The organism is Noviherbaspirillum agri, assembly GCF_054780595.1.
On sequence record NZ_BAAGWA010000003.1, the window covers coordinates 284,414 to 341,358 of the forward strand.

A 56,945-nucleotide genomic window follows, 5' to 3' on the forward strand; every position below is an offset into this window, starting at 1 on the left:
CTGTTTGAAAACTTACTGCGCAGTCCGATTTTGGCCGGGGGCGCCGAGCCTTGCGATGCTCGTCGTACCTCACGTACGACTGCGCTTCTCAGACCAAACTCGGACCGCTCGCTACAGTTTTCAAACAGGCTCTTAGAACTTGTAAGTCAGCCCGACGCGGATCACCGGGTAGTAACGAAAGTCCTTCGCCTTGTCACGCAGGTCTGCGCTCTCGACGGCCAGGTCGGCGGCAAGATCCGTGCAGGTATCTGTGTTTACTGTGCAATTGCGGCTGCGCAGATTGACATCCGGCGAGCCTTGGAACATCACGCCCATATCCGCCGTGAAACCCAATCCCTTGTCTTTCGCCACGGCGTTGCCCCAGCCGATGCCGACATATGGCGCAAGGTTCCTGAAATCGATGGTGCCGTCCACTTCCCCAACGTCGGAGGTGTTATATGTCTGTCCGTTGAATGTATAGCTTCCGCCCGCAGTCGGCTTGGCGTTTGCCGTGATCTTGTTACCGTTATAGACAAGTCCGCCGGTGAGGCGGAATTGGGTGGAGGTCGGATACAGGTCCAGCAAGGCGTTGAACGTACGCAGCTTCAGCTTCGCATCGTAGCTGGCATCCTCGGTGTCTTCGTCATAGGAATAGCTGAAGGTATTGAAGCCGACGCGCGCATTGAGCGTGTCCTTCATGACCGGGACAATCACATGCAAGCCAAGTCCGGTCGAACCGAGATCGGCGGAAAGACCAACCGTCTGGGCTTGTACTGAGGCCGAGGCAACCAGAGCGCCAAGAACGGCGAGTGTGTGCAAAGGTTTTTTCATTTTTTAAAGTGAGAAAGTAAAACAAAGGGAACAACAAAATCATTCAGCATCGAACCGGAGACGGAAGCCCCGGTCCTGCAGTTGCATAGGCTTGTCTCGGCACGATAGCGAGACAAAGTGGGAGAGATTTACGGCTTCTCGGCAAGCTCCTTTTCGGGTTCCCGAGATGTGCTGGAAGGGGTCGCATCAGCGACTGCGACGGCCACTGGCGCCGCACTTGCCGGCTCCTCTGGCGGACTCGCAGCCGTGGTCGCGTCATCTGTTACTTCGGCCGACGCCACTGCCGGCTGCGGCATGTCGTCGAGCGGCCGCACCTCCAGGGCGAATGAAGTGTCAACGGCACCTGTCGCCACTTGCGCGCCGTAAGGGTCCTTGCCTGCCAGAGCCAGTTTGGCCTTCTCGCCGATGCCGGCCTCGTCGGCCAACTTCGTCATGGCAGCCAGGCGCTCTTCATCAAACACAAATGCGTTCTCGCCTTGCAAACTGGACGCCAGCTTGAAGTGCAAGCTGTATGCGGCAAGAGGATCGGCGCCAAGCTTGGCCATGCGGTCGAAGGCCCATTTGTCGGCCATATAGAATCCGGTCCCCGCGACCCATGAAATACCGCTCAAGGACGACTTGAAAATTGCCGCCGTTCGAAGCGCGCCTACAGCGATCTCCTGCGCAGTCGCCTTGGCGATCTCCTTTGCTGCGGTTTCGACTGCCTTCTTCCTCGCAGCATCGGCCATCTGCTCCGCCGCATACTTGGCCAGCTCCTTGCCCGCGGCCTGGGCTGCCGCCTTTCCGGCTTCGGATGCCGCATATTGGGCGGCGGCACTTGATGCAGCATTCGCCGCCGCACCGACACCGCTGGCAATGCTGGCGACCGTCAGCGTTGTCTTAAACGCCTTCATGCCGTAATGGTAGGTTTTCATGCGGGCACCGGCCTCTTCGGACAGACCTTGCGTCCACAGCACGACCCACAGCGCTTCATCCGCGGTCAGATCATGATTGAAGATCGACATGGCATGGGTCGACTTCAACCAGTGGTAATCCTGCGCGTTCTCCTGCTTGGGCTTGGTGATCTCGACGTGCCCGCGGCACACTTCTATTGGCGTGATCTTGACCTTTCGCCAGTCCGACAGCGTCAAGGTGAACTCGTCGCCATCATCACGCAGCTCCATCAGTTCTTCGAACATTTCAACGGGGTCATCGTCATCCCCGTCGATTTCGGTGATCTTGTCACCGGGCTTGAGGCCGGATTCGGGCGTGGCGGCGATGATGGAAAGGCGCTCGTCGACTTGCAGGCCGCGCACCCATGCAATCCGCTCCTCGCGCGGCAAGTCATCCGAACTTGCGACGACAAACGGTAGCTCCCACTGCTTGTCGCAGTCTTCGTCGTTGAGCTTGGCTGATTTGACAATATTGGGGCGTACCGCTTGCTCCGCCTTCCCGTAGAGGCGAATCGACGCCAGCAGCTCTTCGTCGACCGGGCTTCCATCATCAACCGTGTACTTGGTCGCACAGCCGGTAGCGAAAACGCAGAGCAAGGACACCCACAGCGAAAAGAAGCGCGTCCGGAATGTGGAATCGGTGTTCTTCATCGTACTAACCCGTTTTATTCTTTTTCCATCTCTCTCACGGACGACAATCAGAGATAGCGGAGGGCTTCTTTCAAGTCCCCGCTCGATTGGCTCCTGCCAATTGTGGCTTTCACTCTTGATTAACCTGACTTTACAAGGTGTAACAAAAGAACCTGTAAAGTTACAGCTTGTTACAGATTATCAAAAACGTTGATGGCTGGAAATAAAATTCCTCAACCGTTGCATTGAACGAATGACATTGGCTGTCAAAATGCAACATGGCCAGCAAAGGATGAAGAAAGGACGTCGGCTTCCGTCTGACATCTCGCACCTCGTCACAGCAAGGCCTCCGGCATGAAGGCGGGAGAAAAAGACTTTCAGAACGTCCTTGAAGTCGCACGGACAGTACCCATCTACAGCTCGTAACGGAAAGAAGTACTGCTGTTACATATGGGGACGACTTGGTTTCGACAGGGGTTGCAAAGCAGAGCAGGGCATACCGAGGGCTGGTCACCTCGTTAATCCAACCGGACATGCTTAAATGCAAACGATGAAACTTACGCTCTCGCAGCGTAATCCACTAGGAACTTAATAACTTCTTAGCTCCACACCGTCTCTTCCCTGGGGCGGGCTGGCAACAGCAGTGGAGTCATGCACAGGGAATCGCGTTGTGCCGGGTCGCTTGGCATGGCGTTAAACAATAGGTGACTCGCCTTGACGAAGCGCGTGCGTCCGCGTCGGCAGGGTCAAATCAATCGGCTGCACTAAGTATGTAGAGCTGCCTGTAGAGGATTCCTGGACGCGGGTTCGATTCCCGCCGTCTCCACCAATATTGAAACCCCAACCGTTCTCGGTTGGGGTTTTTTCTTGCCTGATCGCGCCGGTTCCCGCGTGTTCTTTGGGGTTCCTGCGGAAGCCTGCGGACTGCACCAGTCAGCCTTCCAGCCCGTTCCGGGCCATATTCCACTCTCTCCTGGCCATTCCTCGCTCCGACCTCGCTCCCTGGAACTGGCCCGAAGTCCGCAAAGGCCGCAACGCAGGCCGATACAGATCAAAGGGTTACGCGCGGACGAATCAAGCGGTTGGATTGCAGCATTGGCTACCGGAGTGGGCAAACGTCCCTAGCGCAAAGCCAACAGTCTTACCGTGCGCTCTATTCGATCTGTTCAAACAGTTTCTGCGCAGCGAGCCTGGCAGCGGCGTCTTGCGCCGGAGCAAGCGGTTCAAGATCTACCCCGTCACGACCTGCGACGTAGGCTGGACCGCCGACGTCATCGTCGTAGTCCGAACCGTCCTCGTTGATGGCGTAGTGCGCGTCCCGAGTCAGATCCGTTCCGACCAACTGCGAGAGATACACCCACGTCCAGCATCGCTGTAGGTCACCCTGATCGTGTTCCTCAATGAGCTGGAGCATGGCGTCCGTATCTCCCCTCTCGGCAGCCAGCGTCAGCCAATGCTTGGCGTCTGAAGTGCGGCCCATGCGTTCTGCGATCGCCGCAATCGCTGCTGGGTCAGCATCGACGCCGTGGCGCGGCTGCTCGAAGAAGGACGGATCGTCAAACTGATCCGCCAAGTCGAGAAGTGCATCCTGATTCCCCAGTCGACTGGCCTCCCTCAGGTGCCGCGAGTACTTCTCGGCTTGAGCGAGACGAGCCTCGTGGGCTTCGGCCCACTCCTTTTCCACCCCCGTCAGGACACGGCCCTGCTGCCCCTGAGAGTACCAATAGGAGCTTCCAGCGTCAGGGTCGTCTTCATCGTCAGGGGCGTGTATCAGCGCCAGCGCGTAGTGAGCCAGGGCATTGCCCTTACTAGCCGCCGCAGCCAATCCATCTAGAAGGATCGGTCCGAACGCCTCGTCGGTAGGGTCGAATAGCTCATCCTCGTCGTATTCGAGCTCTTCGTCTTGGCTGGACGACTCCCCTCTCAGGCGACTGACCAATGACGAGATGCTGGCGACACCGATCTGGCGCACTGCCAGGAAAGATTCCAACGCCGACGACGCCAGAATCACGGTGTCAGGTTGATACCCAAGCTCGATGCAACGCCGCTTGATGAGCGCACTTTGCGGGACCATCCGCCGGTCGTTCTGGCGAAGTTCAGTGAGCACGGTGTCAACGCCAAACGCGGCGTGAGAGTTGAAGCCGAAGGAAGCTGCCAACAGCTCGTAGACGTGGGCTCGCTTGAATGAGCCACCAGTGCTGGCCTGAAGGTGCTGCTGCGCGGAATACGCGAGTTCTTTGATTGTCATGACAAACCTTTCCTCAATGCCACGCCGATTTCGGGTCAGGCGCACACGTTTAAGTCCCCGACGACGAGGCTCAAAGAGAGGTTTTCAGTGACAGTGAGGCAACGCCTTTTTTTACTCGTGTGCAAGTAAGGTGGGCACCTGGGGCAATTTTACCCCTGTGCCCCCGCTCGGTCCACATGAGCTTGGCCCGCTGCTCATCCCACAGCGCCGGCGGATCAACCGCCAGATCGAACAACGTGATGTGATTAGGCAGTGCGTCGTCCAGGATGGCCGCCACGATGTCGGGCGCCAGCGTCGTCAGGTTGACCATGCGGCTGACGTAGCTGTTGTCGATTCCTTCTCGCGTGGCGATCTCCTTCAAGGACTTCGCTTCCCCCGATTCCAGCATGGCCAGCCAGCGGTGCCCCCTGGCCAGCGCCAGTTGAATGGAGGTCGGCGCCACGTCCCACGGTCTGACCGGGGCGGTTTTGCCATTCGGCAAGGTGACCAGTTTGCGACCACTGCGGCGTTTGATCTGGATCGGCACGGACAGGGTCAGCCGACCATCACTTGCCTCGACGATGTCCGGCTCGCCGGTTTTCTGGATGCGGATGTCGCTCATGCCAGGGCCTCCTCAGTTTGCGCGACCGGCTCGGGACGCAGTTCCAGCACCAGGCGTTCGATGCCGTTGGCGCGCAGTCGCACCTCGAGGTCATTGGGCGACACGATCACCTTCTCGACCAGCAATTTCACGATCCGTGTCTGCTCCGCCGGGAACAGTTGATCCCAAATCGCGTCGAGCCGGGTCATGGCCACGGTGATCTTGGCCTCGTCCAGCGTTGGGTCGAGCTTGATCGCTTGCGGCAGCATGTCCCCGAGCAGATTCGGGGCACGTAGGATCGCACGCAGTTGATCGAGTACCGCCGATTCGAGTTCTGCGGCCGGCAGTCGCGGCAGTCCCGAGGCGCCCGCGTGTTCCTTGGCGTCGCGCTGGGGCACGTAGTAACGGTAGCGCCGGCCATTCTTTTTGGTGGTGTGCCATGGCGACAGCGCGCGCCCGTCGTTACCGAACACGATGCCCTTCAGCAGATAGGCCACGGTTGCCCGAGTCGCGTTGCCTCGCACCCGGCCATTGGTGGCCAGGATCGCGTGGACGCTGTCCCACAGTTCGCGGCTAACGATCGGCGGGTGTTCGGCCTGGTACCACTGGTCCTTGTGCCGCAACTCGCCAAGGTAGGTCCGGTTGCTGAGGAGCTTGTAGATGTGGCCCTTGTCGATCGGCCTGCCATCGCGGGTCTTGCCGTCTTGCGTGGTCCACGCCTTCGACGTCACGCCATCCAGTTTCAGCTCCTTGACCAGTGCGGTGCTGGAACCGAGTTCGACGAATCGCTGGAAGATGTGCCGGATCAGTTTGGCCTCGCGCTCGTTGGGCACCAACCGTCGGTTCTCGACGTCGTAGCCCAGAGGCGGCACGCCACCCATCCACATACCCTTGCGCTTGCTGGCGGCGATCTTGTCGCGGATGCGCTCACCAGTGACCTCCCGCTCGAACTGGGCGAAGGACAGCAGGATGTTCAGCATCAGCCGCCCCATGGAGGTCGTCGTATTGAACTGCTGAGTGACCGACACGAACGACACGCCATAGCGCTCGAACACTTCTACCATCTTGGAGAAGTCCGCCAGGCTGCGCGTCAGGCGGTCGATCTTGTAGATGACGACCACGTCGATCTTGCCGGCTTCGATGTCCGCCATCATGCGCTGGAGCGCCGGGCGTTCCATGTTGCCGCCGGAAAATGCGGGATCGTCGTAATCGTCGGCGACCGGTATCCAGCCTTCGACGCGCTGGCTGGCAATGTAGGCATGACCGGCATCGCGCTGCGCATCGATCGAGTTGTATTCCTGGTCCAGTCCTTCGTCGGTGGATTTGCGCGTGTAGACCGCGCAGCGCATGCGGCGCTTCAAGACTTCGCTCATCGCCCACCTCTCTTCTTGGTGGTGGGCTTGGTCTTGGCATTGGATGGCGGCTTGAGTCCAAAGAACAGCGGTCCCGACCAGCGCATGCCGGTGATTTCGCGGGCGATCATTGAGAGACTCGGGTACATGCGTCCCTGGAAGTCATACTGACCGTCGGCGGTCGCGATCACGCGGTACTCGACGCCTTTGTATTCGCGGACCAGCACCGTGCCGGCGGCCGGACGGTAATCGCGGTCGCGCTTTTTCACCTTGCCGGTTTCGACCAGAGATTCGATGCGGCGCTGATTGCGATCCAGCAGGTTGGCGTCGACCTTGCGGAACTCCAGCTCCTGCAGACGGTAGGCAATCCGGCGTTCGAGGAACTGACGGTTGTGGGTGGGCGTGTCGCCGCCGACCAGCTTCTGCCAAAGCACCCGGATCTCTGCCATCGGCATTTCGGGCAGCCTGGCGATCTGCGCCGCCACTGATGGCGGCGTGGAAAATGATGGTGTTTGCGTGCTCATTTCGACTCCGTAGTTGTCTTGTTGACGGGGTCTGAATGAACGCGCTGGTTGCCAGAGAAGCCAAGCTCAAACTCGCTCGCTTCTGCCCTGGTTGCGGACTGTTCTGTGCCGGTGATACGCAGGCGTGCCAGGCCGTTGGCCAGCAACGACGCGATCTCGTGGCGACGCTGTTCCGGCGTCATCCGCTCCGGTGGTAAATGGTTGATTTGATGCATCGGTGGCGGTCCTCTCGGTCAAACTCACATGCAGTGAAATTGTCCGGATGGACTGCCGCCGACACCATGAGGGAGTTTCGGAGTCGTGCGAACCGATGCGGGTTTCTGCGAAAAGCAGGTCCCTTTTAGTTCGCCAGATGACGAATGAGGATGGTCTTCATCAACGAATTGCCAGGCTGGGTGCTGGCGATCATGTCTCGGATCTGCTCGTTGATCCGCTGGACTGGAACACCTGCGTTCACCGCCGCCTGTGTGAGCGCCGAATAAGCATCGAGCACATCAGCGCCGGTGATGTCATAGCCACCGGCGTCGTCCATTTCGACGACGGGCACGTCCGCATCACCGCCGATCTACCCAAGAAGGTCGACTGGGACCAGAAGCGGCTCTCCGAGATCACCCAGCGCATCGCCGCCAACGGTGACGACCCGTCCGAGTACGTGGAGATCAGCTACCGGATCTCGGAAACCAAGTTCAACGCGTGGCCCGAGTCGATCAAGAGCGCCTTCGCTCCGGCACGCACCCTCAAGACCGGCAAGCCGGGCTTTCGTCTCGCTCTGCTTCAGGAGTAATCGCCATGAAAACCAAACCTACGCTGCTCGAACTGCTGCGCAAGCGGCCGGAAATGTATCTCCGGGATCTGCCGGACAACATCCGCATTCCGGCACTGGACGGCAATCGCCCCGACGAAATCGTGCGTTGCCTCGAAGACGCCACCATCGATGACCTGGCCTTCGCGATCCAGGGTATGGAGTCGGAATCCCGTCTGATCCATCGCCGCCTGAGCGGTCTGCGCGACCTGTACGAAATGGCCCGCAAGCGCGGCGCACTCGGCGTGACCACCGTCGCTGATGCGTTCGCCAACATCAGCACCGAGGAGGCCGGCACATGAGCCTCCCCATCATTACTGCAGACCAGCGCCTGGCCGAGCGCCGTGGCGTGAAGGGCGTGCTCGTCGGCAAGAGTGGCATCGGCAAGACGTCACAGCTCTGGACGCTGAAACCCATGCCCCTGTCGGCTTCGGCTGGCTCAAGGGTGCGAGCCACGTTCAAGCGCAATGGGATGCCGCCATCCGCCAACAAACCCTGCAGGTCGCCGCCGTCCGCGAGCGGCAGGCGCAAGCCACCGTCAAGGTCGTCACCGAGTACGTCGACCGCGTCCGCGTCGTCCTTGAGAAGGGCGACACCATCATCAAGGAGGTTCCCGTCTATGTGCCCGTTCAAGCCGATGCTGCTTGCACTATCAACAGTGGCTTTGTGCGCCTGCACGACGCTGCCGCCGCCGGTGAGCTGCCAGAGCCCGCCCGAGACGCTGATGCGGCCGCCACAGGCATTGCGCTCTCTGCCGTCGCCGGAACCGTTGCTGCCAACTACCAAACCTGCCACGAGAACGCCGAGCAACTGAGGGCGTTGCAGGAGTGGATTAGGGGGGCGATACCTGCAAAACAATGAGCAGTGCGGGCTATCGAGCGAGGCGGGCGGCTCGCAGCCATATCCGTTCTCGCGTTCAACCTCCGCACGGGGCGGCTGCAGACGCTGCTCGTAGCCCGTCGCGAGGCGGAAGTGATGCTCCTCCTCTCATAGTCGAGCCAGTAGCTATCAGCGGATCATCGCCAAGAGGCCAATTGCGACAACAACGCCAATGACAGCGGAAGCGGCGACAGCCCCCCATGTTCCGAGCTTTGGTTTCAGCCAGTAATAGCTGCCAAAGGCAACCAGCCCGCCGACAAGGCCAAACAGCTTGACGATGATAACGGCCAGAATGGACGGCCAAAGCCAGTCCCATGAACCAGACTTCTTCTCGGGCGTGGCTGCTGCTGGCGTAGCCGCTGGCGTCGTTGTGGGCGCCGGCGCAGATGATGGTGCGTTCGGATCTTCGTAAGCCATTGGCTTCTCCTAGTGTGGTTATCGATTTCCGGCGGCGTTCAATGCGCTCATCAAAATCAGCACGGCAAAGACGGCGGCAGTACACACAAGCGCACGAACCACCCCCCATTTTTTGTGGAGCACCACTGCACCGGCAGATGTGTCCCACAACGTCGTGCCCGTTTTTGTGAGTCGCCGATACGCGAACAGTTGAGTGAAAAGTGCAACGAATGGAATGCCAAAGCCCACGCCCTGAACGAAGACCAGAAATGAGCGATTCAGCGCCTCAGAAAATGTCAGCAAGTTGCCAGCTGGATTTGCAATCTTGATGCCGAACAGCCATTTCGCTGGCGTCGTTCCGAACAACGAGAGAAACACTGATTCCGCAGGCACCCACACCAGATACAGCACGACACCGGCAATGATGGGATTCTCTATTGCCTTGGCGAAGCCCGCCGCCTGTTCTGGCATCGTTGCGCTCAACGCGAATATCAACAGAAGCAACAACAGAAACCGGTTCCTTCATAAACATTGATCGAGAGCGGTAGGGAGTTCAGGAGCGTGATTGCGCTGATTCCCGAAACTGGGCGGCTGCTTTCCCCGACGCTCATGTTCATCCGCATGGAAAAATAGACCGCGTTCCCGTCCCGCCCAATCGGATCGAACTTCATGTCTGTTAGCGCGACGTCGCTATTCTCGAACGACGCTTTCAGCCGTCGATTGAGCTCGGCGGAATTCACCCGAGGCGTCGACTTGGAAAGGCCGGAAAGGAATGCCTCTCGCGGCATCTCGATTCGCTGGAAATTCCCCTTCGGGCCGATAAGTTGGATTTGCAGCCAGTGATCCAGCATTTCCCTTCGCCCCATCCTGTAGTCCTCCAGCTCGGAACAAAGGACTGCTGCATGCACGAGGCGCGAACCTTCTGCGAGGGAACGCTTTGCCAAGTCCATGAGCTCGACTTCGCGCGCCGACTCACCCGGAGTGCAATAGCCACTTGGATTCGAGAACAGGACCTGCTGACCAAGCACGTTCACCGACTCCGCAGCCGCGCGTTGCTGGATAACTGTCTCCAGGGCAGCCTGCCGACTTTGCGTGACTGGCGCGACAGTTGGCGGTGAATAGGAGGGGGCCACAGTGACGGGGGCTTGAGCAACAGGTGCCGACGCCGAGCGGGTGGACTCGTTCTTGGTCGAGTGGACGAAGACAATGAGCAGAAGCCCGATGCCCAAGCCGATACCGACCATCCATTTACCGGTGGCCACGTCTGATGAGCCGTCGCTCTTTGATTTGGACGGCGGTGGAACAGTCGAGGCAGGCGGGGCTTCCTCGGCCTGTCTGGGCGGCGATTCGGGAACCGGAGCGGGGCTGGGCGGCGGAGTTACTTGCGGCGTGGGCTTGCCGGCTGGACTGCCTTCGTCGACATCCGATACGAGTGTCGAAAGGCCTGAGAAGCCTTTGGCGTTTCCATTTTGTTTGTCGTCAGCAGCCACGGCTCTTCATGTCCTCTTTAAAGCCGCAGCTTTGTATAGACGCCTTCGACCATACAGTCGTCGCCGTCTTCGAAACGAAGTTGTCCGAAACCGGAAGCCGAAATTGTCAGGTAGGCTTCTTCGCCAAGCGCAAGGGAGAGACAGGTCGATGTCTTGATGTACGAATTTGTTCCGAGGACCTCGTACCAATCATCATCTTCACGACTGACCGTCACCACGTACTTACCAGGCTTCTGCTTCGACAGACCAAAAACCGCCTTCACATCGCACTTGTCCTTGCTGTCGAAGAAGATTAGCTCTCCGCCGTAGCCGGACGCCTTGAAAATGGCCTCCTCAGAGTAGGCATAGACGTAGCAGTAGCGCGTCTGGATGATGATGTCTTTGCCGTCGATCTTGTAAACGTTGCTGCCCTTGCGGGTCAGGCTCACCTCATAGTTTTCAGCCAGAACTGGCCCGGCCTGAAGGGTCATCAATGCGGCAAGCGTGGCCAGCAGGGTCATCTTCATTACCATCGCCTATTGGGTCTGGAAGCTCGACAAGCGGCTTTTCACGAGGTCGAGCTTGGCCTTGTGGGCCAATGGCCTGTTGAAAACACGATTCTGGATTTGGTCGGACACCTTGCTGATGGCGATGTACGCCATGCTCAAGCCAGACTCCCGCTCAGACGCCTTCTTCTCGACGAAATCGTATGGGAAGTTCTCGCAGAACTTGTGGAAGCCGGAGAACTGCGCGACATCCTTCGTGAATCGGAAGCCGTCTGGGGTCAGGCGCGAGCGCCGTGGATGGTAGAGGTCAACGAAAAAGATGAACCATCCGCTTCCGTCGAATGTCACGGCCTCGAACACGTCCACTTTATCGATGGCCCCGAGGCGATGAAAAAGGATGCGCTGCCCCGACTGCGTTTCGAGTCTGGATAGATATGCCAGTTGACCGATCGGCCCGTTAACCGGGATCGGGTTCGTCTCAGTAAAGCCAAATGGCCCAGAGCCGTTCGGGTCCTTGTCGTAGGCAGGTGCAGATTCCAGCATCGCCTTCATCATTGGATGAACGAGCTCCAACTGGAACTTTTCGTCATCCAGGATGCGATGGATGTGCGCAAGCGCCTCACGTAACGCCTTGTCTTCTTTGTTGCCACCGAAGAGGTTTGATAAAAATCCCATATAAGCTGCCCCCAAAGTCGAATGGATTACGTCATTGCAGCAATTCGCTCAGTCGCCGCAGCCCGGGCTTCTTGAAAGCCATGCGAATGAGCTGCTCCAGGATGTGCGTGTTTGCGACGTGAATGTAGGAAATGCCGACATTGGTTTTCTTGTCGTCCTTGGACCCGACGCAGAACGATCCATCAGCATTCCATATCTGCACCTGCCCCCACGTGCACCGCACCCTTTCATTGGCACCCAGAAATTTGTGCTTCACCAAGGTGATGCCATCGTCGTGAAGGAGTGCGTCGCCGAAGTACAGGTCCCGCCCATCCTTCAGCGCTTCCAGCATCTCACCCAGCAGGCGAACGCACACGGCTCGCCAGAGCTTGTCGATGAACTTGCTGTAGATGTCCTCTTTCTTTAGCTCGACAACCGCCTCGGAGCGTTTGTCTCCGAAGGCAATGGTGTAGGTCGTCCCCGTCGGCACGCCGTTGACGGAGTGGCGCACACCACCCCAGCGAACTCGGGTGATCGAGTCCAAAGAAAAACTCTGTCCCTTCCATGAGATGCCATCGGGTGAAATGCTCAGGGTGTCCTTGAACATCACACCAATTTCAGCGCGGTAGGTGATCTCACGCGCCCATTCGTCTCTGCGTGCTACCGCCTGCTTCCGCTCATGGAAGATATCGGCAAGCGCATCCGCATCCTGCTCAACGCGTTCAGATACTTCAGGTAGCTCGGCAAACAGCTCTTGAAGCAGACCAGTCAGCCGTTGGGACTGCGTCAACATGTCATGCGTGTTGAACAGGTCGATGGCGAGGCTACGTATCTCATAGGCCAAGTCACGGCTTGCTTCATGATCGATGCCGCGCGCTTTGGCGCTCAGCTGGATAGGCTGGGCGACCTTGTCCCAATTGCGTGCCACGGCATCGAGCTTGTCCACATACGGCTTGACGGCGGCTTCACCCGATTTCGCCGACTCACGGGCAGCTTTGATCAGCTTGTGGACGTTCTCTGCTTCCTTCTGAAGAAAGCCCTGGGTTTCCACTTCGTAGCTGTCGACGAGGTCATCGATCAGTTCGGGCGCGTGATCCTCACCACCCAACGTAACCCCCTCCACCGTGTCCGTCATCACCTGGACGAGCGTCGTCGGTGGCAGCCTGTCGAGGGCGTCCTTGATGGCGCTGCGGAAGTACCGTTTACGTTCCGCCAGTTCGGCTTCGATTTGGTCGAGTGCCCGGACCTCCGGGAAGCCGGAGACGGCACGGTCTTCATTGATGTCGCGCAGGACATCTTCGGGATCGATCTCATCCACGAGGTAAGCAACCTCCTGAATGAAACTGGCCAGGTCTTCCGCATCGTGTTCGCCATCCACCGCCTCGAAGGCGGCGGCGAGCAAGTTCAAGTGCGCAAGCGTTGGCAGGCCAGATTCCTCCCTGACCGCCATAGGATCATGGAGCAGACCTTCAACGAGCTGGGATGCCTTTCGCGGAGAAACGCCAGGAAGCCATGCGATCTCCGCGCTCAACCTGGTGCGTGGATTCGTTAGATCAGAGCGTGCCTTCTGGCAGACATCGTGGTCCAGCTCCAGAGACTTCTCTTCTGCCAACTCAACGATTCGCCTGCGGTCGTCGCGAGTGGTCACACCGAGAATCGCGAAGGGCGTCTGATGGAGCGCGGTTGTCTTCAGTGTGCGTTGAGCTCGGGCTCGCGGAGATGGGGTATTCCTGGCCGGTTGCACAGGAGGCACAGCGGTTGGGCGGGAGGGCGCCGCTGTTGGCACTGGCGTCGCCGAGGCGCTTGATGCCGGTTGAGCGCCGAGCATCGCCATGAGCTGCGGGTCCTTCAAGGCTTCTTGCGCCTGAGTCAATGCATCAGATGGCACGGAAAGCTTCAAATGATTGCGAAGCTCGTGGCTGTAATGTGCCAGCTGCGTTTTCGATGAGAGGTGATCAGTAAGTACGAGCGACAAGGCCAGCTCGCCGTTTGATCGAGGAGTGGTTCCGCATGCAGCGCAGGCAAGTAATGCGCCTGACTTCTCTGAACCACACTTAAAACAAATTGCCATGCCCATGACCGTGCCCGTCCGCTAATTACGTAGTCTTGCCAACTGTTGAGACAGACAGCGGTTGTACGCGGCCGGACCATTGACATACTTATCTGTAGAGCAAGCGGCCTCGATTGAATTTCTCTCCGTAGTTGAAAGTCTTGACAAATCTGGTCGCCCACCCTGTCGTTCCAGCGCTACGAGTTGATTGTTGAGGCATCTGTTGTAAGCCGCTGGTCCGTTGACGTACTTATCCGTTGAGCACGCAGCTTCAATCGATTGCCTCTCAGAGGATGAGAGTCGGGACAAATCAGGACGCCTAGATCCCTGACCGGACATTGCTGCGAGTTGATTTGCTAGGCACTCGTTATAAGCAGCAGGTCCGTTGACGTACTTGTCTGTAGAACATGCCGCCTCAATAGATTGCTGCTCGGCGGAGGACAGGGCGCTTAAATTCGGTCGTCTTACACCCGCGGCCAAGGCTGCCTTCTGCCTTTCAACACATGCACGATAAGCAGCCGGCCCATTCACATATTTGTCAGTCGAGCATGCCGCTTCTAGCGATGCAGATTCTGCAGCTGACAACTGCACAGATGTGGTGGCTGGACGGCTCTCTGGCTGTGGGCGTGACGAGCGGCTAGGAGCTTGCTGAAGCTGGAGAAGCAACGCTTGATCTGCGGCACCCGTGGCGGCCAAACCTCTGTCTTGCTGAAAAGCGATGATGGCGGCACGAGTGCCCCTTCCCATCAGCCCATCGGCGGGGCCGGCGTTGTAGCCAAGCTCATTGAGTTTCTGCTGAACGGCCCGTAGTGTCTCATCCGCAGCAGGACGCGCTGGTGCTGGTGCCGAAAGGGAGCCCGTGGATGGACTGCGAGCGAATCGGCTCCTGCCTTCTGCCTGAAGTTGGCTACGGTACGGCTCAACATCTCGGCGCGCGCTCTCCAGTGCGCCGCTTCTGTAGCGAAAACTGCCGCAGCGGCTGTTGTAGTCAGCCACCATGGCGTTGAACCGATCGACATCGGAGTCGCTGTAGTTGTTGAGGGCGGCCTTCGCGCCCTCCATGCGGATGTCTTCCGCCAGGCAATACCGAATCTGAGCCGTTGAAAATACCAAGTCCTGGCCGACTGGCGGCTTTGACTCTTGTGGCACGGAAGGGGCTTGCGGTTGAGCAGGCGGCGAATAGCTTGGCGCTGCACTCTGCGCGGGCGGTGAGTAAGCTGGAGCCGATGAACTGGTGGGCTTGTTGGACTGGCCGATGAGCCAAAGCAGGCCAACGACGGCAGCTATGCCCAGTATCCACTTGCCCCCAGACGAGCCAGACGACGGTTGCGGAGGCTCTTGATACGTCTGACGCTGAGTCGGCTGCTGCGGTTGCGGTTGAGCAGCCGCCGAGGCTGAGCGTCCGGTGGATGTCGTAGCGCCGGCGGATTCCGTCTTGGGCGCAGGCGGCGGCGTGTCCACGTCGGACACGAGCGAGGAAAGGCCGGCAAAGCCTTTGCCTTCATTTTTCTTGTTGTTTTCTTCCTCCGCTGCCACCAGTGTCTCCCTTAGATAAATCCTATGCTCCGCTTTTCGCTACCTTCACGTTCCCGTGCAGGTGTCGTGCGCAAAGCTGCCAGCAGGCTGGCCTGGTCCAGCCTGTCCTTGCCAGAGCGCGCTGCGAGCCTTGCACCTTCCCTCACAACGAAAGCAACGTCGGACAATGGTCGTCCAGCGAGTTCTTGCGCCAGCGGCTTGGAGTCCACATCCGACTCCTTTGGCAAAGCAGACAACAACTTGTCCAGGAGCGACTGCACCTCGATCTCGCTTGCAAAGTCCACCTTGATGACATGATCGAAGCGTCCCCGGCGCTGGATGGCGGGGTCGATCATGTCGATCCGGTTCGTCATCGCGATGATCAGTACCTCGTTCTTCACGGCCTCCGGGATACGCCGCAGGAACTCGGCCACTTCCTCCACGCGGTGATGACCCGATCCCATTTCGCGGTCAGCAAGAAACGCCTCCATCTCGTCGATCACGAGAACTGATGGCGCGTTTTCCATCGCCTTGTCGAACACCTGTGCGACCTTCTTGCTGGTCTCGTGGATGTACGGGCTGGCCACGCTGGATGCGTCGATCTGGAAGCTTGGCCACCCGAGGAAATCAACCAGTCGCTCTACCGCAAAGGTTTTGCCTGTGCCTGGAGGGCCGTACAGGATCACGGCTGATGGGAATTCAATGCCGAGCGCCTTGTAGCGGTCGCGGTGCAGAATGATGTCGACGATGTGCTCGTTGAAGAAAGTCGCCAGTTCGGGGCGCCCGGCAAGTTCGAAGACCTTGTTGGGTTCCGGCTCGGCGCGTTCGACTTTCTCCACCTTCTCGACGGGAGCAACTTCCGTCTTTTCGGCAGGAGCCGCTGGCTTGCGCTCCAGCGGCAGGATTTCCGCGACTTCGAAGCCTGCCGCCTGCACGACATCCTTCAGGTGGCTCGCGCCCAGCCAGCTCATGGTCTGGCGGAGACGGCGGAAGGAAGTGGCCGGAATGCTGGTGCCGCCCGTCAGCCAGTAGCCGAGCACGACATCATCGCCAGTTCTGGAGCTGATGCTGTAGGTTGGCAGCAGCCGCGTGATCTTCTCAACGTAGAGCGCATCCTGGAGCGCCGAATCCGCATCGATATCGCGTGTTGCCTTCAACGCAAGAGCGAAGGCGAGCGCCTCGGCCTTGGTATCGGGTGATTTCGCCTCGCTGACCGGGCACAGCGTCTGGCTCGGACCGCAGGAGATGGACCGAAGCTGCTGATCGCCGAACTGGAAGGCGTTGAAGATCCCGTCATCGATCAGCCCGGCATCTAGCCAATGCTCCGCCAGTGCGTCGCGTACGACGAGCGCCCGCCCACCGCCTTGGGTCTCAAGGATCTGCCAGTCTGCCCCTTCAAACAGGGCGACGCGCGCTTTCGCACCGTCGGGCAACTTGAAACCGATGGGAAGCCACGCGTCGAGTGCCATGGGTCAACTCCGCACGATGTTCGCGCCAGCCAGCATGTCGTCTTCACCCGAAGAACCGATGCGGATGGAGTCGAGATGGGCTACTACGGCACGAAGCTTGTCGATGTCATTGACCTTCAACGCCTCCGCTCCCGCAGCCACCAGCTGGGCATGCTCGCGGGCATCTGGGAAGAGGTAGGTATCCTCGGCCAGCCACTTGAAGCGCTCGATGACGAACCAGTCCTGACGCCACAGGATCATGAAGTTGCGACTGCGCAGATCATCCAGGTGCGACTCGAAGTCGCCACTGTTGTTGTCAATCGCGCGCTGCGCCGTCTTGACCAAGTTGTCGAAAGACGAGGCTTCGGTCGGTCTGGCGTGCTGGCGCACCACCTTGTCGAAGAAATCGACTGCCTTGTCCAGTTCCAGCTGGCGAATGTCCTTCAGATGCTCCTTGCGGGTCAGCGCCAGCAGCCGTTTGGCCTCCTGAACGTGATCCATCGCCTGCTTGGCCGTCTCGGGGTCTGCCTCGTCAGTTTTGATAGAGCTCGCTTGCTCGAGCTTCTCGCGGGCCTGCTCAAGACGTGGGTCATCGACCTTGGACGCCATCTCGTCGAGCCGCTGCAAGGTGTGGTCCGACTGTTCCTGGATGTTCTTCGCTTGGTTGGTATAGTCGACCTTGCCTTCCTGGCTGGAGTAGAAGTTACGCCCGCTCTGGAACGACCCGCTGATTGAAGGGACTGAAACCTCCAGAACGATGTTGCCGGAGTCGAGCACTTCGTACTCGCAAATCAGCTCGGCACCGGCGGCAATAACGCCGTCGTCGAAATCCGTTCCCTTGATCTCGAACATGCCGATGAATCGGTTGTCGTTGATGGGGTCGGAGATGTCGCCCTCCCACAACTTGAACTTGATCGACCCAGCACTTCCAGCCTTGAGAGACTCGCCTGCCTTGAAAGTCTTCTTGCCTTTCTTGGGCAGCTGATCGCCCTCACGAACGAGATAATCCAAGCTCAAGCGACCGCCCACCTTGTCGCGCGCTTCCACACCGACGGAATGCGATGCCGGGATTGCATCGATGCTAGCGGCGGTGCGTGCAATGACAATCTTGTCTTCGCGCAGTGACACGGGCCCGCCGTTGGAATCGAACACGAACACCTTGAAGGTGTTATCGCCAGGCTTGGTCAGGTTGAGTTCGATACCTGCGCCATCCTTCAGTGCGATGCGTCCGGAGGACCACCCGGTGTCCAGACTGTCGATCTGAAACTCGACTCCGGCCGGAGCAGAATTTCCCAGTTTGGCGACGATCTTTGCCTTCGAGTCCGGCGTGCGCGCGATGTAGTTGAACGACAGATCAAGCGCGCCACCGGCGCTGATGGCTCCTCGGGCGCTCTTGCGTCCACGGCTTTGCGACGCCCAATCGATGGACTCGGCGAAGACCGCTGCGCCTTCCGCAACGGCGGTCATTGGATTCACATCGGTGGACGGCGCGATACCGAGCTCGAAGGCCACCTTGTCACGCAAAGGCTTGTAGTGGGTTGGGCCACCCACAAAGACAACACGCTCGACGTCGTGTGGGCTCAATCCAGCCTTTTCGAGGGTTTCGCGGGCGGACACGATGGACTCTTCCACCTTCGGCCCGATCAGACCGTCGTATCGTTTGCGATCAATGGTGATGTCGATGTAGATCTCCTCACCAGCCTGATCGCGGACACCGAGTTCGGTCTCGGGGAGGCTGACGACGGCTTCTTCCTTCTGCGACAACTCGATCTTTGCCTTCTCTGTCGCCCATGTGGCCATCCGCAGGAGAGACTTGAACTGTGGGTTGGTCGTCAAGTCTTCCGGAAGATCAAAGTTTTCCAGAAGCCACGGCTTCACGATGTTGTCGAACAGAATCCGGTCGAAGTCGCGGCCGCCACACATGGCGATGCCACCGTGTGCGAGAAGTGTCACGCGGCCGGAAATACTCTCTGCAATTGCGATGTCGAGCGTTCCACCGCCGAGGTCATAAACGACAAACACGCCGTCATTCTTGCGCTGCCGCATGACGCTCATCACGGCGGCTACCGGTTCTTGCATCAAGGCCACTCGCCCGAGCCCAGCCGCATCAGCGGCAGCCATCGTCGAGTCCTTCTGCATCTGGTTGAACGCGGCTGGAACCGTAATGACAGTGCCGGTGTCGCCATCGCCCCGAATCTCTTCCGGCAGGTAGCCGTACAGCGCACGCAGCACCTCGGCAGAGCATTCCTCTGGTGTCATGGTGAGGTTCACCGCCGGCAGCTTGACCGGCGTGCTCGTACCCATGAGCCGCTTGAACAGCACCGCCGCATTATCTGGATTGCGGGCGGCATTGTTGTAGGCGCGCGAACCGACGTACTTGTTCCCACGCCGGTCGATGAAAATGGCCGACGGCGTGACGTCGTGCTGTTCTGGACTCTTGTAGAGCCGGATCGACTCGCCGTCGAAGGAGCAAATGGCACTGTTGGTCGTGCCTAGGTCGATACCGACGTACTTCATGCTTCCACCTTCCTGAGCATTACCGTGCCTTGTTTGCGCAGGCCGTTCGGCCCCATGATGATTGGCTCCACCATCTGATCGACGAGCAACACGTCGTCAGGGCCGAAGTCCCCGAGATTCAAAGCAGATGCCGCCATGCCCGCGTCGTAGGGCTGTCCCTCGACGTTGACCAGCTTGAGGCCACTCGAGTCGAGGCTCTCCTCGACCTTCTTCTGGAAATAGCGGAGCTGATTGACGTAACGACCCGACTCACCCGCATCGAGTTTGCTGACGACCTTTCCGAACAGACGCGAGAAACGCCAACTCTCGACAGCGATGTCGATCAGGGATTGCTCCATCTGCTCACTGCTTTCGGCCTGCTGGGTCATCAAATCCTCCTGTGGTTACGTCTTATCGGCTTTTCCGCCCTGCGTTTGCTGCTGAATCCATTCAGTGATCTCCGCCTTGGAGAACCGCCATGTCCCACCAACCTTGAACGCGGGGATCTTCTTGGCTGCGGCCAGCCTGTAGATCGTCCGGTCCGTGACCTTCAGGAATTCTGCGACCTGTCTGAGGGTGAGGATCTCCCCCTCGTCGGCACTGGATGTCATGGTTCTGACCAATCGTGATCAATTGTGGGTAAAATAGTACAAGCTTTTCATGGTCATAACCACATGCGTATGGCTTACTGACTCCGCCTGAAGGCTTGGTCCAGGGCGCCAGGCACATCAAACACCGATCCTCACGTTGTAGCCGAGCGCCCGCAGCCCCTTGCTCGTGCGCATGTTCCTTGGCGGAAACTCGTCTGGGCGCGCCCAGCCGACGATTTCCCCGAGGCTGCTCAGGCCAATGTGAGGAATGGCCCAGTCGTCGCTGCGGATCGCGTTCCAGAGCCGGGCCGAAACACTTCCGTTGCCCCAGACGACGTAGTTCAACAGCTCAAGCACCGTCCTCCCTTCGCGGGATCGCTGCCGCCACAGCCACTCGCCGAACTTCTCGACCTTGTCGTCGCCGGCCTGTGGTCGGTCAGGCAGGCCCAAGTGCTCGTTTTCCTGCTTGATGGCGTGGTCTCGGATCGCGTGCACCCGGGAAACGGCATCCACGAACTCCTGCTCGGTCAGTTTGAGAATGCGGTCGCGTGCCAGCAGCTCACGCAGCCGGGGCGACCACTCGTAAATGGTGCGCTCTTCAAACGAGTGGTCGAAGTCGGCGTCATGCCACCACTCCAGCGCGTCGCGCAACGCCAGTTCCGGGTTCTTCGAATTCCTGGCGAAGAACTCCTCGTAAGGATGACGGTTTCCATCCTTGACCTGCTTGTAGTAATAGGCGTGCAGGAATTGGTCGGCTTGAACGCCGGGGGCCACCGACGCATCGATCCAGCCGGGTTTGGCGCCCTGTGCCGAAACCCTGCAGCACCGGTGCAGCGGCAGGGTCCTGCACATAGAACAAAATCCAGTGCTGCAGCGTGCGCAGGAAGTCGGTCGGCACGAAGAAGGCCTGCACCGCAAAGCGGTAGGTTTCCTCCGGCGCCTGCTTCCAGCGCGCCATGTCGCGCCGGTTGGCGTTCCAGGTCACGCCGTACCAGTAGTCCAGCAGGTGCGTCACGTTGAACAGCTGGGTCGTCGCCAGCAGCTCTGGCGTTTCCAGTTCATAGCGGCGCAGTTGCTTAATCGCGCGTTCGATAGCGTCGCCGTCCTTCGGGTTCTTGTGCTCGACGATCACCACCGGCACACCGTTGACGACGAACATCACGTCGGCCCGGTTGCCTTTACGAGCGGGTGGCTTGACCTTCCATTCCCAGGTCACGTGGAAAACGTTGTCCGCCACATGCTCGAAGTCGATCACCGTCACTGGCCGATGGCGCTTTTCGGCCTCGTCGTACCACTGGCGTTCGCCGCGCAACCAGGCAAGCAGCTCGCGGTTGCCCTCGATGGTGGCCGGAAGCGCGTCCAGGGTTTCCACCACCGAGCGCACGGCGTCAACGGACATCCAGGGGTTGAAGGCGGCGAGCTTGGCTTCCAGCACGTCGCGGAAGAAGGTGCCCGCCTCGCCGCCGCGCTTGGTGCGTGCATCCTCCGGCGTGATTGAAGTCCAGCCGATCTCCACCGCGTGCTTCACCATCGGGAACTGCACTGTGCCGGCTTCGCTGATCTTGAGCGTGCTCATGCCGTGGCCTCCTCGGGTTGCGTCGAGGCCGGGGACAGCGCCGACAGATCCAGATCCGACACGGCGATCTCGCCGGTCATGAGCTTGTGTAGTAGGGACTCGAAGAGCTCATCTAGGACTTCGCGCTTCTTCTGATGCCGGTCGATCTTTAGGTCGAGGGTTTGGAGGATGGTCACGATGTCCTTGGCTTCTTCCGGATCACTCGGGCAAGCAACCTTGAAGGTCCCCGCGCTGCGCCAGCGTTCCAGGGTGGCCTCGCTGATACACCAGCGCGCGGCCAGTTGTTTTTGATTGAGATGAACGACTTCCATCTTGGTCTCCTTCCGAATGAGTTGGCAGGAGTCCATGAAGGCGCTGTTCCGGTCGCGAGCCAAGCCAATTCCAGGAAGCGCCGCTACTCCGGCAGGTCGTTCAGCTCATAGCTGGTGCTGCGCCCGCCCGCATCCGATTTGCGCAGCACGCCCCGCGTCAGCAGATCGTTGATGTCGCGCAGTGCCGTGTCCGGCGAGCATTTGGCGATGGCCGCCCACTTGCTGCTGGTGAGCTTGCCCTCGAAACCATCGAGCAGCTTGTTCAGCAATTTCACCTGCCGCTCGTTCAACGGGGTCGTCGCCCAGCGCTGCCAGAACCGCGCTTTGGTCAGCACGGCATCAAGCGTGTGCTGCGCATGGTCGAGGGCGCGATGAAGCGTGTCGAGGAACCACGCAAGCCACTCGGTGACATCCATCGACCGCTTCTGCGTCCTCTCCAGGATGTCGTAGTAAGCCTTGCGTTCGCGCTGGATCTGCGCCGACAAACTGTAGAAGCGTTGCGGGCTGGCATCGGCACGCGCCAGCAGTAGATCGCCAATGGCCCGGGCGATACGGCCATTGCCATCATCGAATGGATGCAGAGTGACGAACCACAGATGGCCAAGGCCTGCCTTGAGCAGTGGCGGTTCGTTTGATGTGCCATTCAGCCAGTCGAGGAAGCGGCTGGTTTCGGTCTCGAGGCGATCGGCCGGCGGTGCTTCGAAATGCACCCGCTGGCGGCCGATGGGTCCGGACACCACCTGCATCGGGCCGGTGGCATCGTCGCGCCAGCCGCCGACGTTGATCTTGGAGAGCCCAGAATAGCCGGTAGGAAACAGTGCGGCATGCCAGCCGAACAGACGCTCACGCGACACCAGTGCCTGGCAGTTGGCGGTGGCATCAAGCACCATCTCGACCACGCCTTCGACATGCCGATCGACCGGAGCGAGCGCGCCGATGTCAACGCCCAACCTGCGGGCGATGGACGAGCGCACGGATTCAACGTTGAGCTGCTCGCCTTCGATCTCGCTGGTCTTGACCACGTCCTCGGTGAGCGCCGCGAGACTCGCTTGGTCACGCAAGACCATGCCGACGTCAGCCAGACGCCCCATCAAGAGCCCTTGGGCACGACTGACCTCAGCCATGGGCTCGGCCAGCGCCGCCAGGTCGAAGCGCCAGTTCGGCCAGTCACTGGCCTGCCAGATGTATTTGTAATCGCCGCTATTCATGCGGAGATTATGACCTGCAATCTCCGCATGCGCAAGTCAATCGCCGCACGTTTTGCGGTGAATGTGGGCATCATTCGCCGCATGGCGGATCGCCCCGCCCAGGAATGGGTGTAAATGGGTGTGTTATTGGTTGTGGCAACGGACGCGGGTTCGATTCCCGTTTCGGGAATTGAACTGGTTCCGAAAAGCAGACGAGGTTGAGCAGCCTTTCCGGTGGCCAATCAGAGCGGAAAACCCGTCTGATTGTCCGCAGTCAAAGGCCGTACCGGCAGGCTTTTCGATTGAGTTCGCACGGGTTCGCAGCAACCCGCAGCGCTTCGATTCCGTACTTTCAATAGTCGTTTGGTGCGGGGTTCCACCCCACCACCAACCATTTCTAAAACCCGGATCTTCGCGAGGAGATCCGGGTTCTATTTTTCGCCGGCGCCTTCAACCTGCACAATCGCTGCTTAAAGTTTTTGCAACGGGCGAAATCCTTGCGAGCCGTCTCAAAAAGTTCACGTGATGCAACACCCAGACAAGTCAAAATCGGTACAATTGCGCCCCATGCAGTCATCGGAGTGAGACAACAAGGTTTTCAGAAGAACAGGCTGCGTCCACCGGAGCTGGCGGTCGGCGTTAATACCAGCACCAAATTTCAAGCCCTCCCTCGCGGAGGGCTTTTCATTTCCAGGCGCCGCAGAGGCGATGCGCCCTCCCGCCTTGTTCATGCCAACGAGAAAGCGCGTGACGGTTTGCCTGGCTTACCAGCGTGCGTTACATTGCTTCTTCTGTCCTGCGTGCCTTTGTATGGCATCCACTTTGGAAAGCCCCCGTGAAAATCCAGATCGCCTCCGACCTGCACCTGAACCCGCTGGAAGGCCGCTTCCCGGGTTACCGTGTCGTGGAACCGGCCGAAGCCGACGTGCTGGTGCTGGCCGGCGACATCCACCGCGCCACACGCGTGTTCGATGTGTTTGACGACTGGCCGGTGCCGGTCATCTATGTGCACGGCAACCACGATCTCTACAACGCTGAATATGCGGAAGCTGTCGAGAAAATGCGCACCGCCTCGGCGGGCAGCAATGTGCATTTCCTCGAGGGCGACGACTGTGTGCTGGATGGCGTGCGCTTTCTCGGCTGCTGCCTGTGGACTGACTATGCCTTGTACCCGGGACAGGAACGCGCTGCGATGGCAGAAGCGGAACCGAAGATGCGCGACCACAGCGCGATTCGCACGGCACAGGGGCACTTTGCGCCCGACGATGCGTTGCGCATCCACCAGCAATCACGCGCATGGCTGCAGGCACAACTGGCGCAGCCGTTCAATGGCCCGACGGTCGTCGTCACGCATCACGCACCGCATCCGCATTCCGTGCATGCGCGCTATGCAGGCATGCTGCTCAATGCCGCATTCGTGAGCGACCTGACGCCACTGTTCGGCGCGGCGAAGCTGTGGATCCATGGACATGTACACGACAGCTTCGATTACGAAGTGGCGGGTACACGGGTTGTCGCCAACCCGCGCGGCTATGCGCTTAACCGTGCGGCAGCGGCATCACCGGACGAGATTGTGTGGGAAAACAAGGACTTTGATGCGCGGCTGGTGGTAGAGGTATAAGCGTCAAACCTGACTGCCAGCCAGTGTGCGGCCGGTGAACTGCTGTGTCCCGGGACACAGCAGCCCACGGAAAGCATGAATCAGTAACGATACGGATTGCGCGGGCGCGCGTCCCAACGATTGGGCACGCCGTCGCCATCACGGTCATGACGGCGGAATGCTGCGCGGTCATGCCGTCCATGGCGGTGGTGGTGCTTTTCGACATAGACCGGTTGCGGCTGCACGTACACGACGCGGGGCTGCACATACACCGGCTGCGGCTGCACGTAAACCGGTGCCGGCTGGGCATAGATCACGCCCGGAATTCCGATGCTGATATCCACATTCGTACGCGCCATCGCGGAACCTGCCGTCAGGGCCAGCGCGATACCGGCCAATACTGCTGCTGCCTTGCTCAGTTGCTTCTTCATGTTGTCCTCCTTGAACAGTTGAACCCATTAAACCGCAAGGCAAACATGGCATCTAGGAAGAATTGGTAAGGAGCGTTACTGAATGTTTCAAACGATAGCAGGAATCAGCCTGCGCCCCATTCCGCCACGAAGGCGTCGCGAAACGCCAGCAGGAACTGCAGGCGCTCCTCGCCGAGTTTGCGTCCGGCGCCGGTCTGCATGGTCGCCGGCAGCTTCGCCAGCTTCACTGCGATGTGGTCAAGCGCAAAGGCGCGGTCGTCGTACACGCGCTGCATGCCGAGCGGGTCGGAAGGATGGGCCAATGCGGAACCCATCCGGCCGGCAGTGTAGTACAGCCGCGCCAGTCCGACGGCACCCAAGGCGTCAAGCCGGTCGGCATCCTGCACGATCTTCGCCTCGATCGTGGTGGGCGCAATTGCCGCCGAAAAGCTGTGCGCCTCGATCGCATGCGCGACGCCGGCCAGCTTCTCGCTCGGGAAACCGGCTTCCGCCAGCTTTTCGGTAGCGCGCCGCGCAGCCAGGCGAGACGCCTGCGCGCGGTCGGGGTGATCCTTCGGCAGGTTGACGATGTCGTGCAGGTAGCAGGCTGCCTGCACCACCATCCCGTCCGCGTTGCCTTCCTCCGCCAGCAGCGCCTGCGCGGTCTGCCAGACACGGTGCAGGTGATTGAGGTCATGTGCGCCGTCATCCTGATGGGCTTGGGTGGCGATGGCGATCAGGCGAGGCTTCCAGTGGAGAAGGTCTTCGTGCATGGGAAAGAGAAAAAATGAACCGTGTATGCGCCGGGTGGCCGGCCTGCGGTAGCGGGCTATCCGCCTATTCTTCGCCTGCAGGCAGCCGCACCGTGTACTGGCCGGTCTTCTCATCGCGCACCATCACCAGCAGGTGGCGCTTTTGCGCGTCCTCGATCATTTCCTTGAAGGAGCGGTAGCCGTACGCGGATTCGCTGAAGCCGGGGCGGCGGCGCTTCATCGTTTGCTTGACCAGCGAGCCCCAGATCTTTTCATCGCCGCGTTCGGTGATCAGCGCCTCGACCGTCTCGACGACAAAATCAAGCGCATCCTGGCGCTTGTCGTCTTCCCCCTTTTCTTCAGATTTTTCGTCCGCTTTTTCATCCGTTTTCGCCGGTGCGGCTTTTGTCGTTCCGGCAGCGGTCTTCTTCGCCGGCGCTTTCTTTTCCGCCTGTTTGCGCTTGGGCTTCTGCTCGCGCACCAGGTCGTCGTAGAAAATGAATTCGTCGCAGTTGGCAGCGAGCAGATCGGAGGTGGAATCCTTGACGCCGATGCCGATCACGTACTTGTTGTTCTCGCGCAGTTTCGACACTAGTGGCGAGAAATCGGAGTCACCGCTGATGATGACGAAGCAGTCGACATGCGATTTCGTGTAGCAGAGATCGAGCGCGTCGACCACCATGCGGATGTCGGCGGAGTTCTTGCCGGACTGGCGCACATGCGGGATCTCGATAAGCTCGAACGCGGCCTCATGCATCGTCGCCTTGAAATCCTTGTAGCGATCCCAGTCGCAATACGCTTTCTTGACCACGATGCTGCCCTTGAGCAGCAGGCGCTCCAGCACGCGCCGGATGTCGAAGTGCGCGTATTTCGCATCGCGCACGCCGAGCGCAATGTTCTCGAAGTCGCAGAACAGCGCCATGCTGGTGATTTCGAATTGGGCGGCCATTGTTTGATCCTTTTTGTCGGTGGCGGTCGGCGGAAGCCGGTCTGTGCGGCCAGCGCTGCGCCACGGGAGCGTCGAAAGAAGGGACGATACCGTAATTATCGGAAATAAAACAAGAACGTTTTCCGCCGCTTAAAGTCTTACTGCCTCGAATCATTCCCCTTTTCAATGACGCTCGCTTCACAGTGCGTCATATGAACGATGCATCAGGATGCGCAAGAATTTCACTGCAACAATCACTCAACTGATAGGCCGCCGCGGCTATTCCGTCGCCGCGCTGTCCGGCCTTGTCTCGCTGTTGACGGCTGCAGGCTGCGGACAACTGTCGCAAAAGGAGCGCGAGCTGACGTTCCGCATCGAACCCGGCACGGCAAGCTGGTACAGCGGCCTGCCGGAGGGCATCGTCGAATCGCACCTTGCCGTTTCCAACGGTGGCAAGGCTGAAAGCATCCATACCTGGTGGTGGCCGGCAGAGCAGGAAGATGCACCGGCGTTGCTGTATTTGCACGGTGCGCGCTGGAACCTGACCGGCCACCTGTTTCGCATCGAGCAGCTGCGCGCATTCGGCTTTTCGGTGCTGGCGATTGACTATCGCGGCTTCGGCAAGAGCGACGGCGAACTGCCATCGGAGGCTACCGTGTACGAGGACGCACAGATCGCGTGGCGGCATCTGTCGCACCTGCAGCCTGACCCGGCCAAGCGCTTTATCTACGGACACTCGCTCGGCGGTGCGGTCGCGGTCGACCTCGCGGCACGCAAGAAGCGCGTCGAGGCGGCCGGGCTGATCGTCGAGTCCTCATTTACCTCGCTGGCGGACATTGCGCGCTCGCTCAGCTATCCGTGGCTGCCGTTGCAGCTGGTGATGTCGCAGAAATTCGACTCGATCAACAAGATCGCACGCGTGGACATGCCGGTGCTGATCGTGCACGGATCGGAGGACCAGTATGTGAAACCGCACTTCAGCGAGAAACTGTATGCCGCCGCCAAAAGCCGCAAGCATTTGCTGATGGTGGAGGGTGGTACGCACAACAACGCCATGCGGATCGGCAGGCGGGAATACCGGGGTGCATTCCGCGAGCTATTCGGCTGGTCGCCGCAGAGTGCATCAATGTCGCCCTGAAGAAGCTCCTCGGCAGCACACAATCCATCTCCTGCAGGCGTGCGCCATTTGTAAACAGTTTGGCAATGTCGAGGCATGACAACGGCCGCAGGGACCTGCGCGTTTGTATTTCCGTGAGTCATATCAAGCTTCAAATGCCTACAGGCGTGGTAAAGTCACGCGCTTTTCAAGCTGGCAGGTAGTCCGTCGTTCCACGCAATAGTCGTCGCAACCCGCCGCAACTGAAATTCACGCATTTCTTCACTCGCTTATCCGCTTAGTTATTCAGTCGTCAACCCTCCAATAAGCATGCCGTATCCCGGCAAGCCTATTGTTTTTACCGCCAAGGCGTCGTACCGCGATTGCCGCCGGCATTTCAAAGGTCACCACCTGCCATGTCCAATTCCGTTCCTGCTCCTGTTGTTCCCCGCCTGATCAGCCGTTCCAGCCTTGTCACGCAGATCTTCATCGGCCTCGTTGCCGGCATCCTGCTGTCGCAGTTTTTTCCGTCTGCCGCCATTTCCGCAGGTTTCCTCGGTAATCTGTTCATCGCTGCACTGAAGGCCGTTGCGCCGATCCTCGTGTTCGTGCTGGTGACGGCGGCCATCGCCAATCATGAAAAGGGGCAGCAGACGCATATCCGGCCGATCCTCGTACTGTACCTGATCGGGACGTTTGCCGCGGCCGCTGTTGCGGTCGTCGCCAGCTTCCTGTTCCCGTCGACACTGGTGCTGGCCACAACAGATACCCAGGCTGCCGCCCCAGGCAGCATCCTCGACGTGCTGCGTACGCTCGTGATGAGCGCGGTGGACAATCCGGTCAGGGCGATCAGCAACGGCAATTTCATCGGCATCCTCGCCTGGGCGGTTGCGCTGGGCCTGACGATTCGCCACGCGAGCCAGACAACCCGTATCGTGTTCAGCGATCTTTCCTACGGCGTGTCGCTGATCGTCAAGGCCGTGATCCGCTTTGCGCCGCTGGGCATCTTCGGCCTTGTCGGTTCCACGCTTGCAGAGGCGGGGATGGGTGCCCTCCTCGGTTATGCCCGGCTGCTGGTCGTGCTGATCGGCTGCATGCTGTTCATCGCACTGGTGGTCAATCCGGCCATCGTGTTCTGGAAAATCCGTCGCAATCCGTATCCGCTGGTGCTGACCTGCCTGCGCGACAGCGGGATCACGGCATTCTTCACGCGCAGCTCGGCCGCCAATATCCCGGTCAACCTGGAACTGAGCAAGCGGCTTGGCCTGCATGAAAATACGTATTCCGTATCCATCCCGCTTGGCGCAACAATCAACATGGCCGGTGCGGCGATCACCGTCACGGTGCTGACCATGGCAGCCGTCAATACGCTCGGGATCAACGTCGACATTCCAACCGCCATCCTGCTCAGTGTCGTCGCCGCGATCTGCGCCTGCGGCGCATCCGGCGTTGCCGGCGGCTCCCTGCTGCTGATTCCGCTGGCATGCAGCCTGTTCGGCATTTCCAGCGAAGTGGCGATGCAAGTCGTCGCTGTCGGCTTCATCATCGGTGTGTTGCAGGACTCGGCGGAGACCGCGCTGAACTCCTCCAGCGACGTACTGTTTACCGCGGCCGCCTGCATTGCAAAGGGCGATGTCAATCCGCCGCAAGGATGATTACGCCGTGAGCGCACAAGACCTCAACACCAAGCGGGACGGATTTTCTTCCGCTTTCGGCGTGCTGGCTGCGACCCTCGGATCGGCGGTCGGCCTCGGCAACATCTGGAAGTTTCCCTACCTGACCGGCGCCAATGGCGGCGCCGGCTTCCTGCTGGTGTATTTCGTCGCGACCTTGCTGGTGGGACTCCCGGTGATGATTGCCGAAATCACATTGGGCCGCCATGCGAAGGCGAATCCGATTACCGCGCTGCAAACACTCGCGCCGAAGGGACAGCCGTGGTGGCTGATCGGCGCGTTCGGCATGCTGGCCGCCTTCCTGATCATGTCCTTCTATTCCGAAGTGGTGGCATGGGTATTCGCCTACGTCGCCAAGGCAATCGGCGGCTCCATCCTCAGCAGCGACCGGCAGGTGACCGAAGCCGCCTTCGGCGCGCTCATCAGCGATCCGTTGCAATCCTTGCTGTGGCAATGGGTGGTGCTGATCGCCATGGGCGGCATCCTGCTGCTGGGCGTGACAAAAGGCATTGAGGCGCTGACCAAGAAGCTGATGCCGGCGCTGTTTTTGCTGCTGTTGCTGCTCTGCGGCGTCAGCCTGTCGCTGGGCAAGGCAGGGGAAGGGCTGGCTTTCCTGTTCTGGCCGGACTTCAGCAAGATCACGGCGTCAGTGGTGCTGACGGCAATGGGCCTGGCGTTCTTCAAGCTCTCGATCGGGATGGGCACGATGATCACGTATGGCAGTTACTTTCGCGCCGACCAGAACATCCCGCAGACGACTTTCCGCGTCATGAGCGCCGATTTGTGCGTGTCGCTGCTGGCCGGCGTTGCGATTTTCCCGGCGGTGTTCACGTTCGGCTTCGAACCGGCAGCCGGTCCGGCGCTGGTGTTCATCACTATTCCGGCCGTGTTTTCGCAGATTCCGATGGGCCAGCTGCTGATGGTGGCCTTCTTTGTGCTGACCGCAATCGCGGCAACGGGCGCGATGCTGTCCTTGATGGAAGTTCCGGTGCTGATCATCCATGAACGCTTCGGCCTGTCGCGGCCGAAGGCGGTGTCGCTGACGCTGGCGCTGCTGGCATTGACCGGCTCGACCTGCGCGCTGACCAACAGCACACTGGCTGACTTCAAACTGTTCGGGCTGAACATGTTCGACCTGTTCGACTTCGTGTCGTCCAATGTCATCCTGCCTGCAGGCGGCATCTTCATCGCGCTGTTCGTCGGCTGGGTATGGGGCTTCGACAAGCTGAAACATGCGTTGTCGAATCAGGGCACGCTGCACAACGAGAAGCTCGCGCGCATCGTGTTTTTCCTGCTGCGCTACGTGTCGCCGCTGCTCATCCTCATCGTGATGCTGAAGGGGCTCAAGCTCTTCTGACACAGCCTGGAGAGGCAACCGGCATGCAACGCAGGAAGCCGGTTGCCTCTGCGATCACTTTGCGCATTGCGGGCACCGCATTGCAGACGCATTAAGCCCGCTCTCCTATTTCGCCGGCCGGCGGAAATCGCTGGCAATCCATGCGGCGGCGCTGCTCTTGGTCAGCTTGAAGCTCGGTGCAACGCGCACCTGCGCAACCAATTCGCCGGCCTCGTCATGTGCGGCAAGCAGTGCATGCGCATTGTCCTCGTCCTGATGGATGTCGAGCGTCACGGTCAACTTGCCTTCTCCCGTCTCGACACGGATGCTCTTGTGCAACAGCGCATGCAGTTGCTGTTCATACCGGCGCCGCACTTCGGACGCGCTTTTGACGAAGGTGGCAAATGCGGCGGCGTCCAGCGGCTTCGGATTCTTCTTGTCGCGACCCATGGTCCACGGTGCGACCAGCGCCGGTTCGGATTCACCGTCTTTCGTCATCGCGACTGCCCAGCCATCGCCGTCTTCGCTGCGGATGACGTGTGCCGTCCATCCGGCGTCACGCCAGAGCCGTGGTTCCTGTGTACTGTCATCCTGTTCTGGCGGTTCTTGCACGACGCTCTGTTCCTGCCTGATGTCTTCGGATGGTGTCGATGCGACCGGTATTTGGCCGGCGTCGGGCGCCTGTTCATCGGCGCGAGGAACGTCTTGTGACACTGCGGTCTCTTCGCTATCTTGCGATGAGAACAAGGCCAGTTCGAGCTGGTTGTGGTCAGTGGTTTTCTTTCGCTTCATTTTCTGGATCGGTACATTCCAGCGTGCCGTGTCGTTGCCAGGATTACCACGTGTATATTGAGACCGGCTCCCGGTCAGCGTTGCCGCTCAGGTGCGCAAGGTGAGATTGGACGGTGTTGCGGTGCGAGTGGTTCGCGCGAAAGAGAGCGTAGAAGACACAAAGACGCGCCAAAGCGTGGAAGTTGCACGAACTATGGCCGTGCTTCCCACTGACTGAGCGCCTGCGATGATTTCCATACGTTGAAGTGCAATTGCGACAAGCTCTCCGGGTCGTCCAGCAGGGCATTCTTCTGCTTTGCACTGAGGATATTCGGACCGCCGCGTATGACTGCCGGCGTGATGATCGCCTGTGCTTCACTGTTTAGCCGCGGCCTGCCTGCGACGCAGGCCAGCGCATTCAGGACCGGATCGACGACAGCATCGGCAAAGCAAGGCGGCGTGGATGCCCGGCGCTGGTAGGTGGCTGTTGCCTGTAGCTCCACGGGTGGCGCAAGCTCCTCCGGAATCGCGAACAATTTTGCGCGCCGGAAGAGCCTGCCGAGCGATACACGGCTGGAAAGCATCGATACCGGCGCGGCGAGCGCCAGCCCGCCGGCAATGGGCAACAACCACGGCAGGAAGGCCGGATTGAGTAAATAAACGGCTATACCCCACACCAGGCCGAGCAAGGTCTGAGTCCCGTGCTTGCCAAGTGCTTCGCGCCAACCGGTTTCGGAATCGGCACGCGGCGGCGACTTCCAGTGGATCGCCCAGCCGAGGAAGGCTGCGGTCACAAAACGCGTATGAAACAACATCCGCACCGGCGCCAGCAACATCGAAAACACCATCTCGAACAGCATGCCGGCAAACAGGCGCGCACGGCCGCCAAATTCCTGCGCTCCCTGGATCCACAAGCGCAGCACGCTCAACAGCTTGGGCAGGAACAGCAGCGTGGCGGTGGCGGTAAACAGCGCGATCGCCTTTTCCGGATGCCACTGCGGCCAGATCGGGAATAGCTGGCGGGGCTCTGTGAAATATTGCGGCTCGGTCAGCGAGTGCATCGCCAGCATCGCGGTCGAGAGTGCGAGGAACAGGCACCACAGCGGTGCCGACAGGTAAGCCATCACGCCGGTGAGGAACACCGCGCGATGCACCGGATGCATGCCGCGCGCGGTAAACAGGCGGAAGTTCATCAGGTTGCCATGACACCAGCGGCGGTCGCGCTTGAGTTCGTCGAGCAGGTTGGGCGGCATTTCCTCATAGCTGCCTTCGAGATCGTACGCAATCCATACGCCCCAGCCAGCACGGCGCATCAGCGACGCCTCGACAAAGTCGTGCGACAGGATCTCGCCCGCCAGCGATCCGCGGCCGGGCAGCGGCGACAGGGCGCAATGCCGCATGAAAGGTTCCACGCGGATGATGGCGTTATGCCCCCAGTAATGCGACTCACCGAGTTGCCAGTAATGCAGGCCGGCGGTAAACAGCGGGCCGTAGACGCGCGTTGCAAACTGCTGGATGCGCGCGTACAGCGTCTCCCGCCCTGCAGCGACCGGCGCGGTCTGGATGATGCCCGCGCGCGGATGCGCCTCCATCATGCGCACCAGCTTCGTGATGCAGGTGCCGCTCATCACGCTGTCGGCATCGTGCACGATCATGTAGCGGTAATTCGCACCCCAGCGGCGGCAGAAGTCGTCGATGTTGCCGCTCTTGCGTTTGACGCGGCGCTTGCGATGTCGATAGTAGATGCGACCAAAGCCGTCGACCGCATTGCAGAGTTCTGCCCATGCGGCCAGCTCGGCAGCGCGAACATCGCTGTCGCTGCTGTCGCTCAGCAGGTAGAAATCGAAGTGTTCGAGTTCGCCGCTGCGCTGGACCGATTCATAGGTCGCACGCAGACCAGCAATAACCCGCGCGACATCCTCATTGCAGATCGGCATGACGATTGCGGTACGTGCTTCGGACGGAATCGGTGTGTCGTCGCGGACATTGCGCGCGATCGCGAACGGATCCCTGCCGCGCATCAGCACGAGGAAACCCGCCATTGCTGTCCAGAAGCCGGCAGACACCCAGCAGAACAGCAAGGCAAAGAGTGCGATCAGCGCCATTTCCAGTATCGTCGCGCCCTGATACGGCAGCACCTTGCTCATGTAATAAGTGGCGACCGACGTTTGCCCCAGCATCAGCATGAGCAGCACCGCGCGCCGCACATTGCCGTGATAATGCCGCTTGCTGCGCAGCCCGGCGCTCGTGCCGGCAGCGTCTTCGTGCAAGGGCATGTTCGCCGGCCAGGCCGGTCGCTCGGTGCCAGTAGGCTTCCGCGCCACCCATTTCTTGCGCGACCGCAGGGCATTCTTTATCTTCCGCTTCACCGGATTGAGCGTGCCCCACGACAGCGGCACCAGCGAGGAACGATTCAATGGCGGTGAAAGCTGCAGGTAGGTATGCTTGCGCCGCTCCGCATCGAGATGCCGGACGTTGCCTTGCTGCGCGACTGGCTGTCCTGACGGTGAGCGGCGGTCGTAGGCAAACTGCAGGCGCCGCGCAATCGACCCATACGCTGGGTTGTCCGGCGTGGCGTGATGCGCCGCAAGCACATCGTGCAGGTCTGCCAGTGCGGAATGCGGAGCGGATGCGGCGATGCGTGCATCGAGCATGCGCTGCTGGTCAGGCGTCAGCGGAAGGCGTGCGAGGTAGCGTTCGCACTGCGCGGTGTCTTCCGCGCGTTGCGTGCCGGTGCGTCTCAGTCCGGAGGCAGGATGTAGCTCCACGTTTCAGATAGGGCGTTGTTATTGCTGTTGAGGTAGCCGCGCAGTTCCACCGGTTTCTTGTCGTCATTGCGTCGCAGGCGCACGGTCATGCGCCAGCCACCGGTGAGCTCATTGCGGATCGTGTTTGTCTCCAGCACCTTCCCATTGGCGTCGCTGCTGATGGCGGCCTCCACTTTGGCGTCGGCTGTCAGCTTCTTCAGCGCCGGCCCTTCAAAGTCCACCGCGAGGGCAATGCTGTCGTCCGGCTTGCGTACCCATCCATGGCCGCGACGCGTCTGCACTGCCCATGCCGATGGTGGGCGCTGTTCCGCGTCCTTCTGCCACAGCAAACGGTACTCAACATCGAAAGGCATGCCGGGGCGTGGCGGCTGGTCGGGTACCCAGAACGCAACGATGTTGTCGTTGGTTTCGTCCGGCGTCGGTATCTGTATCAGCTCGACACGACCAGCTCCCCACTGTCCCTTCGGCTCCACCCAGGCACTGGGCCGCTTTTCATACCGCGCTTCGAGATCTTCGTAATTGTTGAAGCGACGGTCACGCTGCATCAGTCCGAATCCGGCCGGATTGGTGAGTGCGAACGAAGTCACCAGCAAACGCCTGGGGTTCACCAATGGACGCCAGATCCACTCGCCAGTTCCCGACTGGATTGATAAACCGTCGGAGTCGTGCACTTCCGGACGGTAATCCTCGACCTGCGGCCGCTGGTTTTCTCCGAAGAAGTACATGCTGGTCAGCGGTGCAATGCCGAGTTTCGTGACGTTCTCGCGCAGATACAGGCGCGCCTTGACGTCGATGGCAGTATCGGTGCCGGGGCGCAGCGTGAATCGGTAAGCGCCCGCAACGCGCGGTGAGTTGAGCAGCGCGTAAATCGTGAGGTCTTTCGCAGTGTTGCCCGGCCGCTCGATCCAGAATTCCGTGAACTGCGGGAACTCCTCGCCGGAACTCAGCGCCGTGTCGACGGCCAGCCCGCGTGCCGACAAGCCGTATAACTGTCCCTTGCCCACCGCACGAAAGTAGCTTGCCCCGAGGAAGACCAGCACCTCATCCTTGTACTTTGGCGTATTGATCGAATAGTGGACGCGAAATCCCGCAAAATTCAGTCCGTTCAGGTCTTTCGGTTGCAGCGTATTCGCGCCGTAATCGAAGGACTTCGGATCAAAGCGAACCTCGCGCACGTTCTTGCCAGTGATCTCATGCACCTTGACCGGCGTATCGAAATTGCGCCCCTGGTGGAAGAACGCCAGCTCGAACGGCAAGCCCGCCTGCCGCCAGTGCGAGCGCGACGGATCGAAGCGGATGTCGCGGTACTGGTCGTAATCGAGGCTGGCGAGCGCCTTCGGGACGTTCTTTTCCGGCTGAACATAAGCGGCCGCGGCGAGCTTCTGCGCCTTCGCGGCGACGTCGTCGAAGTCGAACGCATGTGCCGGCAGCAGGCATAACAGCAATCCCGCAAACGCACTCAGGCGCACCGTAGCAGCGAACTTATGGTTTGGCATTGTCCTCTCGGGAATGACGAACATAGGCGATATGGTGCAGCGCAATGCTGTAACTGATTTGAGGGTTGGCAATAACGCGTGCAGTCATGGCGATTATTGCGGCTGGTGCCACACCAATGTGTAAATGAGACGTTGCAAATATAACAATGGTGTATCATTGCCGTCGGTTGTCATAAATGCAATTTTTTCCACTCATGCGCCTTTCCGACCACCTCGCTGACGACATCTCCAATCGCCTCTCCGACATATCGCAGCTTGCAGGCTCCCTCCCTCTGACGGCGCTGTTTGCGTCCGATACCCGTCTGTATGCGATCGACACACCGCTGGGGAACCATGCACTGTCTGTGGAGCGATTCGTCGGCAAAGAGGCGCTGTCGTCGCTCTACGAATTCCAGGTCGATTGCCTGTCCACCGACATCCATATCGAGCTCAAGCGCCTGCTCGGCCAGCAGGTGACGCTGCGCACGCGGCTGGCGGTCGGTACGCAAGGCACGCGCTCCGGTTACGTATCCACAGTCGCCCAGCTTGGCTCCGACGGCGGGCTGGCACGCTATCGCCTGACGCTGGTGCCATGGCTGGCACTGGCCACCTACCAGCGGCGCTCGCGCGTGTTTCAGGACATCAGCGTGCTCGACCTCATCGGCGAGGTTCTCTGCGCCTACAGTCCGCACAACAACTGGCGCATTACGCCAGATGCAGAGCACTTCCTCGCCGAGCTTCGCCCGCGCAGTTACTGCTGCCAATACCGCGAATCCGATTACGACTTCCTGTTGCGCATCCTCACCGAGGAAGGCATCGGTTTTTACTTCGAGGAAGCGGATGGCGACCGCAACAGCGAAGCGCAACAACGCCTCGTGCTGTTTGCCGACTCCGTGGAATTTGCGGATGACCGGAGCGCGGCGGCCAATGGCGGCATCCGCTTCCACCGCAATGCCGCAGTGGAGAAACACGACACCATCCAGGCACTTGGCTCAGAGCGGCAACTGCTCGCCGCGACGACCGCCATCGCGACATGGGATTACAAAGCCAAGCGGGTCACCGCCACGTCGTTGCCGACCGCGCACGACTTTGCCGGGCCGAATGCACCGCGCGTGGAAAACTACGACTGGACCGGCGTGTACGCATACGCCACGCAGGACGAGGCAGAGCATTACGCCCGCATCCTGCGCGAGGCGAGCGATGCCAGACTGAAGACCTGGTTCGGCAACGGCAGCGTGCGTACCTTCCGCCCCGGCAGCGCATTCAACCTGACCGCTTCACCGCTCGATCACCTCGCACAGATCGAGAAATTCACCAATACGGGTAATGGCAAGCCGAGAAACCGCTTCTCGTTGCTCGGCGTGCTGCACGCCGGTGTCAACAACTTGCCATCCGACTTGCAACGCGTCCTGACGCAACGCATCGGCTCGGCACCCGCATTTGAAGCGGCCGGACGGGAAAGCAGCGATGACGACGTCATTGCGCAGCACTTGAGCACCGAATCCTGGGATGCCCTACTGCGAGAGGCGCAAGCTACCGGCTTTGCCAACCGCTTCACCGCAATCCGCGCCGACATCCCGTGGCGCCCTGCCACGCGTGACGGCCATGGCATCTTGCTCAACCCAAAGCCCACCGCATCCGGCAGCCAAACCGCCATAGTCGTCGGCCCCGACGGCACGGCGAGCAATGCCGGCACGGTGCACACCGACTACCTCGGCCGCATCCGTATCCGCTTCCACTGGCAGCAGGACGAAAACAACACGTGCTGGGTACGCGTCGCGCAGATGTACGCCGGCGCCGGCTATGGCGCCCAGTTCATCCCGCGCATCGGCCAGGAGGTCATCGTCAAATTCCTGGACAACGACATCGACCGCCCGCTCGTCACCGGCGCGCTCTACAACGGCCAGGGCGAGGACGACACGCAAGCCTTCGCGCAGGCCGGCGACCATGCACCAGCCGCCCAAGGCAACAAAATCGGCAACGGAGCATCTCCCGCATGGCATGGCGTAGCCGGCGATCACCGGCACGGCGCCTACCTGTCCGGCTTCAAGTCCGCAGCACTCGGCGCCGACGGCTACGCCCGCCAGTCCAACCAGCTAATCTTCGACGACACTACCGGAAGGCTGCGCACAAAACTGGCCACCGACATCGCAGCGACCGAACTCAACCTTGGCCATCTGATCCATCAGGCGGACAACTACCGCGGCAGTTTCCGCGGCACCGGCTGGGAGCTGCGCACCGACGCCTACGGCGCCATCCGCGCCGGCAAGGGCATCCTGCTCACCACCTATTACGGCACCGCCCCAGACGGCCAACCAGAACCCGCCGGCGAAAACACCCCCAGCATCGCCCTGATGAAGCAGGCGAAGAACTTCGCCGAAACCTTCAACCGCGCTGCCACGACGCACCAGACCGTGCAGTTCATCCTCGTCAAAGGACATGCGCACAACGGCGAAAAGAGCCAGAGCCGCATCGATGACGAACTGTCACCGATCGACGCCATGCTGAAGATGATCTCCGGCGTCGTCGATGCACAGGACGGAAGCACCAACAGCCAGGGCAAAAAAATCCCCCACATGCACGCACCGCTGGTTGTCGTCACCGCACAGGCCGGCATTGGCGTCGCAGCCTCAGACGGTGTCCATATCGCCGCCGGCGAGGTCGCGCACTTTGCGAGTGGGCGGGACATGAATATCGCCGCTGCAGAAACACTGTCTATCCATAGCGGCCAGGCGATCGGCCTCCTTGCCGGAGCGGTAAGCGCAGGTGAAGACAATGCAGGTATCAAGCTGTACGCAGGTCAGGGCGATATCGAACTGCAGGCGCAGAGCGATGAAATGACCTTCGCAGCAAGGGAACTGGTGAAGATCGCCAGCTCGAACAGCCATGTGGATTTTGCTGCGGCCAAGAGCATTACCCTCTGCACCGAGGGCGGTGCGAGCCTGACGATCGCAGGAGGGAATATCACCTTTGCTTGCCCGGGGACGATTTCGATTAAGGCGGGGAGCAAGAGTTTTGGGGGACCTGAACGGATGAACTACAGGCTAATACAAATGCCACGCGGTGAGTTCAAACTCAAGAAGAACTATCCGATTTCCCGCTAAGCGAGCCCGAGACTTAACACAAATGTTAATTAGCCCTCCTTTCCTACCGCAACGCGCCGATAATGCGACCGACGATGAATGGCTGGATACTGCCATGCCTGCTGATCCACAAGGACATGGAAAGTATCCGCTCAGTTTTAATCTTGGGTGGCACGGTGGTGTTCATTTACAGGCGCCGCAAGGCAACGACGGACAACGTTTGCCGGTACGTGCCATTGCCGATGGAACAGTGGTGTATATGCGTGGACCGGATACGCCCGAAAGTAGCCCTCAGCATCCGCTCAATTACGGCGATGTGGAGGGAAATCCTGTCTGGACGAGCAACGGATGCGTCGTGATTCGCCACACCACCGAGATCGGCGTGGATCTCGCCGGGCAGGCGACCACTGTCACTTTCTTTTCCGTGTACATGCATTTGAATGCGATCCGAACGACAGTTCAACAGAATCGTCCGATCTACCGAAAGGCTGAGATCGGGGATGCAGGGCATATTTACGGCCAGCCCAATTTGCTGCACTTTGAAATCATCTGCGACGATGTCAACTTGCAGCGGCTCGTAGGCCGCATGGCTGGCGACCTTTCCACTACGCAAAACGGCCGCACAGACGCGATATTCGGGCACTTGCATTTTCATTTGCCCATTGGCGCGCCGGTCTATGCACAACGCCCCGCTGCAAATGTCGTACAGCCAACAACCCAGCCCGTTCACACAACCACCGAAGAGTTGCTGGTTGCTCTCCGCTATACCGAGGGCGAAGGCATCGCTGGCAATCATGGTGATGCATACCTTCAGACCTACCGGCTGGACGGCACGCTGATCGGCAATGCGTTGGAAGAAAACGATGCCGAATACAGTCTTTATACCGAAGCAAATCGCATCGTAACCTCGTATCGCGATGCCAATGCCCCGCAAGTGCCGAGTCCGAGCGCGGTATATGAGTTACTGCGTTTCGGGCGCGTGATTGGCCCGGATGTGCTGACTCCGGCAGATACGCCACATTGGCGCCAGATTTGCTACGGCAGTGGACAAGGCTGGGTGAACCTGAATGCGGGCAATGTACACAAGTTTAGCGATGCCGACTTTCCACACTGGATGGGCTGGAAACTCGTGGATGACAGCTTCGATCAGGATAGTCGATGCGATTCCGCTATTATCCGCGGCATGTTAGATGCGAACAATGACGGGCGAGTGACCCTGCAAGAAGCGACGAACCGAATGCAGGAACCGGCAAGTCAGAAAAAGCTGGCGCGTATTATTGCGAAGTATCCGACCGAGTGGGAAGCAGCCAGCATCGATAATCGCTGGGGATGGCTGAAGACCCCCACTCCTGAAAATCCTGAGCCACTGACGGAAGAGGATTTCGGCAGGCTAAGGGCACATGTTGAAGCGCTATGCTTCTGGCAGCAGGCCAATATTGGAATTCCTGCTGCGCATTGGCATTTTCATCCAACAGAATTTGTTAGGCAGTTCAGACGATGTATCTGGATCAGTACATCGGAACTTCGACGTATTTTTCCTGGCGCAACAGAGGTAAGCCGGCAAAGGTATGGAATCCACGTCGCTCAGGCCTGCCGCAAATATCTCATTAGTAGCAATTTACGCCTGAGTCATTTTTTCGGCCAATCTGCCGTCGAGTCCGGACAATTAGCGTGGATGAGCGAAATGTACAATGGAAATCCGTACGATTATTTCCGGCGTTACGAGCGCGCAAGAAACTACCTCGGCTGGTTAGGAAATATTCAATGGGATGACGGTGGTACTTATAGGGGGCGAGGTTTTAAGCAAATGACAGGTCGCGCCAATTATGCAGAGTACTGGACCTATCGAGGTTGGCTTGATGTTAGTTCTTATAACGCGAACTGGTGGCGAAATGTCGGTTGGTGGGGAATCCAAGGTAACTATGTAAACGCACAGCACCAAAACTTGCTGCCGACGCAAAATGCGCAAGCAGTCGCGCAATTAATGGCTCAACTGAGACCGCCTATCATCAATCAACCAGAACGTGCACAAACAGAACCGGCAACGTGTATCGATACGGCTGGCTGGTTTTGGGCGAAAAACCGACTTATTAGCATTGCCGATCAAGATGACCCAGTACGGATGACAAATCGTGTAAGAGGAGACAACGCAGCAGGCCCAGCCGACTTTCCGCCAGCCGCTCACTTCCATGAACGCCAAGGCCATACCAATCGAATCAAAAACCTACTTGGAGAATAACCAGGTGCGTAGCTGCTCAGCACTCATCCTCATTGCCCTCATTGCCCCGGCATGGGCGGGTGACTCATTATCTGGATCAGTTAATATCAACAATAACCGAGGCTCCTTTATCGTCAATTGGGAATGCACCGTTAAATCAGTTTCAAGCGTGATGCTAGACATGCGAACTTTCCCATCGAATAATCAACATTCAATCGATCAAAGTGCGGCGCCAACTGAAATCGGATCGGTGAGGTCGTGTGAAGATCTGCTGCTCGAAACGGACGATATTGATGGGGACGGTATTGTTGATATTGCCGTCAACACAACCGACTCTGGATTGCATAAATCGAGATCGATTTTCCTCTTCGATTCAGCAAAAAACACTTTTATATACGCAGGTGTTCTGCCAATTGCCGCTGATTTTGTTGCTCCATATACATACAGGCTCATTGAATCGCAGGGCGGAAGCATGTTTGAAACGCTCATTAAGATTCAAGATAAAAAAATCAGAACATATCCTCAAAGAGAATTAGTTTTAGAAGGGGAAATTTGCGTATCCAATAGTAGGCGCGTTATCTCCTCCGCTAGCATATGCCCCGGTCTAAAAGTGAACGCAACGCGGAAAAATCCAATATGCATTGATCATCGGTCAGTCACGCCACACGTAGTTTCCCAAACAGAGTGTAAGAAGCTGCTTTTCCTATCAATGCAGTAATAAGGAGTTACGCCGAGTTCGGAGATATTACGATACGGGAACGACACAGCACCGAAATCTGGGACGAGTTGACAGTCTCGAAATGCGGTTGAATTGGGGAGCCGGAGAAGCTATAACATCGTGCGCACCGCCTACAGGAAGCCAAACTATCGCCGAGAGTAGGGCACACGATATAGCGACCGACATCGGTAGGCCAGCAGCGATGGCAAGATCAGCGTGCTTGAACCGGAAGACTAACCTTTCAACTGGCTCCAAATTTCTATATCAGGCCACTGTGACGGGAATGGGGCACTGTTCTACCGGTCTATCAGTCTGCCAACTTCCATCGCCTACACCCTCCCGATCAATATGATGTGAAAATCAAATCAGGATGTGATGCATTCACTACGCAAAGGAATAGTTTCGCTCACGCTCATCACCGTTACTTTGCCAGCAGTAGCAACCGCCGATATACATCGTGTATCGATAATGGCTAGCTTGGTCGCAGACAAACACACGACAAATACGTTGGTGCAACGAGCGAACGAGATCATGCCTGCGCAAAGTCAAATCGATGTAAGGCAAATCGTTAAACTAAAGTACGCTGAGAAAAATGTAGGATATCTCGTCCCTGTCATAATTCTTACCAGCGACCAAAGGGCCTGTTATTTGTACAGTTTTGATCAATACCTCAAAGCTAGCCAAACGGTATTAATTTCAGCAGCCGAAGAACTGGGATCATGCGAACTGATTACCGCAATTTTTTCCTGCAATCGTAATGAATCAACGGCAGCTGGCATTGGCGTGTTGTATGGCAAACGCCTTGGTGCAGACCACTACGCGTTTGAAGGCAGCTATTTCGTCATCAGCGAATCTGGCATTCTTAGCGAGAGAACAGACCTCAGTGTTCGTATGAGTGATGTCGAGATGGTGTCGAATGCAAGAAAGAAATTGGACTGCCGTTGATGATATTTATGCTCATTGCCGTCCCTCTCTAAACAATTCGGAAACAGCGATCCTGAAAGTGATGTGTCGTCGGACACTACACTGACCTGAACGTCTCTTCAAAACGGCGTCAGTGAGCGAGTTAACTCCTCCTCAACCGACAAGTGAATGTCGAACGATTGTTCGCGATAGACGCTTATCTCGCCTCTACTCACTCGGCCGCACCCGCAAAAAGCTCGCAAACCGCGGTAGCCCCTTCGACGTCAGCTCGCGATAACGGTATGTCACCGTGCTGCCGATGGGTGGCGGGTCGCGACGCATTGCATCGCTGAAGCCGGTGCCCAGTCGGAAGCGCTGGCCGGAAGGCGTCACTACGACGACCGCACCGAGCATGCCTTCATATTTACCTTTGCCGGGCTCGTGCGCGACGATGACTGCTTCGGCGTCTTGATATGGTTTCAGCTTCAGCAGTGCGTCCGATCGTCCGGTTTGCCATATTGCGTCGGCACGGTGCAGCATCAGGCCTTCTCCACCTTCGCGCACGACTTGTGCAAGTTTTTTCTTTAGTGTGGCGGCGTCATTCACGCGCGTCTGCTCAAGCACCTGCAGCCATGGCACTCCGGCCTTACGCACGCTTTCCTGCAAGGCGGCGATGCGTTCTCTGAAAGTGCCTGCGCCACCGGGCAGCTCGTAGAGCTGATAGCTAATACTCTTCCATTCCTCGTCCAGCGGTTGCTCGCGGCGCACTGCAGCGGACAGGCGGTCAAAAGTTCGCCGTCCCATCCACAATTCGCCGTCGAGCGGGTGGGGCGGCAGCGGTGCGGTAAACCATGCAGGTGCGCTGATCATTTTGCCGCTGCGAAAGCGCAGGCGCTTGCCATCCCAATACGCTCGGACACCATCGAGTTTTTCACTGACGAGGTACGCGGAGATGACGTGCCCTTCTGAATATGTCTGTGCGAGAAGCAATGCGGGAGCTAGCGGTGGCGCGTCCGTCGTTGCATCGGCGTGTTCCGCTGCGTGCGCCGGTATGGTCGTGAGTTGCAGCACTCCGCTCAAGAACAGTACGGATAACAAGGGACGTAGCACAGGGAATCGAGGTGGTGTCATGTCGGGAAGGGATTAGCAGTCCGAAGCACGCTTCGGCTAGCCGGAAAATTGCACAAAATGCAATATTCTAGTGCAGACAGACAGGGTATTGCCCGACAAATTTCGATGAAAGGAGTCTGCCTGCCGGGAGATGTCGCAAGGCAGGTCGAATGAATGCGAGCGGGCGCGATTTTTGAAAAATTTGTGCTCGCTTCGTGGTACGGAAACGAATGGGCGACAAGGTTAGCTTGAATAGCTCCACCTCAATAGTCACGGCCCAAGCTCCGCAAACTATTGCGGTGTCGACATCGTTGGACTGCAGGAGATTCCCCTATGCGTGCGCCAACCCCCTGTGATACCGGAGCAACCTCCGCACGAACGCTCTCTCCATCGCGCGCTTTGCCTTCGCAGAGGCGCGTCGGCCACGAGACTCTTCTGCTTGCTCGACTTCCGTCGTCGTCATCAACACATAGCTGCGCAGGCAAAGACCAATGAAGGCTGCGCCAAGTGGCAGTAATCCGAGATGCTCCATGTTTAACTCCGTAGAAGTGAATGACCCGAGTTCGAGAATACGCGCTCCGTTCTTTCACGACCAATTCAGAGCTGGGATACTGCCCATTCAAGCAGTGAATATGTGGCGGATTGCAAAGCTGAAATGGGAAGGCGGCACACGTTGGTTCGATGCTGTCCAACGCCGCCGCACATACCGGTTCCGATTTGCCTGAGCGCTGCTCCGGGCAGCGCGAGAGGGAGGCCGTAGATGCATCGCCTCCCTATATAGACTAAGCTCAGCTCTGTCCAAGCTGCTTCAGCAGCCCCGGCTGCACGATCTCGATCCAGTAGCCGTCCGGGTCCTTGATGAACGCAACATCTTTCATCTTGCCCTGCTCGGGGCGCTTCACATACGGCACATTGTTTTCATCGAACCAGCGCACCGCTGCGGCGAGGTCTGGAACCGAGAAGCAGATGTGGCCGAATCCCTGCGGCTGTGCATTGCCGTCGTGGTATTTGAACGCGGGGTCATCTTCCGTGCCCCAGTTGTGCGTGAGCTCGAGGATGCCGCGTTGACTGAACGTCCATGCCGTGCGCTCGCCCGTATCTTCCGGCACGTCGCTGCCCTCTTCGATTTTCGCAAGGAAATACAGCGTGAATTTCATTTCAGGGAAATCCAGCTTGCGCAGTACGCGCATTCCCAGCACATGCGAATAGAACGCGAGTGAAACCGCCGGGTCCTTGATGCGCAGCATCGTGTGGTTCAGTACGAACTGGCGCGTCGCTTCGGGTGCTTCTGCAACGACGCCGGGGTAGGTTTCGGTGGTAAACGGCATGAGGGTCAGTCCTTCAACGTAAATATTGGAAAACGGCAGGCATTCCTATTGAATCGCCACCTGCAGGATTGTTCCGCCTTCATCGGCGCGCACCGATAGCGCAATGCGAATCGTGCCGACGTGAAAAAAGCAGAAGGCGACCCGCGCACAATGCGCGAGCCGCCTATGGAGTATTACCGTGTACTGATGTGTACTGAGGCGAATATTGATCCGACCGCGCTTTGTTGAACTGCTCCCTCTCCCACAAGCGGGAGAGGGGAGTCAGAGTGCGGCAAGTTCATGCCGGATCAGTCACCGCGACGCAGCCTTACGCGGCCTTGTCCATCGTCGGATAGTCGATATAGCCTTCCGGTCCGGGAACGTAGAAGGTCTTCGGATTCGGCACATTCAGCGGTGCATTCACCTTCAGACGCTGCACCAGGTCCGGGTTCGCAATGAAGAGACGGCCGAAGGCCACCGCATCCGCGCGGCCGGACTCGACCGCATCGATCGCCATGTCACGGTCATAGCCGTTGTTGGCGATGTAGACACCCTTGAAGGTCTTGCGCGCCCAGGCAAAGTCGAAGCCGGGCACGTCGCGCGGGCCGCCGGTCGCACCCTCCACGAAATGGAGGAATGCGATGCCGCGCTTGTTCAGCTCTTCCACCAGATAGCCGAATACCGCCTGCGGATCGCTGCCGGAGATGCCGTTCGACGGCGTGACCGGCGACAGTCGGATGCCGACGCGGCCTGCGCCGATTTCTGCGACGACGGCGTCCACCACTTCCAGCGCGAAGCGGGCGCGGTTCTCGACCGAGCCGCCGTAGCCGTCGGTGCGCTTGTTGGCGCCGTCGCGCAGAAACTGGTCAATCAGGTAGCCGTTGGCGCCGTGGATCTCGACGCCGTCAAATCCGGCGCGGATCGCGTTGGCGGCAGCGCGGCGGAACTGACCGACGACTTCGGCGACTTCTTCGACGGTCAACGCATGCGGCGTCGGGATCTCGACCTTGCCGTTGCGGGTGTAGGCGGTCACATTCGGCGCCACTGCGGATGGCGCAACCGGCTGCACGCCACCGGTCAGGTCAGGGTGCGTGACGCGGCCGACGTGCCAGATCTGCGCAAGGATTCTCGATCCGGCGTCATGCACGGCTTTCGTGATCCGCTTCCAGCCTTCGACCTGCGCGTCGGAATAGATGCCGGGCGTGGCCATGTAGCCTTTGCCGATGGGTGACACCGGCGTGCCTTCGCTGATGATCAAGCCGGCGCCGCTGCGCTGGCGGTAGTACTCGACATTCATGTCGCTGCCGGGGATGTCGCCAGCGGCCTCATCGGCGCGGCTGCGCGTCAGCGGTGCCATCACGATGCGGTTGGCGACTTCGATATCGCCGATGCGGGTCGGCTGGAACAGCTTGAGTTCTTCTACATTCGCGGCGTTCGCCACGGTACGGGGCAAGGGAGCATTCATCGTGTGAAGTTCCTTTCAAAAGTGTTGTTCTTGGGATCCTGCCGGTCGGCGTGCAGCCGCCCCAGCCTACATGGATTGGAGTCGGGCAATTATGCCTATTCCTGCGCTGGTGGAGTAGACTCCGGTAGTCATAGCTTTTATTCCTGGCAGGAATAGATCATCATGGATCGTCTTCGCTTGATGGAGATCTTCGTGCGGGTCGTCGAGACCGGCAATTTCTCCGCTGTTGCCCGCGAGGAGCGCACGACGCAGTCCGCCGTCAGCAAGCAGGTGCAGGCATTGGAAGCGCAGGTCGGCGCCCGCCTGCTGGTGCGCTCCACGCGCAGCCATTCGCTTACCGAGGCCGGACAGCTGTACTACGAGCGTTGCCGCCAGGTGCTCGATACGCTGGAGGAAGCGCGCATTGAAGTGCATCGGGCGGAACACGAAATCGGCGGCCTGCTGCGCGTGGCGGCGCCCGTGTCCTTCGGCCGCTTGCACATCGTGCCGCGGCTGCAGGCGTTTTACGACCGTTATCCGAAGATCAAGGTCGACCTGCAGCTGGATGACGGCTTCATCGATCTGGTCGCCGCAGGCGTCGATGTCACCTTCCGCGTCGGCGAACTGAAGGACAGCCGCCTGATTGCGCGCCGCATCGGCACTGCGCACCGTGCGGCGCTGGCGTCACCGGGCTATCTGGAACGATATGGCGAGCCGCAGCATCCGGACGAACTGCTGCAGCATAACTGCCTCGTGTACACGCAACTGGCGAACATCAACGAGTGGACGTTCTTCGACGACGCGAACCAGCCGCATGTGGTGCGCGTCAACGGCAACTTCCAGTCCAACAGCTCGGAAGCGCTGCGGCAGGCGGTGTGCGAAGGGCTGGGCATCAGCTATGCGCCGACCTGGGTGTACGGCGACGATATGCGCGCGGGCAGGGTCAAGGCCATCCTCACCCGGTTCCGTCCGCCGCCCCTGCCATTGAATGTCGTGTTCCAGCCGGCGCGCAGGCCCTCGCTGAAGATCAACAGCTTCGTGAATTATTTCGCGGATGCGTTCAACCAGGACCCGGATATTGCGCAGATGCTGGCTGCCTGAGCGAAGGCAGCCGCGACCGCTTACTTCGGCGTGACGCCCTTGCCTGTCTTGGGCTTTTTCGGTTTCTTCGGCTTCTTCAGCACCTGCCCTTGCGGCCCGGTCATCGGCACGCGATGGTCGGGTTCAAAGCCTGCTTCTTCCACGCGCCGCAAGGTCTGCCCGGTCAGGGCTTCGATGGCCGCCAGTTGTTGCACTTCATCCGCGCACACCAGCGAAATCGCCTCGCCGGTGGCGCCGGCGCGGCCGGTGCGGCCGGTACGGTGCACATAATCCTCCGCGACGATCGGCAGGTCGAAGTTGACCACCTGCGGCAAGTCATCGATGTCCAGCCCGCGCGCCGCGACATCGGTCGCCACCAGTATCTGCACCTCGCCCGCCTTGAAACGTTCGAGCGCGCGCAACCTTGCTGGTTGCGGCTTGTCGCCGTGGATTGAATCGGCGCGTACGCCTTGTGCTGCGAGAGTATCCACCAGCTGGTCGACGCCCTTGCGTGTCTTGACGAAGACCAGCACCTGGCCCCAGCCGTTCTTCTCCAGCAAATGGGTAAACAGTTCGGTCTTGCGTTTCTTGTCGACGGGGACCACCCACTGCTTGATGCTTTTTGCGGTGGTATTGGGCGGGCTGGCTTCGATGCTCAACGGGTCGCGCAGCAGCCCTGCCGCCAGCGTCTTGATCTGTTCCGAGAACGTCGCCGAAAACAGCAGGGTCTGCCGGCGCTTGGGCAGCACCGCAAACACCGCATCCAGCTCGCGCGAGAAGCCAAGGTCGAGCATGCGGTCGGCCTCGTCCAGCACCAGTACTTGCAATTGCGTGAACTTGACGGCGTTCTTGCCATACAAGTCCAGCAGGCGGCCGGGTGTGGCGACCAGCAGGTCCAGTCCCTTGCGTAGCTTCATCATCTGCGGATTGATGCTGACGCCGCCATACGCGACGTGCGTGCGCAACGGCAGGTTCTGGCCGTACTGGCGAAAGCTGTCATGCACCTGCTCGGCCAGTTCACGCGTGGGCACCAGCACCAGTGCGCGCACCGAATTGCTCGTCACTTGCGGGCCTTCCATTGTCAGGCGCTGCAGCAGCGGCAGCGCGAAGCCTGCGGTCTTGCCGGTGCCGGTTTGCGCTGCTGCCATCAGGTCGCGCCCGGCCAGTACGGCTGGAATGGCCTGCGCCTGGACCGGTGTTGGGGTTTTGTAACCAAGCGCATCGACCGCGCGCAGCAACGGGTCAATCAGGCGAAGGGAAGAGAACGTCATTGAAATGCAAAAGCGAAGCAAAACGCAGAGTGTAGCGGTTTGCAGCGCCGCAGGCCGGATTCTGTCGCCATCGCCAGTGCTGCCGGTCATTCATTGTGACCGGCAGCACATCCAACAGGGCGTGCCGTGTTGATCCGCGAAGTGCCCGCAAAGGCGTTCTTCTTGTGGCCTCAGATCATCGGCAATCGCAGCGTATCAACAACCTTCCGAATCAACTGCTTGCGGAACGGCGTAAATGGCGGGAAGAACAATTTCACCAGCATCAGCGGCGACGAGCGGAGTACCGCGCGCTCATGCGAGAACGCCTTGAAGCCATGATGGCCGTGTGCGCTGCCAATGCCGGAATGGTTAACGCCGCCGAAGGGTAATTCGCCGTGCGCAAAATGCATCACGCAATGGTTAACACAGGCGCCGCCGGAACTGGTGCGCGCCAGGATCCTTTCCGTTTCTTTCTTGTCGCGGCTCCAGACGTAGAGCGCGAGCGGCTTCGGGTTGGCGTTGATATGGTCGATGACCGCATTCAGGTCGGTGTAGCCAAGCACCGGCAGCAGCGGGCCGAAGATCTCTTCCTGCATGATGGCGGAATCGGCCGGGACCTGGTCGAGCAGCGTCGGTGCGATGTAACAGGTCTGCACATCGACTTCGCCGCCGCATTGCACGGAGGCGCCGCGCGCCACCGCATCCGACAGCAGTCCAGCGACGCGCTGCGTGTGGCGCTGGTTGACGATGCGCGTGAGATCCGCACTATGCTTCTGCGCAGCGGGCGTGGTGCCGTACCGTTCCTGCAGCACATTCCGGCATTCCGCGATGAAGGCGTTCTTCACAGAGTCGTGCACGAAGATGTAATCCGGCGCGACGCAGGTCTGGCCGCCGTTGAGGAATTTGCCCCACATCAGCGTCTCGGCCGCGAGGCGGATGTCGGCGTTCTCTGTGATGATCGTCGGCGACTTGCCGCCAAGTTCCAGTGTCACGCTCGTCAGGTGCTTTGCAGCAGCGGCCATCACCAGTTTGCCCACCGCAGGCGAGCCGGTGAAGAAGATATGGTCGAAGGGCAGGTCGAGCAGCGCCTGTGACGTGGGCAGGCTGCCCTGGAACAGCGCGACTTCGTTCTCTGGGAAGATCTCCTCGATGATGGAAGCCATCAGCGCAGACACCGCCGGCGTCATTTCCGACGGCTTGATGATCGCGGTGTTGCCTGCGGCAAGTGCGGACACCAGCGGGCCGAAGCACAGGCTCAGCGGATAATTCCACGGCGCGATGATCAACACGCGTCCGCGCGGCTGGTACTGCACGCTGGCGGACGTGCCGAGCATCGTGCTCGTCGGCCACACCTTCGTCGGTTTCATCCAGCGCTTGACGCGGCCGATGGCATGCCGTGCTTCGTCCATCACCGGCAGGAACTCGGACGCCTCCACCTCGGACGGCGACTTGCGATAGTCCTTCATGAACGCGTCGTAGAAGGCTTCGCGACGCGCCATCATTGCGTCACGCAGCTTCTTGATGCGCTCGATGCGTTCGCGCGCCGTCGACTCGCGCCAGCGCAGCGATGTCGCCAGCTGGCTGTCGAACACCGCCCGGATATGTTGCGGATCGGCTTCCGCGACGGAATCGAAGGGAGAGACAGGTGCGACTTGAAGGTTGGACATATTCATGGCGTGCTCCGTATGCGGTGACGAACTCAATGTGCCGACGACCCGATGGATTGCATTTTTACTATTGTTCGACGCTGCCGTCAAAAGCTAAATGTGTTGTTGAGGCTGCTCATGTTTTAAGCAGGTTGGATTGCGATGTCGCATCAAGGGCCTGTACGGCCTTGAACAAATGGCCCGAGTTGCCCGGCATGTAGCGACGCAGAAAGGAAATAGCCCCGCGGAATGCGCATTCCTTCACGACAAAAAGACCAGAAAAGCGCGCCCGCCGCAAATTGACGTTAACGTTAACGTAATGTAGAGTGACATCGCTTTTTTGTTGCATCTTCACCCGACCGGCTTTGGCACAACCGGGCTGTTTGGGCGAAGCGAGTAGCAGTCCGGACGCTGTCACCCTCAGTATTTCCGCGACATCGCCGGCCCCACAGGTTTCTGTTCCCGACACTGGAAGACGACATGACTGGCCTCGACGCATTCCTGCACGCACGCAATTTCCTCCTGACCCACCGCACCGACTACGACACGGCTTACCGCGAGTTCCGCTGGCCGCAGCTGGACGAGTTCAACTGGGCGCTCGACTATTTCGACCACATGGCCAAGGACAATGACAGTCCCGCGCTCTGGGTCCTCGACGAAAACGGTACTGAGCAGAAGCTGTCGTTTGCCGAGATGTCCGCACGCTCGAACCGTACGGCCAACTTCCTGCGCAGCCTGGGTGTGGCGCACGGTGACCGCATCCTGATGATGCTGGGGAACGAAGTGCCGCTCTGGGAAACGATGCTGGCGGCAATGAAGCTGGGTGCCGTGCTCATCCCGGCGACCACGCTGCTGTCGCAGGAAGATCTGCGCGACCGCGTTGAACGGGGCAACGTCAAGCATGTCGTGATCGGTGCCGCACACGTCGACAAGCTGGCAGGCTTGGTCGACCACTGCACGCGCATCTGTGTGGGCGCCGCGCCGGAAGGATGGCTCCGCTTCGATTATTCTGCGCATTCCGACGCGTTTGCGCCGACCACGCGCACCAAGGCGACGGATCCGCTCCTGCTCTATTTCACCTCCGGCACGACGTCCAAACCGAAGCTCGTGCTCCATTCGCACCAGAGCTATCCGGTCGGCCATCTGTCGACCATGTTCTGGATCGGTTTGCAACCGGGTGACATCCACCTCAACATCTCCTCGCCGGGCTGGGCAAAGCATGCATGGAGCTGCTTCTTCGCACCGTGGAATGCCGGTGCGTGCATCTTCATCTACAACTACGCGCGCTTCAACGCGAAGGCGATGCTCGGCGTTCTTGAGCGCTGCAACGTCACCACCATGTGCGCGCCGCCGACGGTATGGCGCATGATGATCCAGGAAGATCTCTCCGCTTACAAAGGACGCCTGAAGCTGCGCGAGCTGATCGGCGCCGGCGAGCCGCTCAACCCGGAGATCATCGAACAGGTACGCAACGCATGGGGCATCACGCTGCGCGACGGTTTCGGCCAGACCGAAACCACGGCGCAGATCGGCAACTCGCCGGCGCAGCAGCTCAAGCCCGGCTCGATGGGACGTCCGCTGCCGGGCTACCGCGTCGCACTGCTCGATGCCGACGACCGCGAGGCCGATGAAGGCGAAGTGTGCCTGGCGCTCAATCCCGCGCCGCTCGGACTCATGCTCGGCTACATGGACAGTCCGGAGAAGACAGCCGAGGTCATGCGCAACGGCTACTATCACACCGGCGACGTCGCCAGCCGCGACAAGGATGGCTACATCACCTATGTCGGCCGCGCCGATGACGTGTTCAAGGCATCGGATTACCGCATCAGCCCGTTCGAGCTGGAAAGCGTACTCATCGAGCACCCGGCCATCATCGAAGCCGCCGTCGTGCCGAGCCCGGATCCGATCCGCCTCGCCGTGCCAAAGGCGTTCATCGTCTTGCGGCAGGATTACCAGCCCGGCAGCGAACTCGCGAAGGACATCTTCACTTTCCTGCGAAACCAGCTCGCGCCATTCAAGCGCATCCGCCGCATCGAGTTCTCGGATTTGCCGAAGACGATTTCCGGAAAGATCCGGCGCGTCGAGCTGCGTGGCATTGAGGCCGCAAGGCGCAGCAAAGGTGAGAAAGGCGGCCTGGAATTCTTTGAAGAGGATTTTCCGGAATTGAAAGGCTGATTTGCCGACCTGACTTGGCAGCATGGCCGGGCAAGCCCCAACATCATAATGGTGGCGGCTTCCCAGCCTTCGGAATTGGACGCGCTGACCCAGCGTCCGACCGTGTCGCGGTCAACAGGCCGCTCTACAAGGTCTGTCCGTTGTCGGCCCTGACGACCTGCCCGGTCATCGACTCGGCCGCAAGCAGCATCAGTGCGGTATGGGCGATGTCGGACGGTGTGGAAACACGCTGCAACGCGACGTTGCCCACAAGCGCGTGCATCTTTTCCTCATTCCCCGACCACCAGCGGGTGCCGACTGCCCCAGGGGCCAACCCGTTGACCCTGATGGCTGGCGCGAAGGCGCGTGCGAGCGACCGTGTCAGGCCGTGCATGGCCGCCTTGGAGACGGCGTAGGGCAGCGACGACCCGTAACCGGTCTCGCCGGCAATGCTGCCGATGTTGACGATCGCACTGCCGGGGTTCTTCCTCAGATGTGGCGCCGCAGCCCGGCTGCACTGGAACGTGCCCTTCACGTTCACCGCAAACAGCTCATCCCATATCTCGTCCGTGATCAGTTCCAGCTCTGCAAAGGGCAACTGGCGCGTGATGCCGGCATTGTTGACCAGGTAGTCGAGCCGGCCGAATGTCTGTACCACGCGGTCTGTCATGCGAACGACCTCTTCATTCACCGCCACGTCGGCCTGCAGCGCGATGGCCCTGCCACCGGCCGCCACGATCTCGCGGACGGTGTCTTCCGCATCGGCCGCGCTGCGTGAATAGATCACGGCCACGTCGACGCCATGCGATGCCAGCAGCACACTCGTGGCGCGCCCGATGCCTGTCCCGCCACCGGTGACGATCGCAACCCGTCCCTTCATATCGGCGATCATGGACGGTTTCCCGATGCCACAGTCGCTTCTCCGCTCCCGAATGACCGGTCCGTGGCTTTCGGGGGCCGGTTGGTGAGCGTTACCCCAGTGATCACCAGCACGCCGCCGATGATCATCGACGTCAGGATCGGCTCGGACAACAGCACTGCGGCAAGCAGGATGCCAAATACCGGAACGAGGTTGTTGAATACCGCCGTCTGTGCAGCGCCGATGGCCTTCACCCCCTGGTAGTACCACACAAAACTGATCACGGTGCCAAACAAGCCGAGGTACGCAAGCGCCGCCAAATCCGCCCAGCTGATTGCAGCCCAGCCAGTCTCTGCCCAACCCGTCGTGCCTGCTTCGACCCATGCGCCGCATGCAAGCAGCACCAGGCCCCACAGCGATGCATAAGTCGTCGCCGCAATCGGGCTCAGGGATTTCATCGCCGTTCTTCCGATGAGCGTATACGCGGCCCAGCCGGTTACGCCAAGGAGCATGAAACCTTCTCCCGTTCCAAAAGATCGGCTGATGTCGCGTAGTGCGCCCCCGATGTCGCCGCGGGTGACGATGACCGCCGCGCCGATGAATGCCATGCCGATCCCCAGCCATTTGATAGGGCCGACACGTTCGCGCAGCAGAAGACTGAGCAGCAGTGCTGTCACGATCGGATTGAACGCGACGAACAGTGCGGTGCGGCCAGCCGGCATTTGCGCCAGCGCAGCGAAGAAGCAGACGTTATACAAGAAGATGCCGGTCAGCCCCAGCCCGAAGGTCAGCAGCAGCTGACGCAGGTTCAGTCGCGGCAAGCCGCCTTCGAATCGCCAGGCAACGAGCAGCAGCAGAGGGACGGCGATCGCATAACGTATCGTCGCCGCAAGCATGCCGGACATCGTCCCCGCAATCATGCGGCCGGCGATGAAGGTGCCGCCCCAGAAGAGCGCCACAAGCACGAGCCGCACATAAACGGGCGCCATGGAAGGCGCTGCAACCACAGCGGAAAGGGAAGGAACGGTCGTAGTCGGGTTTGGCATCGATGCAATGATCCGGTTTGGCGTGCTTTGAGGTGGACGAATGCCGACGCTTTTCAGATCGGCATCAGAGACGTTGCGTCGTTCAGATCAAAACCCTTCCTGCTGAAGAGCGCGTCGCACCGCCGGCCGCGCGAGCATGCGCCCCGCATGGGCATGCCAGTTCGGGTAGCTACGCCGCACATCGGCACCAATCGACTGCGCCCAGTTGTGGAACACGAACAGATACGGGTCGACGATGCTGTAGTCGCGCCCGACCGCCCATTCCCGGTCCGTCAGGCGCTCCTCGATATAGTGGAATCCGTCTTCGAGGTTCTGGTCTGCCCGCAGCTCCACATTCTTGTAGAGCTCGGGATCAGTCACAAATCGATGAGGTCGCCACTTGCCGCCAAACGCTACCGCGTGCAAGGTGCCGGACAACCAGTTGAACCATTCGAATACCCGTCCCTGCAACAGCAGCTCGCCAGGAACCAGCCCGTGTGCCCCGGCGCCGATATACCAGCAGATCGCGGGCACTTCCGTGAGGATCTCGTCGTTCACGACCAGAACGGGAACCCGGCCCTTCGGATTCAGCTTGAGGAACTGCGGTTCGAGCGTCTTGCCCTGCTGAACGTTAACCTCCACCAGGTCGTAACTTGCCCCTGCTTCCTCCAGCAGGATGTGCGGTGCCAGCGAACAGGCGCCGGGTGAGTAGTACAGCGTTGTTTTCATGGTTTTTCCCTCGTGAAGTTTATTTCCAAAGTTGTATTTGCCGGGCCAGTCCCTTGATGGACGCCGGAAGTAGCCGTCTCTACGCCGGCACGGTCGACACTGGCTGCATGTTCTTCCCAGATCAGGCAGGTGGCGCAACCGCTGGCGACCAGCTCGTCCTTCGCCGAATACACGCGCCCCTCGGCGAATGCGATGCGCCTGCCCGCCTTGGTGACCGTGCCCGTCGCCCGCAGCGACGAGAAAGGCAGGGCGGGCTTCATGAAGTTCACCTTCATTTCGACAGTGGTGAATCTTTGCCCGGCCTCCAGGAGCGAATGCACCGACGCGCTCATGGCGGCGTCGAGCAACGTGGCCAGGTAACCGCCATGCACGGTGTGCATCGGATTCATGCATTCGTCGTCCGGCTCGGCTTCGATCCGGATCTGCCCTCGGGCCACGTTCGTCAGCAAGAAGCGCAACCGACGTTCGAACGCCGCGGGAGCGCTGTGCCGCCTTGCGTTTTCATTGAGAGAATCGAGACCTGCGACGGCAAACACCTGGTCAGTTGGCTGCATGCGCACGTTGCGGACGTTTCCCAGTACGTTCATGTGTGATTTCGCTCTCGCTTGGGTTTGGAAAATAACTAGGAGCGAAGGTAACATGTGCAAAAACAGAGAGGAATTCTCAATCAGCGCACACTGTCTGTGCACAAATAGATAGGAAGCTTATGAATTGGGATGATGTGCGCGTATTTGTTGCGCTGGTGCGCGCTGGCAGCCTTAGCCTGGCCGGACGCGAGCTCAAGATCGAACATTCAACCGTGGTGCGGCGCATCGACAGCCTGGAAAAAGCACTTGGCCTACGTCTGTTCGATCGCCTGCCGCGCGGCTGGCAACTGACGACCGAAGGCGAGCAGCTGTTTGCACGCGCCGAGCAGATGGACGACTGCGCGCATGCGTTCCTGCGGGAAGCGAGCGATGGTGCGGCATTGTCCGGCACCGTACGGATGTCGGCGCTGCCAGCCTTTGCGACCGCCTTCCTGACGCCACGGCTCGTCGCCTTGCAGGAGCGCTGGGCACCGATCACGCTGGAGCTGGTAGGAGAAACGCGCGCCGTCAGCCTGTCGCGCCGCGAGGCCGACCTTGCGCTGCGCATGGGCAAGCCGACGGACCCGACCGTGGTCGCGCGGCCGCTTGGCGCAATCAGCTACGGCCTGTTTGCGCACAAGGACTACCTTGCACAACACGCGGCAAAAGACTGGCACTTCGTCGGTTTCGATGAAAGCCTGCGCGATGCACCCGAGCAGCAGTGGCTGGACCGTTATGCCGCCGGCAGGCCGTATTCCTTCAAGAGCAACAGCAGCCTGATGCTGTACGAGGCTGCGATAAATGGCCTGGGCGTGACCGTGCTCCCGCATTTCCTCGCGATGAAGAGCCCCGACCTGGTGCCGGTGGCCGTCGATTCTCCGCCAGCCAAGCGCGACCTGTGGCTGGTCATTCATCCTGAACTGCGGCGCTCGGCCCGGGTGAAGCTGGTTGCTGAGGTGGTGACGGAACTGGTGCTGTCGTCTGCCGAGCAGCTCTGTCCGACCCGCTAATTGGCCAGATGACGCAGTCCCTATTGCCGCGGATACGCAGAGACGAGCACACTGTTATACTGTGTTTTTATACAGTATA

At 59.7% G+C, this 56,945-nt stretch carries 52 protein-coding genes and 1 other RNA gene; 15 read left to right on the forward strand and 38 right to left on the reverse strand.

Translation table 11 applies throughout. The features are described 5' to 3' along the window. Positions 1-132: 132 nt before the first annotated feature. Entirely contained in the window at positions 133-798 is a 666-nt protein-coding gene (locus ACYVIA_RS06835) for a hypothetical protein (RefSeq protein ID WP_460839210.1), read from the reverse strand. A 140-nt stretch (positions 799-938) separates the two neighbouring features. Further along, the gene (locus ACYVIA_RS06840) at positions 939-2,393 is read right to left on the reverse strand and encodes a hypothetical protein (protein WP_460839212.1); all 1,455 of its coding nucleotides are present in this window, start codon (positions 2,391-2,393) and stop codon (positions 939-941) included. A 431-nt stretch (positions 2,394-2,824) separates the two neighbouring features. On the opposite strand from ACYVIA_RS06840, the gene ssrA reads away from it, so the two are divergent. Beyond that, positions 2,825-3,201, forward strand: a transfer-messenger RNA (tmRNA) gene (gene ssrA / locus ACYVIA_RS06845). A gap of 324 nt (positions 3,202-3,525) precedes the next feature. Here the strand turns inward: ssrA and ACYVIA_RS06850 are convergent. The 5 genes from ACYVIA_RS06850 to ACYVIA_RS06870 all read right to left on the reverse strand — a co-directional run bounded on the left by ACYVIA_RS06850 (position 3,526) and on the right by ACYVIA_RS06870 (position 7,291). After that, positions 3,526-4,620 (reverse strand): hypothetical protein, encoded by a 1,095-nt coding sequence (locus ACYVIA_RS06850; protein ID WP_460839214.1) that lies wholly within the window; start codon positions 4,618-4,620, stop codon positions 3,526-3,528. Between the two features lie 70 nt (positions 4,621-4,690). Further along, the gene (locus ACYVIA_RS06855; RefSeq protein ID WP_460839216.1) at positions 4,691-5,221 is read right to left on the reverse strand and encodes a LacI family transcriptional regulator; all 531 of its coding nucleotides are present in this window, start codon (positions 5,219-5,221) and stop codon (positions 4,691-4,693) included. Then, a complete protein-coding gene (locus ACYVIA_RS06860) occupies positions 5,218-6,573 on the reverse strand; it encodes a recombinase family protein (RefSeq protein WP_460839217.1) in 1,356 nt (451 codons plus the stop codon). Before ACYVIA_RS06860 ends, ACYVIA_RS06855 begins: the two co-directional genes overlap by 4 nt. After that, on the reverse strand, positions 6,570-7,076 hold the full coding sequence (locus tag ACYVIA_RS06865; protein ID WP_460839219.1) for a DUF2924 domain-containing protein: 507 nt from the start codon (positions 7,074-7,076) through the stop codon (positions 6,570-6,572). The genes ACYVIA_RS06860 and ACYVIA_RS06865 overlap by 4 nt, the downstream gene beginning before the upstream one ends. Beyond that, a complete protein-coding gene (locus ACYVIA_RS06870) occupies positions 7,073-7,291 on the reverse strand; it encodes a hypothetical protein (protein ID WP_460839220.1) in 219 nt (72 codons plus the stop codon). The genes ACYVIA_RS06865 and ACYVIA_RS06870 overlap by 4 nt, the downstream gene beginning before the upstream one ends. Before the next feature lie 137 nt (positions 7,292-7,428). Here ACYVIA_RS06870 and ACYVIA_RS06875 point away from each other — a divergent pair, with 137 nt between their 5' ends. The 3 genes from ACYVIA_RS06875 (at position 7,429) to ACYVIA_RS06885 (ending at position 8,739) form a co-directional block, all read left to right on the forward strand. Next, positions 7,429-7,860 (forward strand): hypothetical protein, encoded by a 432-nt coding sequence (locus tag ACYVIA_RS06875; RefSeq protein WP_460839222.1) that lies wholly within the window; start codon positions 7,429-7,431, stop codon positions 7,858-7,860. Between the two features lie 5 nt (positions 7,861-7,865). Further along, positions 7,866-8,180 carry a hypothetical protein gene (locus tag ACYVIA_RS06880; protein WP_460839224.1) on the forward strand — a complete coding sequence of 105 codons (315 nt, stop codon included), beginning with the start codon at positions 7,866-7,868 and terminating at the stop codon, positions 8,178-8,180. Positions 8,181-8,277: 97 nt separating this feature from the next. Continuing rightward, positions 8,278-8,739 carry a hypothetical protein gene (locus ACYVIA_RS06885; RefSeq protein ID WP_460839722.1) on the forward strand — a complete coding sequence of 154 codons (462 nt, stop codon included), beginning with the start codon at positions 8,278-8,280 and terminating at the stop codon, positions 8,737-8,739. Between the two features lie 147 nt (positions 8,740-8,886). Here ACYVIA_RS06885 and ACYVIA_RS06890 read toward each other — a convergent pair whose 3' ends face one another. The 15 genes from ACYVIA_RS06890 to ACYVIA_RS06960 form a co-directional block, all read right to left on the reverse strand. Then, positions 8,887-9,174 (reverse strand): hypothetical protein, encoded by a 288-nt coding sequence (locus ACYVIA_RS06890; RefSeq protein ID WP_447203139.1) that lies wholly within the window; start codon positions 9,172-9,174, stop codon positions 8,887-8,889. An 18-nt stretch (positions 9,175-9,192) separates the two neighbouring features. Next, positions 9,193-9,660, reverse strand: coding sequence for an RDD family protein (locus ACYVIA_RS06895; protein WP_460839226.1), 468 nt, complete (start codon positions 9,658-9,660; stop codon positions 9,193-9,195). After that, positions 9,645-10,643 carry a hypothetical protein gene (locus ACYVIA_RS06900; RefSeq protein ID WP_460839228.1) on the reverse strand — a complete coding sequence of 333 codons (999 nt, stop codon included), beginning with the start codon at positions 10,641-10,643 and terminating at the stop codon, positions 9,645-9,647. The genes ACYVIA_RS06895 and ACYVIA_RS06900 overlap by 16 nt, the downstream gene beginning before the upstream one ends. Positions 10,644-10,660: 17 nt before the next feature. Then, entirely contained in the window at positions 10,661-11,149 is a 489-nt protein-coding gene (locus ACYVIA_RS06905) for a hypothetical protein (protein WP_460839229.1), read from the reverse strand. Positions 11,150-11,158: 9 nt separating this feature from the next. Further along, positions 11,159-11,803, reverse strand: a complete 645-nt coding sequence (locus tag ACYVIA_RS06910; protein WP_175224022.1) for a hypothetical protein — start codon at positions 11,801-11,803, stop codon at positions 11,159-11,161. A gap of 31 nt (positions 11,804-11,834) precedes the next feature. Further along, positions 11,835-13,757 carry a hypothetical protein gene (locus ACYVIA_RS06915; protein ID WP_460839232.1) on the reverse strand — a complete coding sequence of 641 codons (1,923 nt, stop codon included), beginning with the start codon at positions 13,755-13,757 and terminating at the stop codon, positions 11,835-11,837. A gap of 117 nt (positions 13,758-13,874) precedes the next feature. Continuing rightward, positions 13,875-14,894 (reverse strand): peptidoglycan-binding domain-containing protein, encoded by a 1,020-nt coding sequence (locus ACYVIA_RS06920; protein WP_460839724.1) that lies wholly within the window; start codon positions 14,892-14,894, stop codon positions 13,875-13,877. A 485-nt stretch (positions 14,895-15,379) separates the two neighbouring features. After that, positions 15,380-16,816, reverse strand: a complete 1,437-nt coding sequence (locus tag ACYVIA_RS06925) for an ATP-binding protein (protein ID WP_460839234.1) — start codon at positions 16,814-16,816, stop codon at positions 15,380-15,382. Between the two features lie 3 nt (positions 16,817-16,819). Beyond that, entirely contained in the window at positions 16,820-19,312 is a 2,493-nt protein-coding gene (locus ACYVIA_RS06930) for an Hsp70 family protein (protein ID WP_460839236.1), read from the reverse strand. Then, on the reverse strand, positions 19,309-19,680 hold the full coding sequence (locus ACYVIA_RS06935) for a hypothetical protein (RefSeq protein ID WP_042047760.1): 372 nt from the start codon (positions 19,678-19,680) through the stop codon (positions 19,309-19,311). Before ACYVIA_RS06935 ends, ACYVIA_RS06930 begins: the two co-directional genes overlap by 4 nt. Before the next feature lie 15 nt (positions 19,681-19,695). Then, on the reverse strand, positions 19,696-19,902 hold the full coding sequence (locus tag ACYVIA_RS06940; protein WP_139559158.1) for a helix-turn-helix domain-containing protein: 207 nt from the start codon (positions 19,900-19,902) through the stop codon (positions 19,696-19,698). A gap of 117 nt (positions 19,903-20,019) precedes the next feature. Then, positions 20,020-20,532 (reverse strand): hypothetical protein, encoded by a 513-nt coding sequence (locus ACYVIA_RS06945; protein WP_460839238.1) that lies wholly within the window; start codon positions 20,530-20,532, stop codon positions 20,020-20,022. Next, positions 20,504-21,457, reverse strand: a complete 954-nt coding sequence (locus tag ACYVIA_RS06950; RefSeq protein ID WP_460839240.1) for a type I restriction endonuclease — start codon at positions 21,455-21,457, stop codon at positions 20,504-20,506. The genes ACYVIA_RS06945 and ACYVIA_RS06950 overlap by 29 nt, the downstream gene beginning before the upstream one ends. Further along, entirely contained in the window at positions 21,454-21,768 is a 315-nt protein-coding gene (locus ACYVIA_RS06955; RefSeq protein ID WP_460839242.1) for a hypothetical protein, read from the reverse strand. The genes ACYVIA_RS06950 and ACYVIA_RS06955 overlap by 4 nt, the downstream gene beginning before the upstream one ends. An 83-nt stretch (positions 21,769-21,851) precedes the next feature. Next, positions 21,852-22,976 carry a Fic family protein gene (locus tag ACYVIA_RS06960; protein WP_460839244.1) on the reverse strand — a complete coding sequence of 375 codons (1,125 nt, stop codon included), beginning with the start codon at positions 22,974-22,976 and terminating at the stop codon, positions 21,852-21,854. Between the two features lie 814 nt (positions 22,977-23,790). On the opposite strand from ACYVIA_RS06960, the gene ACYVIA_RS06965 reads away from it, so the two are divergent. Further along, entirely contained in the window at positions 23,791-24,576 is a 786-nt protein-coding gene (locus tag ACYVIA_RS06965; protein WP_460839245.1) for a metallophosphoesterase, read from the forward strand. Positions 24,577-24,656: 80 nt separating this feature from the next. Here the strand turns inward: ACYVIA_RS06965 and ACYVIA_RS06970 are convergent, their stop codons facing one another. From ACYVIA_RS06970 to ACYVIA_RS06980, 3 genes are all read right to left on the reverse strand, one after another. Continuing rightward, positions 24,657-24,986: a hypothetical protein gene (locus ACYVIA_RS06970; protein WP_460839247.1), complete on the reverse strand. Its 330-nt coding sequence runs from the start codon at positions 24,984-24,986 to the stop codon at positions 24,657-24,659. Between the two features lie 104 nt (positions 24,987-25,090). Continuing rightward, positions 25,091-25,738 carry an HD domain-containing protein gene (locus ACYVIA_RS06975; protein WP_460839249.1) on the reverse strand — a complete coding sequence of 216 codons (648 nt, stop codon included), beginning with the start codon at positions 25,736-25,738 and terminating at the stop codon, positions 25,091-25,093. Positions 25,739-25,802: 64 nt separating this feature from the next. Then, positions 25,803-26,666 (reverse strand): NYN domain-containing protein, encoded by an 864-nt coding sequence (locus tag ACYVIA_RS06980; RefSeq protein ID WP_460839251.1) that lies wholly within the window; start codon positions 26,664-26,666, stop codon positions 25,803-25,805. Positions 26,667-26,874: 208 nt separating this feature from the next. Between ACYVIA_RS06980 and ACYVIA_RS06985 the strand changes: the two genes are divergently transcribed. From ACYVIA_RS06985 to ACYVIA_RS06995, 3 genes are all read left to right on the forward strand, one after another. After that, positions 26,875-27,783: an alpha/beta hydrolase gene (locus tag ACYVIA_RS06985; protein WP_460839253.1), complete on the forward strand. Its 909-nt coding sequence runs from the start codon at positions 26,875-26,877 to the stop codon at positions 27,781-27,783. Positions 27,784-28,157: 374 nt separating this feature from the next. After that, positions 28,158-29,396, forward strand: coding sequence for a serine/threonine transporter SstT (gene sstT, locus ACYVIA_RS06990; protein WP_460839255.1), 1,239 nt, complete (start codon positions 28,158-28,160; stop codon positions 29,394-29,396). Next, complete coding sequence (locus ACYVIA_RS06995; RefSeq protein WP_460839257.1) at positions 29,374-30,771, forward strand: sodium-dependent transporter; 1,398 nt, start codon at positions 29,374-29,376, stop codon at positions 30,769-30,771. Before sstT ends, ACYVIA_RS06995 begins: the two co-directional genes overlap by 23 nt. Positions 30,772-30,876: 105 nt before the next feature. Here the strand turns inward: ACYVIA_RS06995 and ACYVIA_RS07000 are convergent, their stop codons facing one another. The 3 genes from ACYVIA_RS07000 to ACYVIA_RS07010 all read right to left on the reverse strand — a co-directional run bounded on the left by ACYVIA_RS07000 (position 30,877) and on the right by ACYVIA_RS07010 (position 35,785). Further along, positions 30,877-31,383, reverse strand: coding sequence for a hypothetical protein (locus ACYVIA_RS07000; protein ID WP_460839725.1), 507 nt, complete (start codon positions 31,381-31,383; stop codon positions 30,877-30,879). A gap of 350 nt (positions 31,384-31,733) precedes the next feature. After that, positions 31,734-34,289 (reverse strand): glucans biosynthesis glucosyltransferase MdoH, encoded by a 2,556-nt coding sequence (mdoH, locus tag ACYVIA_RS07005; protein WP_460839258.1) that lies wholly within the window; start codon positions 34,287-34,289, stop codon positions 31,734-31,736. Continuing rightward, positions 34,262-35,785 (reverse strand): glucan biosynthesis protein G, encoded by a 1,524-nt coding sequence (locus ACYVIA_RS07010; RefSeq protein WP_460839260.1) that lies wholly within the window; start codon positions 35,783-35,785, stop codon positions 34,262-34,264. Before ACYVIA_RS07010 ends, mdoH begins: the two co-directional genes overlap by 28 nt. 176 nt (positions 35,786-35,961) lie before the next feature. On the opposite strand from ACYVIA_RS07010, the gene ACYVIA_RS07015 reads away from it, so the two are divergent. From ACYVIA_RS07015 to ACYVIA_RS07030, 4 genes are all read left to right on the forward strand, one after another. Continuing rightward, the gene (locus tag ACYVIA_RS07015) at positions 35,962-38,868 is read left to right on the forward strand and encodes a type VI secretion system Vgr family protein (RefSeq protein ID WP_460839262.1); all 2,907 of its coding nucleotides are present in this window, start codon (positions 35,962-35,964) and stop codon (positions 38,866-38,868) included. A gap of 94 nt (positions 38,869-38,962) precedes the next feature. Continuing rightward, positions 38,963-41,086, forward strand: coding sequence for a M23 family metallopeptidase (locus ACYVIA_RS07020; protein WP_460839263.1), 2,124 nt, complete (start codon positions 38,963-38,965; stop codon positions 41,084-41,086). Continuing rightward, positions 41,037-41,783 (forward strand): hypothetical protein, encoded by a 747-nt coding sequence (locus ACYVIA_RS07025; RefSeq protein ID WP_460839265.1) that lies wholly within the window; start codon positions 41,037-41,039, stop codon positions 41,781-41,783. Before ACYVIA_RS07020 ends, ACYVIA_RS07025 begins: the two co-directional genes overlap by 50 nt. Before the next feature lie 375 nt (positions 41,784-42,158). Further along, the gene (locus tag ACYVIA_RS07030; protein WP_460839267.1) at positions 42,159-42,728 is read left to right on the forward strand and encodes a hypothetical protein; all 570 of its coding nucleotides are present in this window, start codon (positions 42,159-42,161) and stop codon (positions 42,726-42,728) included. A gap of 186 nt (positions 42,729-42,914) precedes the next feature. Here ACYVIA_RS07030 and ACYVIA_RS07035 read toward each other — a convergent pair whose 3' ends face one another. The 3 genes from ACYVIA_RS07035 to ACYVIA_RS07045 all read right to left on the reverse strand — a co-directional run bounded on the left by ACYVIA_RS07035 (position 42,915) and on the right by ACYVIA_RS07045 (position 46,568). Then, the gene (locus ACYVIA_RS07035; RefSeq protein WP_460839269.1) at positions 42,915-43,757 is read right to left on the reverse strand and encodes a DNA ligase; all 843 of its coding nucleotides are present in this window, start codon (positions 43,755-43,757) and stop codon (positions 42,915-42,917) included. Positions 43,758-44,584: 827 nt separating this feature from the next. Then, the gene (gloA, locus tag ACYVIA_RS07040) at positions 44,585-45,124 is read right to left on the reverse strand and encodes a lactoylglutathione lyase (RefSeq protein WP_460839271.1); all 540 of its coding nucleotides are present in this window, start codon (positions 45,122-45,124) and stop codon (positions 44,585-44,587) included. 307 nt (positions 45,125-45,431) lie between these two features. Continuing rightward, positions 45,432-46,568 (reverse strand): alkene reductase, encoded by a 1,137-nt coding sequence (locus ACYVIA_RS07045; protein ID WP_460839273.1) that lies wholly within the window; start codon positions 46,566-46,568, stop codon positions 45,432-45,434. A gap of 162 nt (positions 46,569-46,730) precedes the next feature. Here ACYVIA_RS07045 and ACYVIA_RS07050 point away from each other — a divergent pair, with 162 nt between their 5' ends. Further along, positions 46,731-47,648, forward strand: coding sequence for a LysR family transcriptional regulator (locus ACYVIA_RS07050; RefSeq protein WP_460839276.1), 918 nt, complete (start codon positions 46,731-46,733; stop codon positions 47,646-47,648). Positions 47,649-47,668: 20 nt separating this feature from the next. On the opposite strand, the gene ACYVIA_RS07055 is transcribed toward ACYVIA_RS07050, so the two are convergent. The 3 genes from ACYVIA_RS07055 to ACYVIA_RS07065 form a co-directional block, all read right to left on the reverse strand. Further along, the gene (locus tag ACYVIA_RS07055; RefSeq protein ID WP_460839278.1) at positions 47,669-48,898 is read right to left on the reverse strand and encodes a DEAD/DEAH box helicase; all 1,230 of its coding nucleotides are present in this window, start codon (positions 48,896-48,898) and stop codon (positions 47,669-47,671) included. Between the two features lie 170 nt (positions 48,899-49,068). Continuing rightward, the gene (locus tag ACYVIA_RS07060) at positions 49,069-50,550 is read right to left on the reverse strand and encodes an aldehyde dehydrogenase family protein (RefSeq protein WP_460839280.1); all 1,482 of its coding nucleotides are present in this window, start codon (positions 50,548-50,550) and stop codon (positions 49,069-49,071) included. A gap of 109 nt (positions 50,551-50,659) precedes the next feature. Next, positions 50,660-50,941, reverse strand: coding sequence for a hypothetical protein (locus ACYVIA_RS07065; protein ID WP_460839282.1), 282 nt, complete (start codon positions 50,939-50,941; stop codon positions 50,660-50,662). A 62-nt stretch (positions 50,942-51,003) separates the two neighbouring features. Between ACYVIA_RS07065 and ACYVIA_RS07070 the strand changes: the two genes are divergently transcribed. Then, entirely contained in the window at positions 51,004-52,698 is a 1,695-nt protein-coding gene (locus ACYVIA_RS07070) for an AMP-binding protein (protein ID WP_460839285.1), read from the forward strand. Between the two features lie 124 nt (positions 52,699-52,822). Here the strand turns inward: ACYVIA_RS07070 and ACYVIA_RS07075 are convergent, their stop codons facing one another. From ACYVIA_RS07075 to ACYVIA_RS07090, 4 genes are all read right to left on the reverse strand, one after another. Beyond that, the gene (locus ACYVIA_RS07075) at positions 52,823-53,569 is read right to left on the reverse strand and encodes an SDR family NAD(P)-dependent oxidoreductase (RefSeq protein ID WP_460839287.1); all 747 of its coding nucleotides are present in this window, start codon (positions 53,567-53,569) and stop codon (positions 52,823-52,825) included. Further along, entirely contained in the window at positions 53,566-54,525 is a 960-nt protein-coding gene (locus ACYVIA_RS07080; protein WP_460839289.1) for a DMT family transporter, read from the reverse strand. The genes ACYVIA_RS07075 and ACYVIA_RS07080 overlap by 4 nt, the downstream gene beginning before the upstream one ends. 144 nt (positions 54,526-54,669) lie before the next feature. Beyond that, positions 54,670-55,290: a glutathione S-transferase family protein gene (locus tag ACYVIA_RS07085; protein WP_460839290.1), complete on the reverse strand. Its 621-nt coding sequence runs from the start codon at positions 55,288-55,290 to the stop codon at positions 54,670-54,672. Beyond that, the gene (locus ACYVIA_RS07090) at positions 55,287-55,931 is read right to left on the reverse strand and encodes a PaaI family thioesterase (RefSeq protein ID WP_460839292.1); all 645 of its coding nucleotides are present in this window, start codon (positions 55,929-55,931) and stop codon (positions 55,287-55,289) included. Before ACYVIA_RS07090 ends, ACYVIA_RS07085 begins: the two co-directional genes overlap by 4 nt. A gap of 65 nt (positions 55,932-55,996) precedes the next feature. On the opposite strand from ACYVIA_RS07090, the gene ACYVIA_RS07095 reads away from it, so the two are divergent. Next, positions 55,997-56,866: a LysR family transcriptional regulator gene (locus ACYVIA_RS07095; protein ID WP_460839294.1), complete on the forward strand. Its 870-nt coding sequence runs from the start codon at positions 55,997-55,999 to the stop codon at positions 56,864-56,866. The last annotated feature ends 79 nt before the right edge of the window (positions 56,867-56,945 follow it).

Bases quoted from the DNA above. Each gene is read 5' to 3' on its own strand.
- ACYVIA_RS06840 (WP_460839212.1), bottom strand. From the start codon at position 2,393: ATGAAGAACACCGATTCCACATTCCGGACGCGCTTCTTTTCGCTGTGG.
- ACYVIA_RS06850 (WP_460839214.1), bottom strand. From the start codon at position 4,620: ATGACAATCAAAGAACTCGCGTATTCCGCGCAGCAGCACCTTCAGGCC.
- ACYVIA_RS06855 (WP_460839216.1), bottom strand. From the start codon at position 5,221: ATGAGCGACATCCGCATCCAGAAAACCGGCGAGCCGGACATCGTCGAG.
- ACYVIA_RS06860 (WP_460839217.1), bottom strand. From the start codon at position 6,573: ATGAGCGAAGTCTTGAAGCGCCGCATGCGCTGCGCGGTCTACACGCGC.
- ACYVIA_RS06865 (WP_460839219.1), bottom strand. From the start codon at position 7,076: ATGAGCACGCAAACACCATCATTTTCCACGCCGCCATCAGTGGCGGCG.
- ACYVIA_RS06870 (WP_460839220.1), bottom strand. From the start codon at position 7,291: ATGCATCAAATCAACCATTTACCACCGGAGCGGATGACGCCGGAACAG.
- ACYVIA_RS06875 (WP_460839222.1), top strand. From the start codon at position 7,429: ATGACGAATGAGGATGGTCTTCATCAACGAATTGCCAGGCTGGGTGCT.
- ACYVIA_RS06880 (WP_460839224.1), top strand. From the start codon at position 7,866: ATGAAAACCAAACCTACGCTGCTCGAACTGCTGCGCAAGCGGCCGGAA.
- ACYVIA_RS06890 (WP_447203139.1), bottom strand. From the start codon at position 9,174: ATGGCTTACGAAGATCCGAACGCACCATCATCTGCGCCGGCGCCCACA.
- ACYVIA_RS06905 (WP_460839229.1), bottom strand. From the start codon at position 11,149: ATGAAGATGACCCTGCTGGCCACGCTTGCCGCATTGATGACCCTTCAG.
- ACYVIA_RS06910 (WP_175224022.1), bottom strand. From the start codon at position 11,803: ATGGGATTTTTATCAAACCTCTTCGGTGGCAACAAAGAAGACAAGGCG.
- ACYVIA_RS06920 (WP_460839724.1), bottom strand. From the start codon at position 14,894: ATGGAGGGCGCGAAGGCCGCCCTCAACAACTACAGCGACTCCGATGTC.
- ACYVIA_RS06925 (WP_460839234.1), bottom strand. From the start codon at position 16,816: ATGGCACTCGACGCGTGGCTTCCCATCGGTTTCAAGTTGCCCGACGGT.
- ACYVIA_RS06930 (WP_460839236.1), bottom strand. From the start codon at position 19,312: ATGAAGTACGTCGGTATCGACCTAGGCACGACCAACAGTGCCATTTGC.
- ACYVIA_RS06935 (WP_042047760.1), bottom strand. From the start codon at position 19,680: ATGACCCAGCAGGCCGAAAGCAGTGAGCAGATGGAGCAATCCCTGATC.
- ACYVIA_RS06940 (WP_139559158.1), bottom strand. From the start codon at position 19,902: ATGACATCCAGTGCCGACGAGGGGGAGATCCTCACCCTCAGACAGGTC.
- ACYVIA_RS06950 (WP_460839240.1), bottom strand. From the start codon at position 21,457: ATGAGCACGCTCAAGATCAGCGAAGCCGGCACAGTGCAGTTCCCGATG.
- ACYVIA_RS06955 (WP_460839242.1), bottom strand. From the start codon at position 21,768: ATGGAAGTCGTTCATCTCAATCAAAAACAACTGGCCGCGCGCTGGTGT.
- ACYVIA_RS06960 (WP_460839244.1), bottom strand. From the start codon at position 22,976: ATGAATAGCGGCGATTACAAATACATCTGGCAGGCCAGTGACTGGCCG.
- ACYVIA_RS06970 (WP_460839247.1), bottom strand. From the start codon at position 24,986: ATGAAGAAGCAACTGAGCAAGGCAGCAGCAGTATTGGCCGGTATCGCG.
- ACYVIA_RS06975 (WP_460839249.1), bottom strand. From the start codon at position 25,738: ATGCACGAAGACCTTCTCCACTGGAAGCCTCGCCTGATCGCCATCGCC.
- ACYVIA_RS06980 (WP_460839251.1), bottom strand. From the start codon at position 26,666: ATGGCCGCCCAATTCGAAATCACCAGCATGGCGCTGTTCTGCGACTTC.
- ACYVIA_RS06985 (WP_460839253.1), top strand. From the start codon at position 26,875: ATGCGCAAGAATTTCACTGCAACAATCACTCAACTGATAGGCCGCCGC.
- sstT (WP_460839255.1), top strand. From the start codon at position 28,158: ATGTCCAATTCCGTTCCTGCTCCTGTTGTTCCCCGCCTGATCAGCCGT.
- ACYVIA_RS06995 (WP_460839257.1), top strand. From the start codon at position 29,374: ATGTCAATCCGCCGCAAGGATGATTACGCCGTGAGCGCACAAGACCTC.
- ACYVIA_RS07010 (WP_460839260.1), bottom strand. From the start codon at position 35,785: ATGCCAAACCATAAGTTCGCTGCTACGGTGCGCCTGAGTGCGTTTGCG.
- ACYVIA_RS07015 (WP_460839262.1), top strand. From the start codon at position 35,962: ATGCAATTTTTTCCACTCATGCGCCTTTCCGACCACCTCGCTGACGAC.
- ACYVIA_RS07020 (WP_460839263.1), top strand. From the start codon at position 38,963: ATGCCTGCTGATCCACAAGGACATGGAAAGTATCCGCTCAGTTTTAAT.
- ACYVIA_RS07025 (WP_460839265.1), top strand. From the start codon at position 41,037: ATGAACGCCAAGGCCATACCAATCGAATCAAAAACCTACTTGGAGAAT.
- ACYVIA_RS07030 (WP_460839267.1), top strand. From the start codon at position 42,159: ATGCATTCACTACGCAAAGGAATAGTTTCGCTCACGCTCATCACCGTT.
- gloA (WP_460839271.1), bottom strand. From the start codon at position 45,124: ATGCCGTTTACCACCGAAACCTACCCCGGCGTCGTTGCAGAAGCACCC.
- ACYVIA_RS07045 (WP_460839273.1), bottom strand. From the start codon at position 46,568: ATGAATGCTCCCTTGCCCCGTACCGTGGCGAACGCCGCGAATGTAGAA.
- ACYVIA_RS07050 (WP_460839276.1), top strand. From the start codon at position 46,731: ATGGATCGTCTTCGCTTGATGGAGATCTTCGTGCGGGTCGTCGAGACC.
- ACYVIA_RS07055 (WP_460839278.1), bottom strand. From the start codon at position 48,898: ATGACGTTCTCTTCCCTTCGCCTGATTGACCCGTTGCTGCGCGCGGTC.
- ACYVIA_RS07060 (WP_460839280.1), bottom strand. From the start codon at position 50,550: ATGAATATGTCCAACCTTCAAGTCGCACCTGTCTCTCCCTTCGATTCC.
- ACYVIA_RS07070 (WP_460839285.1), top strand. From the start codon at position 51,004: ATGACTGGCCTCGACGCATTCCTGCACGCACGCAATTTCCTCCTGACC.
- ACYVIA_RS07075 (WP_460839287.1), bottom strand. From the start codon at position 53,569: ATGATCGCCGATATGAAGGGACGGGTTGCGATCGTCACCGGTGGCGGG.
- ACYVIA_RS07080 (WP_460839289.1), bottom strand. From the start codon at position 54,525: ATGGCGCCCGTTTATGTGCGGCTCGTGCTTGTGGCGCTCTTCTGGGGC.
- ACYVIA_RS07085 (WP_460839290.1), bottom strand. From the start codon at position 55,290: ATGAAAACAACGCTGTACTACTCACCCGGCGCCTGTTCGCTGGCACCG.
- ACYVIA_RS07090 (WP_460839292.1), bottom strand. From the start codon at position 55,931: ATGTTACCTTCGCTCCTAGTTATTTTCCAAACCCAAGCGAGAGCGAAA.
- ACYVIA_RS07095 (WP_460839294.1), top strand. From the start codon at position 55,997: ATGAATTGGGATGATGTGCGCGTATTTGTTGCGCTGGTGCGCGCTGGC.